At 39.5% G+C, this 57,671-nt stretch carries 48 protein-coding genes and 1 pseudogene (1 of these 49 running past the window's edge); 20 read left to right on the top strand and 29 right to left on the bottom strand.

Features of this window, described 5'->3' with window-relative positions; translation table 11 throughout:
* Both WJR50_RS23460 and WJR50_RS23455 read left to right on the top strand, forming a co-directional pair.
* On the top strand, positions 1-585 hold the end of the coding sequence (locus WJR50_RS23460; RefSeq protein WP_341295734.1) for a carboxylate-amine ligase. The gene continues 681 nt to the left of window position 1, outside the view; 585 of the gene's 1,266 nt are visible here — the last part of the coding sequence; its start codon lies beyond the left edge, outside the window; the stop codon is at positions 583-585.
* Positions 561-1,274, top strand: coding sequence for an N-formylglutamate amidohydrolase (locus WJR50_RS23455; RefSeq protein WP_341295733.1), 714 nt, complete (start codon positions 561-563; stop codon positions 1,272-1,274). The genes WJR50_RS23460 and WJR50_RS23455 overlap by 25 nt, the downstream gene beginning before the upstream one ends.
* A gap of 51 nt (positions 1,275-1,325) precedes the next feature.
* Here WJR50_RS23455 and WJR50_RS23450 read toward each other — a convergent pair whose 3' ends face one another.
* Positions 1,326-1,730, bottom strand: a complete 405-nt coding sequence (locus WJR50_RS23450) for a hypothetical protein (RefSeq protein WP_341295732.1) — start codon at positions 1,728-1,730, stop codon at positions 1,326-1,328.
* Between the two features lie 664 nt (positions 1,731-2,394).
* On the opposite strand from WJR50_RS23450, the gene ftsH reads away from it, so the two are divergent.
* Positions 2,395-4,305: an ATP-dependent zinc metalloprotease FtsH gene (gene ftsH / locus WJR50_RS23445; RefSeq protein WP_341295731.1), complete on the top strand. Its 1,911-nt coding sequence runs from the start codon at positions 2,395-2,397 to the stop codon at positions 4,303-4,305.
* 51 nt (positions 4,306-4,356) lie between these two features.
* Here ftsH and WJR50_RS23440 read toward each other — a convergent pair whose 3' ends face one another.
* The 8 genes from WJR50_RS23440 to WJR50_RS23405 all read right to left on the bottom strand — a co-directional run bounded on the left by WJR50_RS23440 (position 4,357) and on the right by WJR50_RS23405 (position 11,143).
* Positions 4,357-4,605: a hypothetical protein gene (locus WJR50_RS23440; protein WP_341295730.1), complete on the bottom strand. Its 249-nt coding sequence runs from the start codon at positions 4,603-4,605 to the stop codon at positions 4,357-4,359.
* A gap of 165 nt (positions 4,606-4,770) precedes the next feature.
* Positions 4,771-5,848, bottom strand: a protein-coding gene (gene prfB / locus WJR50_RS23435; protein ID WP_341295729.1) for a peptide chain release factor 2 whose coding sequence is annotated in 2 segments (ribosomal slippage) — positions 4,771-5,787 and positions 5,789-5,848 — 1,077 coding nt in all. Because the reading frame shifts where the segments join, the coding sequence is not laid out codon by codon here.
* Positions 5,849-5,927: 79 nt separating this feature from the next.
* Entirely contained in the window at positions 5,928-6,992 is a 1,065-nt protein-coding gene (locus WJR50_RS23430) for a branched-chain amino acid aminotransferase (protein ID WP_341295728.1), read from the bottom strand.
* A gap of 141 nt (positions 6,993-7,133) precedes the next feature.
* Positions 7,134-7,724, bottom strand: coding sequence for an SGNH/GDSL hydrolase family protein (locus WJR50_RS23425; RefSeq protein ID WP_341295727.1), 591 nt, complete (start codon positions 7,722-7,724; stop codon positions 7,134-7,136).
* A gap of 23 nt (positions 7,725-7,747) precedes the next feature.
* The gene (locus WJR50_RS23420; RefSeq protein WP_341295726.1) at positions 7,748-8,083 is read right to left on the bottom strand and encodes an MmcQ/YjbR family DNA-binding protein; all 336 of its coding nucleotides are present in this window, start codon (positions 8,081-8,083) and stop codon (positions 7,748-7,750) included.
* Entirely contained in the window at positions 8,084-8,275 is a 192-nt protein-coding gene (locus tag WJR50_RS23415; RefSeq protein WP_341295725.1) for a DUF6728 family protein, read from the bottom strand.
* Between the two features lie 62 nt (positions 8,276-8,337).
* Positions 8,338-10,335, bottom strand: a complete 1,998-nt coding sequence (ispG, locus tag WJR50_RS23410; RefSeq protein WP_341295724.1) for a (E)-4-hydroxy-3-methylbut-2-enyl-diphosphate synthase — start codon at positions 10,333-10,335, stop codon at positions 8,338-8,340.
* A 100-nt stretch (positions 10,336-10,435) separates the two neighbouring features.
* Positions 10,436-11,143 (bottom strand): SDR family oxidoreductase, encoded by a 708-nt coding sequence (locus tag WJR50_RS23405; protein ID WP_341295723.1) that lies wholly within the window; start codon positions 11,141-11,143, stop codon positions 10,436-10,438.
* Positions 11,144-11,246: 103 nt separating this feature from the next.
* Between WJR50_RS23405 and WJR50_RS23400 the strand changes: the two genes are divergently transcribed.
* From WJR50_RS23400 to WJR50_RS23380, 5 genes are all read left to right on the top strand, one after another.
* Positions 11,247-11,975 carry an MlaE family ABC transporter permease gene (locus WJR50_RS23400; RefSeq protein WP_341295722.1) on the top strand — a complete coding sequence of 243 codons (729 nt, stop codon included), beginning with the start codon at positions 11,247-11,249 and terminating at the stop codon, positions 11,973-11,975.
* Between the two features lie 12 nt (positions 11,976-11,987).
* Entirely contained in the window at positions 11,988-12,725 is a 738-nt protein-coding gene (locus WJR50_RS23395; RefSeq protein WP_341295721.1) for an ABC transporter ATP-binding protein, read from the top strand.
* 13 nt (positions 12,726-12,738) lie between these two features.
* Positions 12,739-13,137: a DUF1987 domain-containing protein gene (locus WJR50_RS23390; RefSeq protein ID WP_341295720.1), complete on the top strand. Its 399-nt coding sequence runs from the start codon at positions 12,739-12,741 to the stop codon at positions 13,135-13,137.
* Positions 13,121-13,537, top strand: coding sequence for a hypothetical protein (locus WJR50_RS23385; RefSeq protein WP_341295719.1), 417 nt, complete (start codon positions 13,121-13,123; stop codon positions 13,535-13,537). Before WJR50_RS23390 ends, WJR50_RS23385 begins: the two co-directional genes overlap by 17 nt.
* A gap of 464 nt (positions 13,538-14,001) precedes the next feature.
* Complete coding sequence (locus WJR50_RS23380) at positions 14,002-14,679, top strand: HTTM domain-containing protein (protein ID WP_341295718.1); 678 nt, start codon at positions 14,002-14,004, stop codon at positions 14,677-14,679.
* Here WJR50_RS23380 and WJR50_RS23375 read toward each other — a convergent pair.
* The 10 genes from WJR50_RS23375 to WJR50_RS23330 form a co-directional block, all read right to left on the bottom strand.
* Positions 14,589-15,872 (bottom strand): hypothetical protein, encoded by a 1,284-nt coding sequence (locus WJR50_RS23375; RefSeq protein WP_341295717.1) that lies wholly within the window; start codon positions 15,870-15,872, stop codon positions 14,589-14,591. The genes WJR50_RS23380 and WJR50_RS23375 overlap by 91 nt on opposite strands.
* Positions 15,873-15,882: 10 nt before the next feature.
* Positions 15,883-17,160 carry a DUF2851 family protein gene (locus WJR50_RS23370; protein WP_341295716.1) on the bottom strand — a complete coding sequence of 426 codons (1,278 nt, stop codon included), beginning with the start codon at positions 17,158-17,160 and terminating at the stop codon, positions 15,883-15,885.
* A gap of 142 nt (positions 17,161-17,302) precedes the next feature.
* Positions 17,303-17,956, bottom strand: a complete 654-nt coding sequence (locus WJR50_RS23365; RefSeq protein ID WP_341295715.1) for a response regulator transcription factor — start codon at positions 17,954-17,956, stop codon at positions 17,303-17,305.
* Between the two features lie 203 nt (positions 17,957-18,159).
* The gene (locus WJR50_RS23360) at positions 18,160-18,972 is read right to left on the bottom strand and encodes a hypothetical protein (RefSeq protein ID WP_341295714.1); all 813 of its coding nucleotides are present in this window, start codon (positions 18,970-18,972) and stop codon (positions 18,160-18,162) included.
* Between the two features lie 43 nt (positions 18,973-19,015).
* Positions 19,016-19,408 carry an ExbD/TolR family protein gene (locus WJR50_RS23355; RefSeq protein WP_341295713.1) on the bottom strand — a complete coding sequence of 131 codons (393 nt, stop codon included), beginning with the start codon at positions 19,406-19,408 and terminating at the stop codon, positions 19,016-19,018.
* A gap of 11 nt (positions 19,409-19,419) precedes the next feature.
* Positions 19,420-20,109, bottom strand: coding sequence for a MotA/TolQ/ExbB proton channel family protein (locus tag WJR50_RS23350; RefSeq protein ID WP_341295712.1), 690 nt, complete (start codon positions 20,107-20,109; stop codon positions 19,420-19,422).
* Position 20,110: 1 nt separating this feature from the next.
* Positions 20,111-20,755: an SPOR domain-containing protein gene (locus tag WJR50_RS23345; protein ID WP_341295711.1), complete on the bottom strand. Its 645-nt coding sequence runs from the start codon at positions 20,753-20,755 to the stop codon at positions 20,111-20,113.
* A gap of 126 nt (positions 20,756-20,881) precedes the next feature.
* Positions 20,882-22,585, bottom strand: coding sequence for a TonB-dependent receptor (locus tag WJR50_RS23340; RefSeq protein WP_341295710.1), 1,704 nt, complete (start codon positions 22,583-22,585; stop codon positions 20,882-20,884).
* Between the two features lie 145 nt (positions 22,586-22,730).
* Entirely contained in the window at positions 22,731-23,105 is a 375-nt protein-coding gene (locus tag WJR50_RS23335) for a co-chaperone GroES (RefSeq protein WP_341295758.1), read from the bottom strand.
* Between the two features lie 132 nt (positions 23,106-23,237).
* Positions 23,238-24,407 carry a baeRF7 domain-containing protein gene (locus tag WJR50_RS23330; RefSeq protein ID WP_341295709.1) on the bottom strand — a complete coding sequence of 390 codons (1,170 nt, stop codon included), beginning with the start codon at positions 24,405-24,407 and terminating at the stop codon, positions 23,238-23,240.
* A gap of 275 nt (positions 24,408-24,682) precedes the next feature.
* On the opposite strand from WJR50_RS23330, the gene WJR50_RS23325 reads away from it, so the two are divergent.
* A complete protein-coding gene (locus tag WJR50_RS23325) occupies positions 24,683-25,777 on the top strand; it encodes a complex I subunit 1/NuoH family protein (RefSeq protein ID WP_341295708.1) in 1,095 nt (364 codons plus the stop codon).
* 10 nt (positions 25,778-25,787) lie between these two features.
* Positions 25,788-26,624, top strand: coding sequence for a DMT family transporter (locus WJR50_RS23320; protein WP_341295707.1), 837 nt, complete (start codon positions 25,788-25,790; stop codon positions 26,622-26,624).
* A gap of 18 nt (positions 26,625-26,642) precedes the next feature.
* Here WJR50_RS23320 and mtaB read toward each other — a convergent pair.
* Positions 26,643-27,972 (bottom strand): annotated as a pseudogene (mtaB, locus tag WJR50_RS23315) (tRNA (N(6)-L-threonylcarbamoyladenosine(37)-C(2))-methylthiotransferase MtaB).
* 566 nt (positions 27,973-28,538) lie between these two features.
* Between mtaB and WJR50_RS23310 the strand changes: the two are divergent.
* Entirely contained in the window at positions 28,539-29,549 is a 1,011-nt protein-coding gene (locus WJR50_RS23310) for a glutamine synthetase beta-grasp domain-containing protein (RefSeq protein WP_341295706.1), read from the top strand.
* A gap of 117 nt (positions 29,550-29,666) precedes the next feature.
* Here WJR50_RS23310 and glgB read toward each other — a convergent pair whose 3' ends face one another.
* The 3 genes from glgB to WJR50_RS23295 are packed head-to-tail and all read right to left on the bottom strand — an operon-like array spanning position 29,667 to position 36,967.
* On the bottom strand, positions 29,667-31,583 hold the full coding sequence (glgB, locus tag WJR50_RS23305) for a 1,4-alpha-glucan branching protein GlgB (protein ID WP_341295705.1): 1,917 nt from the start codon (positions 31,581-31,583) through the stop codon (positions 29,667-29,669).
* Between the two features lie 40 nt (positions 31,584-31,623).
* On the bottom strand, positions 31,624-34,986 hold the full coding sequence (treS, locus tag WJR50_RS23300; protein WP_341295704.1) for a maltose alpha-D-glucosyltransferase: 3,363 nt from the start codon (positions 34,984-34,986) through the stop codon (positions 31,624-31,626).
* Between the two features lie 19 nt (positions 34,987-35,005).
* Positions 35,006-36,967, bottom strand: coding sequence for an alpha-1,4-glucan--maltose-1-phosphate maltosyltransferase (locus WJR50_RS23295; RefSeq protein WP_341295703.1), 1,962 nt, complete (start codon positions 36,965-36,967; stop codon positions 35,006-35,008).
* Between the two features lie 344 nt (positions 36,968-37,311).
* Between WJR50_RS23295 and treZ the strand changes: the two genes are divergently transcribed.
* The 4 genes from treZ to malQ are packed head-to-tail and all read left to right on the top strand — an operon-like array spanning position 37,312 to position 45,972.
* Positions 37,312-39,135 (top strand): malto-oligosyltrehalose trehalohydrolase, encoded by a 1,824-nt coding sequence (gene treZ, locus WJR50_RS23290; RefSeq protein ID WP_341295702.1) that lies wholly within the window; start codon positions 37,312-37,314, stop codon positions 39,133-39,135.
* A gap of 40 nt (positions 39,136-39,175) precedes the next feature.
* Positions 39,176-41,644, top strand: a complete 2,469-nt coding sequence (locus WJR50_RS23285) for a DUF3536 domain-containing protein (RefSeq protein ID WP_341295701.1) — start codon at positions 39,176-39,178, stop codon at positions 41,642-41,644.
* Between the two features lie 38 nt (positions 41,645-41,682).
* The gene (gene treY, locus WJR50_RS23280; RefSeq protein WP_341295700.1) at positions 41,683-44,433 is read left to right on the top strand and encodes a malto-oligosyltrehalose synthase; all 2,751 of its coding nucleotides are present in this window, start codon (positions 41,683-41,685) and stop codon (positions 44,431-44,433) included.
* A gap of 3 nt (positions 44,434-44,436) precedes the next feature.
* The gene (gene malQ, locus WJR50_RS23275) at positions 44,437-45,972 is read left to right on the top strand and encodes a 4-alpha-glucanotransferase (protein ID WP_341295699.1); all 1,536 of its coding nucleotides are present in this window, start codon (positions 44,437-44,439) and stop codon (positions 45,970-45,972) included.
* On the opposite strand, the gene WJR50_RS23270 is transcribed toward malQ, so the two are convergent.
* Positions 45,944-46,885 (bottom strand): D-2-hydroxyacid dehydrogenase, encoded by a 942-nt coding sequence (locus tag WJR50_RS23270; RefSeq protein WP_341295698.1) that lies wholly within the window; start codon positions 46,883-46,885, stop codon positions 45,944-45,946. The two genes, malQ and WJR50_RS23270, sit on opposite strands and share 29 nt — an antisense overlap.
* A 261-nt stretch (positions 46,886-47,146) precedes the next feature.
* Here WJR50_RS23270 and WJR50_RS23265 point away from each other — a divergent pair, with 261 nt between their 5' ends.
* A complete protein-coding gene (locus tag WJR50_RS23265; RefSeq protein ID WP_341295697.1) occupies positions 47,147-47,545 on the top strand; it encodes a response regulator in 399 nt (132 codons plus the stop codon).
* A gap of 3 nt (positions 47,546-47,548) precedes the next feature.
* Here WJR50_RS23265 and WJR50_RS23260 read toward each other — a convergent pair whose 3' ends face one another.
* The 3 genes from WJR50_RS23260 to WJR50_RS23250 all read right to left on the bottom strand — a co-directional run bounded on the left by WJR50_RS23260 (position 47,549) and on the right by WJR50_RS23250 (position 50,995).
* A complete protein-coding gene (locus tag WJR50_RS23260; protein WP_341295696.1) occupies positions 47,549-48,631 on the bottom strand; it encodes a DUF6807 domain-containing protein in 1,083 nt (360 codons plus the stop codon).
* A 63-nt stretch (positions 48,632-48,694) separates the two neighbouring features.
* Positions 48,695-49,510, bottom strand: a complete 816-nt coding sequence (locus WJR50_RS23255; RefSeq protein WP_341295695.1) for a 3-keto-disaccharide hydrolase — start codon at positions 49,508-49,510, stop codon at positions 48,695-48,697.
* Positions 49,511-49,600: 90 nt separating this feature from the next.
* A complete protein-coding gene (locus WJR50_RS23250; RefSeq protein ID WP_341295694.1) occupies positions 49,601-50,995 on the bottom strand; it encodes an L-alanine-DL-glutamate epimerase in 1,395 nt (464 codons plus the stop codon).
* Positions 50,996-51,116: 121 nt separating this feature from the next.
* Between WJR50_RS23250 and WJR50_RS23245 the strand changes: the two genes are divergently transcribed.
* A complete protein-coding gene (locus WJR50_RS23245) occupies positions 51,117-52,160 on the top strand; it encodes a Gfo/Idh/MocA family oxidoreductase (RefSeq protein WP_341295693.1) in 1,044 nt (347 codons plus the stop codon).
* Between the two features lie 51 nt (positions 52,161-52,211).
* Here the strand turns inward: WJR50_RS23245 and WJR50_RS23240 are convergent, their stop codons facing one another.
* Both WJR50_RS23240 and WJR50_RS23235 read right to left on the bottom strand, forming a co-directional pair.
* Entirely contained in the window at positions 52,212-53,120 is a 909-nt protein-coding gene (locus WJR50_RS23240; RefSeq protein WP_341295692.1) for an ROK family protein, read from the bottom strand.
* A gap of 92 nt (positions 53,121-53,212) precedes the next feature.
* A complete protein-coding gene (locus tag WJR50_RS23235) occupies positions 53,213-54,544 on the bottom strand; it encodes a sugar porter family MFS transporter (protein ID WP_341295691.1) in 1,332 nt (443 codons plus the stop codon).
* A 220-nt stretch (positions 54,545-54,764) separates the two neighbouring features.
* Here WJR50_RS23235 and WJR50_RS23230 point away from each other — a divergent pair, with 220 nt between their 5' ends.
* The 3 genes from WJR50_RS23230 to WJR50_RS23220 form a co-directional block, all read left to right on the top strand.
* Entirely contained in the window at positions 54,765-55,391 is a 627-nt protein-coding gene (locus WJR50_RS23230; protein WP_341295690.1) for a hypothetical protein, read from the top strand.
* A 135-nt stretch (positions 55,392-55,526) separates the two neighbouring features.
* The gene (uxaC, locus tag WJR50_RS23225; RefSeq protein ID WP_341295689.1) at positions 55,527-56,930 is read left to right on the top strand and encodes a glucuronate isomerase; all 1,404 of its coding nucleotides are present in this window, start codon (positions 55,527-55,529) and stop codon (positions 56,928-56,930) included.
* A gap of 49 nt (positions 56,931-56,979) precedes the next feature.
* On the top strand, positions 56,980-57,671 hold a 692-nt coding region (locus tag WJR50_RS23220), incomplete at its 3' end, for a PfkB family carbohydrate kinase (protein WP_341295688.1).

Here is a 57,671-nt window from a genome sequence, read left to right as displayed (position 1 = left end):
GACCCTATAGGTTTAGCAGCCAAACCTTTTGATAAAGATGAAATCCTGGAAGCAGTATGGCTTAACTCCAGAGGTGCGATCGCCAGATTTGATCGTGGTTCTATAGAAATCAGAATTCTTGACATACAGGAAAGCCCAATTGCTGACTTGGCTATTCTCAACCTGATCATCCATGTACTTAGGCTTTTGGTGGAAGGAAAAAATATCTCATTGGATGAGCAAAAAAGCTGGTCAGAAGATGCACTGTTTCAAATTTTCCAGAAGGTAATTCAAGATGCCGAAAATACGGTTATTGAAGATGCTGCTTATCTCAAGTTATTCCGGTGGGAAAAGGATCATGCAAAAGCGAAGCAAATCTGGTTGCATTTGTACCAACTGGTACATGAATATTATCCTCAGAGGATTGCTCCCTGGGCCCCTACTTTAGATATGCTTCTTATGCGTGGATCTCTAGGAGGTAAAATCCTTCAGTTGGCTGATAGTATCTACAGCAAAGAGAACCTGAAGTTAATTTACAGCGAATTATGTGACTGTCTGGATGAAAACGAAACCTTTGAGACATGGCAAACTATGCCTGTTTCTTAAGCTGTGAGCACGGAGGAAACTATATTCCTCCTGCTTTTCTACAATACTTTCTAGGTCAGGAGAAAGTACTTCAAAGTCATCGGGGATGGGACGCAGGTACGCTGGAGGTATCTGAATATCTGTTCCAAACATTGGGAATTCCGCTGGTGTATTGCACTACGAGCAGACTTTTGATAGAAATGAATCGCTCAGTGGGACATCCTCAGCTTTTTTCAGAATTTACACAATCCATATCAGAACAGGAAAAAGCGGATTTATTGGCTGAATTTTATCATCCCTACAGAAATAAGGTTAAATCTATCATTGGAAGCAATGTACTTAAGCATCAGAAAAGCCTGCACTTTTCTATCCACTCATTTACTCCGGTATTTGATGGATATACCCGGGATGTAGATTTGGGACTTTTGTTTGATCCTGCACGGCCTCTGGAATTGCAAACTAGTACGCTTCTGAAGTCGGACATGCAAATGCAACTTCCTCATATGCAGATCAGGTTTAATGAGCCCTACCTTGGAATAGATGATGGCCTTACCACTTATTTGAGAACTCAGTATGATGATGATGTGTATGCTGGGATAGAAATTGAAATTAATCAAAAATGGGTTGGAACTGAACAATTTTCATTTATCAAACAAGCAGTAAAATTTGCAATTGAAAACCTAGAAATAAGAAAGCCAGTAACTAAATAATCACTGGCTTTACTCCTTACAAGCACTGAAAACACTGTAAATCAAATCCAACTAATCAATTATTTCATTTTCTATGTTATCTGCTAATAGCATATTGAGCAATTGATGAAGCTTTTCTTTTGTAGCGTTAAACTTATTCATCAACTCGTAATACTCCTTTTCTAAAAGCATTTCATTGGTTATTTCCAGATGCTCCCTCACAAATATGGCAAACAGCATCATGCTTTGACGGTTAGCTTTATTGTCAACAAAGAATTTTCTAACCGCATTATTCATGTGATACATGCTATTCTTATCAGATATGAGGTATTTGTTGAAATGCCTCTGAAAGTCATCACATGCCTGGGCAAAAGAAAAGCCTCTCAAGAGTTTTTCTTCGGAAAGCTTATCCTTATATTCATTATAGAATGATTCGGCTCCATTAGGCTGGAGTTCAAGTTCTGGAAAGCGTATCATATTTTTATATTTTTTCAATTTCTAATCTTATTATGCATGCAATATAAATAAGAATATTTAAGTTTCAAATAAAAAAAGTTCAATTATTTATTTTCCAATTCTATTCTTACATGAATTTAACCGCTTTTAAAGCGCATAAAACCTGCTAAGCACACGTTTTGCTTATTTTTCTAAACTTTATAGAGGATATTCTTACAGATACAATAGAAGTTAAGTGAAGAGGTTGGTAGAATTAAATAGCTTATTCTAAGTATTTCTAAAAGCTGTATGTCGTGAATGTTTCTTTAGTAATATTCTAAAACCGCTTATAAAAACTAAAGGAGGGTAAATTACCCTCCTAAGTCCATTTCCATCAAGTAAACAGCCCGATTGTTTTTCCAGTGGCCGCCGAAGCGATATTTGTAGTTCAAAAAATTTAATTGTCTAGTTTAAAAAATCTGGAATAACAATTTGCAAAAGGTATTTCCAATTCCGTGCCTAAGCCAAATAGTCCCAAAAATTGAGGCAAAGGCCATTTTTCTTAAGCGAATTTTCCCCATCACTGTAGAAAATTTTCATCATTTCCCCAGCTATTTATTTAGCAATAAGAAAAGGATTCTCAAGATAACGAATTGAGTTCTCGGTAGTTATACTTGTAAAGAATTAAAAAATTAGCCGAAAACTTATGAATAAAAAAGAAAAAAATATAAAACAAAGCAAAAAAGGAAATCAGAGACCTAATAATTCCTGGTTGAGGATGTTATTTTTTGGCTTAATGGTAGTGTTTGGATTTTACTTTTTTGGCCAGTCTTCCAGCACTTCACAATCCATTGGCTGGCAAGAGTTGAAAGAAAATTACCTGCAAAGAGAGCGAGTACAGAAAATAGAGGTCATCAACAAGAAGATTGCTCATATTTATCTTAATGATAGCGCTGCAAACCAAGAAGCTGAGGACCAGGGAATTTTTAATCAGAGCACTAATGGCCCTGACTTTCAGTATACTTTAGGTTCAGTGGAAACTTTTGAGGATAAAATACAGGAGGCAGAATCAACCTACAACATAAGTCCGGTTAATGTAAACTATGTTTACCAGACAAACTGGTTGTCCAGCTTATTACCATGGTTACTACCCATCATTCTTATCGTTTTCTTTTTTTACTTTATGCGTAAAAGAGCCCAGCAATCTATGGGGGGTGGAAACAACATCTTTTCAATCGGTAAATCAAAGGCAAAAATATACGATGAAACGAACAAGCCATCCATCAGATTTAATGACATCGCAGGATTAGAAGAAGCTAAAACTGAAGTAGCGGAAGTAGTACATTACCTGAGAGATACCAGTAAATACGTTACTGTGGGCGCCAAAATTCCTAAAGGAATGTTACTGGTTGGCCCTCCCGGAACTGGTAAAACCATGATGGCAAAAGCAGTAGCTGGTGAGGCAAATGTCCCCTTTTTATCAATGTCTGGGTCTGACTTTGTAGAAATGTTTGTGGGAGTTGGTGCTTCAAGGGTAAGAAACCTATTTAAACAGGCAAAAGAAAAGGCTCCCTGTATCATATTTATAGATGAAATTGATGCTATTGGCCGGTCAAGAGGAAAAGCTAAGTCTTTACAAAGTAATGACGAGCAGGAAAATACACTCAATCAATTATTACAGGCTCTGGATGGTTTTGAAACCAATTCAGGAGTAATTGTGCTTGCCGCTACTAATCGTAAAGATGTGCTGGATAAAGCATTATTACGTCCCGGGCGTTTTGACCGTGAGATTTACCTTGATCTTCCTAACCTTGAGGAAAGAAAAGCTATTTTTGCAGTTCACCTTAAAAATATCAATATAAAAGATGATATAAAGGTTGATGTATTGGCAGCACAAAGTGCCGGTTTTGCCGGTGCCAATATTGCCAACATTTGCAATGAAGCTGCGCTGATCGCTGCTCGTAACGAAAGAGATTATGTGATCAATGAGGATATGATGAATGCATTGGACCGAACAGTAGCTGGTTTGGAGAAAAAAAGCAGAAAAATTTCTGATGAGGAAAAAGAAATTATTTCATATCACGAAGCAGGTCATGCGGTAATCAGCCATCTGCTCAAAAATGTTGATGACTTAGTCAAAGTAAGCATTATCCCTCGTGGTAGATCATTGGGTGCAAACTGGTACATGCCGCAGGAAAGAAATATCGTGACAAAAAAACAGCTTTTTGATAAAATGTGTGCTACCCTGGGAGGAAGAGCTGCTGAGGAAATAGTGTTTGATGAAATATCATCAGGTGCTCTGGATGACCTTGAAAAAGTAACCAAGATGGCATATAGCATGGTATCTATATACGGGCTGAGTGAAAAAGTGGGTAACCTGAGTTTTCATGACAGCACTGGTGAAAATCAACAATCTCTGCAAAAGCCTTACAGTGAATATTTAGGTAAAAAGATTGATGAAGAAGTTCAGCTGGTGATCCACAATGCTTATGAAAGAGCTAAATTACTTCTTAAAGATGAAAGAGAGGCATTAAACAGAGTTGCCGAGTTGCTTCTGGATAGAGAAGTAATTCTTAAAAAAGATGTTGATAAGATTTTTACCGAAGTGACCGTGTAGATTTAAAGCTCCGATCATAAATAATGAAGCCTCTGTGCAAATCAGAGGCTTTTAATAAAATAACTCATCCAGACTTATATCTTCAATGTAAGGATTTAAACGAGAGGTTTGTAAAAATCCTTCTATCCTGTCTACTTGGCCTAGTTCAAGATTATAGACAATTTCTACAAAGAAATCATTTAATGCGTATAGATCGTGGTAAAAACGGAAACCATCTTTCCTAGCCAAATGACTACCGTGTTTCCAGGTATACTGCGCTTGCCGGGAAATAGTTAGTTGTAAAAAAATATCAATGTCCACACAAAAGTATTTAATTATTCCTCCTCATTTATATTACTTTGAAACGAAGATAATAAGTTAATATTCCTACAGATTCAACAATATCCGGCAACAAATTGAGAGTTATTTTGCTCTTGAGATAATCATATAAAAAAAGCAGGCATAACCGACCTGCTTTTTTTTTGATTATTGGTCCATCAGATAGGCTTTGATAAATTCATCCAAATCTCCATCCAGCACCTGATTAACATCCGTACGTTCTACACTAGTTCTGGTATCTTTAACCAGTTTGTAAGGATGTAGCACATAATTTCTGATCTGGGACCCAAAATCTATCTTATCCTTATTACTTTCAATCTCTGCTCTTTCCGCATTTTTTCTTTCCACTTCTACCTGATAAAGCCTGGACTTCAACATTTTCATGGCCTTATCTTTATTCTGAAGTTGAGATCTTTCCTGCTGACACTCTACCACAATACCAGAAGGAGCATGACGTAAACGGACTGCGGTTTCAACCTTGTTTACATTCTGCCCACCTGCACCTCCTGAACGGAAAGTCTCCCATGTGATATCTGCGGGATTGATATCAATCTCAATTGAATCATCTACTACCGGGTATACAAATACTGATGCAAAAGAAGTTTGTCGCTTACCGTTAGCATTAAATGGAGAAATTCTTACCAAACGATGTACACCATTTTCCGACTTTAAATTGCCGTAGGCAAATTCTCCGTCAAACTCTAAAGAAACACCTTTAATTCCGGCAGTATCCCCCGGTTGATAACTGATTTGCTTTACATTATAGTTGTGACTCTCCCCCCACATGATGTACATGCGCATGAGCATCTCCGACCAGTCCTGACTTTCTGTACCACCAGCTCCAGGATTAATTTCCAGGATGGCACTGAGCTGATCTTCTTCTCCAGAGAGCATTTTTTTGAACTCTAAATCTTCAATGATCTGGAGAGTCTTTTTGTACTCTTTGTTGATATCCTCTTCACTGACCTCATCCATTTCATAAAACTCATAGAGCGTATCCAGGTCTTCATAGGCAGTCTGAGCTTTTTCAAAATTATTAGTCCATACTTTTTTGCTCTGAATGGACTTCATCGTGAGCTCTGCCTGCTTAGGGTCGTTCCAGAAGTCTGGCTGAACACTTATGGCTTCTTCATCTTCTATTTCACTTATCTTCTTATCGTAGTCAAAGATACCTCCTCAAGGCATCTACTCTTGCCTTCAAATCTTTCAGTTGATCTTTAGTCATGGGTGTAACAATTTATATTGAGTTAAACAAAAAAAATCCACTTTTCGTCTAAAGTGGATTTCAGTACAATTTATAATATTTAAATTTTATGAATCCAACCGAAACGGTCTTCTTTTTTTCCTCTCTTGATAGATTCCATTTCTACCAGTGCTTTGTTAGAAAACTCTCTACTTTCTATCGGTGGTAGTTCATAGTCAATTCCTTCATAGCCAATGGCAGCAATATGGGCAACAGTAGCAGCAGTACCTGCGCCAAAAGCTTCCTGTAGACGGCCAGCCTTGATGGCTTCAATGATTTCTGTTACTGTAACTTTTCTTATTTCTACTTCCATCCCCCAGTCACGGGCAAGCTCTAATATACTATCACGGGTTACACCTTCCAGAATAGTACCGCTGGTAGGTGGCGTTATTAACTTACCGTCAATGACCAACATGATATTCATAGTTCCTGCCTCTTCAATCAGCGAATGGGTTTTACTATCAGTCCAGATCAACTGGTCATAACCTTCTTTTCCAGCCAGTTGCGCAGGGTATAAAGAAGCAGCATAATTACCAGCAGTTTTAGCAGCCCCAGTCCCTCCTTCTGCTGCTCTTACGAATTTAGTTTCTATCTTAACCCTAACCGGCTTACTGTAGTATCCACCTACCGGACAGGTAAATATCATAAACTTATAGGTAAGAGACGGACGCACTCCGATATACTCATCAGCAGCAAACATGAACGGTCTGAGATAGAGTGAGTTTCCTTCCTTATCAGGAATCCAGTTACGATCTAATCTTACCAATTCGTCCAGACCACCAATAAATATTTCTTCGGGTAACTCGGGCATACACATTCTTACCGCAGAACGATTGAAGCGTTGCGCATTTTTTTCCGGACGGAAAATCAGAGCGCTTCCATCAGGACCTTTGTGGGCTTTCATGCCCTCAAATATTGACTGTCCATAATGCAATGCTGCATTCGCCGGACTCATTGACAGATGCTCAAATGGGACAATTCTTAATGCTCCCCACTGCCCATCCTTATAGTCAGCGATGAACATATGGTCGGAATATACTTTTCCAAAAGGGATATTGTCAAAATCAACTTTATTGATTCTTGAGTTCTGTATTTTCTGAATGGCAATATCAAGTGTTCCTGTCATGACCTTTCACTTAGCTAAAAACAATAATATCAAAAAAAGTAAGTAAAGCTTTTCAAAACAAAGCTATAGATTTTACGCAATTTATCAGTCTTTATCTTTTAAGAAATAGCTTTTATGGAAAAAAATATATCTTATATACGCTCAGCTAAAATCACAGGTTTTTATTATTTCATCTACCCAAAGTCTGTACATCTTTGTAGAAGGATGTAATTGGTCATCAGTAAGATAATCTTGATGATGCTCAGCTTTCAATGAGTGCTGAGTGATATCGCAATACTGAAAGCCAAAATGACGCGCAAAATCCCTTTTAACTTGATTAAAACTTTCAATTTGACTACTGATTGTTTGCGGACTTTTGTCTTTTGCAAAAGGAGTTATACCATAATCGGGTATTGAAATTACGAAAACCCTTTTGGTATTATGCGCTACCAAAGGAAGCATAAATTCTCCTAAACGAATCAAATCCTGCTGATAGCTATCCAGACTTTGCCCTCGGTACTGATTATTCACTCCGATGAGTAAAGAAACCCAATCGTAAGATGAAGCGATTTGCGCTTTAGAAATACCCTCTAAGAGCTCAGAAGTCGTCCAGCCCGTAGTAGCAATAATCTGAGGACTTTGCCAATTTAATTTATTTGCAAGGAAAACCGGCCAGCGTGCTTCCTCTTTCACTCCCTCTCCAATTGTATACGAGTCGCCTAAAGCAAGATAAGTTGGTTTAGTATCTGTCATGATTTTGTAAGAAGTGCAAGTTATTACTGAACTTTTTTGGGCAATCCTTTCAACACCAGTGCATAAGATTCATCTACCAATTCTCTGATATGCCTATCTCCGATACTTCCATTAAGCAAGACTGTATTCCAATGCTTCTTATTCATGTGGTAACCTGGTTTTATTTCAGGATATTGTTCCCTTAACAAAACTGCTTTCTCCGGATCACATTTCAGGTTTACACTCTCAAAAGTATCAATATGAGTCAGAGCAAACATTTTTCCCATGACTTTAAAAACCAGTGTCTGTTCATCAAAAGGGAATTCTTCTGTTACCCCTTTCTTTGAAAGACAGTAATTGCGAAAAGATTCTATATCCAACTAAAACAGGTTTTTGATTACCAGATAAATAACTCCTATCAAGAACATCACAATTGAAATCTTATTGATACCATGCATCATTTTAAGATTCACATTATCTGTGCGGTTTTTTTCTTTGCTTCGGAAAAAATAACCTCCAACTTCTCCTAATGAGAAAAAGTCTTTCCATCCACCTTTCTTATTATCGCTCATAATTATAGTGTTTACTTAATTAAGCAACAATTTCAACAAAACGTTCATTTGAAATCTACAGCCTACTCCGGGTGAGAGGTAGGTTCATTCCAGCGGTCATCTTCTTTGATCAGTTGTATAAGTTCATCCACTGCATGCTCAGAAGGAACACTTCTTTTGACTACATTTTGCCCCCTATAAAGCGTAATTTTTCCTTTCCCAGACCCTACATAACCGTAATCAGCATCTGCCATTTCTCCCGGACCATTTACAATGCAGCCCATAATACCAATTTTCACTCCTTTGAGATGATCGGTTCTTTTACGTATCATCGCAGTAGTTTCCTGTAGGTCAAATAAAGTACGTCCGCAGGAAGGGCATGAAATGTATTCGGTTTTAGACATTCTTGTCCTGCAGGCCTGAAGAATACCGAAAGATATGCTGTTGTTTCTTGCAATCATTTGTAATTGCGCTTCTTTCGGCTTAGGCCGGACGATATCCATACTTAATAGAACTCCATCACCAAAACCATCAATCAACAATCCTCCCATATCCGTAGCGCTGTATAACTGCACTTTTTCATCTTCTAAATCTCCATACTTGCGCTTGATAATGACTGGTAAATCAATAGCACGATTCATCAGTTCATAAAAGAACCTGCGCTGTTCAGGCATTGCATGCTCATTATCAGTATCCAGAATTAATATCAAATTCTGATCATCCGCAATTTTCTGCCAAAAGCCTTCATTTGTTTCGGACAGACTGATCTCCAAAAAGTTGGCATAGGAATGAGATGCCTCTCTGTCCTGATACTCATCCCAGCTAAACAGAGGAAGTTTATTAATTTTATCAGCACAATTCAGCCAAGCCTGATAATCTAAAATTTCCTTTAGTCCATTAGGAAGCATGAAATCAATAGGTTGAGAACCTGTATAAATGTAGTCACAGCCAATTTCATTCATGGTCCACTTATCAGGCTCAGGCAGGTAAAAATGTCCGATACTTTTAAAATCCTTGTATGTCCAGTCCTCTACGTTACGAACATCTGTAATAACTCTGGGTACATTTTCTCCTCCTACATTGCCCACTTCATGACTTCTCCTCCGACTGTAGCTATATGGATCTTTGGGTACATGCTCAATTGGAAAAATCCGCTCGTGCGATGAACGGCTGTCATATCTTTTTACAAGATTATAAGCTACGGGCACCTCAAATTCAGGCTCTTCAGTGAGAGAAACCCTTACGGTATCTCCCAGGCCATCCTCCAGCAATGTACCAATACCTACGGCTGATTTGATACGGCCATCTTCACCATCTCCAGCCTCAGTCACTCCCAGATGCAGTGGATAAGGTTGTAAGCCTTCCTCGTCCAGTTTTTGAACGAGTAATCTGTACGCCTGCACCATCACCTGGGTGTTACTGGCTTTCATAGACACCACTATGTCATAATAATTGAGTTCCTCGCAGATACGAATAAACTCTAAAGCGGACTCTACCATGCCTAAGGGAGTATCCCCATAACGGCTCATGATTCTATCTGATAGAGACCCATGATTGGTACCGATACGCATGGCGGTGCCATATTCTTTACAGATTTTTACCAGTGGTTCAAATTTCTCACGAATACGCTCAATCTCTACCTGATAAGTATCATCCGTATATTCAATCAGCTCAAACTTCTTTTTGTCTGCATAGTTGCCCGGATTGATACGCACCTTTTCTACCAGTCGCGCGGCTAGTTCAGCAGCATTAGGCGTAAAGTGTATATCGGCAACCAGAGGTACTTTGTAGCCTCTTTTCAGAAGTTCCTTTTTAATATTTTCTAGGTTCTGAGCCTCTTTGATACTTGGTGCTGTGATGCGCACATATTCGCAACCCGCATCAACCATACGAATGGTTTGCTCCACCGAGCCCATAGTATCCATCGTATCCACAGTGGTCATAGATTGTACCCTGATTGGGTTATCACCTCCCAGCGGAATATCACCAATATAGACTTCACGGGTCTGACGTCGGTGGTAGGCAGTAAGGCTCTGACAGTATTTTTTAAAAGGCTGTACTTCTGATGCTAATATGGACATATGATTATAAGATGAATCTCAATACCATCGCAAAATAACGAAGATTGCATAAATTCTATTAGTAAACTTGGTTACAGTTGAAATGTTGTAAAATTCTAAGCTACAAATCTCCCAATTGTGGTCTGATCAGTACTTCTTCCATTACTGCACGATCGGATAGCTTGTAAGCCGTTAACACCGTTTCAGCTACATCTTCTGACTTCATAAATCGTTCTTCCGGCAAATCAGTTCCTTCCCAGCTGGCAGTATATGTGGCGCCAGGCAATACAGAGGTTACACGGATATCATAGGGCTTCATTTCTTCCCTAAGCACTTTACTCATTCCCAGCATGGCAAACTTGGCTATGCAGTACGAACCCCCGTTGGTATAAGGCACTATACTGGCTGTAGAACAAATGTTAAAAATATGCCCTTTTTTACGCTCCATCATGGGCTTGATCAGTGCACGACTGAGATGATAAGCGCTGTATAAATTGGTATCTATCATTTTTTCCAAAGCTCCCTCTTCTTCCTGATGAATCTGCCCGGGAATGAAAAGCCCGCTATTATTGACCAAAATTTCTACAGGTATACCAGAAGTATTAACCATTGCTGCGAAAGCTTTAACCTGATTTTTATCAGATAAATCGGCCGATTGATAAAGAAAATCAACTTCAGGATATTTATCATTTATCTCTTTTTGGAGCTTTTCCAGATCACTCTCTGTCCTTGAGCAGGTAGCGATAGAAAATCCTTCGGTAGCAAAGCTTTTAATGATCGCTTTTCCTATTCCTTTGGTTCCTCCGGTTACAACTGCTAATTTTTTCATAAAATTCTGTTTTTTCTTAACAAAAATATCTTTTTACGTTATTCCTTTATGAGTTAATGCATATTAATAATAACTATGCAATATCCATATCTAAATAACTTTTATGAGAAGCCTTGGTAAATACGTCATTTTTATTGGTACGCTATTTAAAAAAATGGAAACCTTCGGTACGTATGTCAAACGTACTTTAGACGAAGCCATCATTATTGGCATCAACTCTTTGGTATTAGTGACTATCGTATCCACTTTTATTGGCGCTGTGACAACAGTACAGACAGCGGCCAACCTGGTAAGCCCCTTTATACAGGACTTTATTATCAGCACTGTTGTTCGTGACATGACTGTATTTGAACTTGCTCCGACCATTACATCCATAGTTTTGGCCGGAAAAGTGGGTTCAAATATCGCTGGTGAGTTAGGTACCATGCGGATTACTGAGCAGGTAGACGCCCTTGAAGTCATGGGAATCAACGCATCTTCCTATCTGGTGCTTCCCAAAATTATAGCAGCCATGTTGATGTTTCCTATGCTGTGCGTACTTGCAGGTTTTCTGTCCATTTACGGAGGTTTTCTGGTGGGTACACTTACAAATATCGTTTCCGGTGAAGATTATGTGTACGGCCTACGCTTTGACTTCAGACAATATTTTATCTTCATCGCCCTGGTAAAATCGTTGGTTTTCGCATTTTTGGTATCATCTATTGCAGCGTACAAAGGATTTTATACAAAAGGTGGAGCTTTAGAAGTTGGCCAGGCCAGTACCAGTGCGGTAACTAACAGTTGTATCGCTATCCTTCTGGCAGATTATCTTGTAGTTGAAGTATTACTGTAAGCCTTACAGATTATGATTGAGATAAAGAACATTTCTAAATCCTTCAATGGTGTTTCTGTACTGGATGACATCAGCGGGACTTTCCACCAGAGTAAAAATAATTTGATCATCGGTGCCAGCGGTACTGGTAAGAGTGTATTGCTCAAATGTATTGTGGGGCTTATTCCACCCGATGAAGGCACTGTTTATTACAATGAAAGGGATTTTACCAATGCCGATAAGGATGTAAAAACTGAAATACGTCGTGAGATTGGGATGTTATTCCAGGGAGTTGCTCTATTTGATTCACTCACTGTTGAAAACAATGTGAAATTTCCTATGAACATCCTTACTGATTTGCCTGAGGATGAAAAGCAGGATAGAGTAAATTTCTGTCTTAAAAGAGTGGGTCTGGAAAATGTTAATAAAAAAATGCCTTCCGAATTAAGCGGAGGTATGAAGAAAAGAGTAGGCATTGCCCGCGCTATTGTCAATAATCCCCGATATTTATTTTGTGATGAGCCTAATTCCGGTCTTGATCCTCAGACTTCCATTCTCATTGATGAACTCATTCAGGAAATTACCTATGAGTTTGATATTACTACAGTAGTGGTCACACATGATATGAATTCTGTGATTGGTATAGGTGATCATGTAATGTTTCTTTATAAGGGCAAAAAACTCTGGGAAGGCAGTAATAAAGTGATTCTGGACACTGAGGTGCAGGAATTGAGAGATTTTGTTTTTGCAAACAAATTGATAGGCACTTAATTAAGTTAGTAAATTGAAAACTATATTTTTGGATTATATGGAGCCATTACAATTAGAAGCAACAGATAAAAGCCCGGAAGTTAGACTAGATTCAAAAGAAGGAAAAATCCTTATTCATGGAATTTCAGATCAGGAAGATGCACTAGGATTTTATTTTCCTGTAATTCAATGGATGGATGCTTACATTAAAAACCCTCCTTCTCACACTGAAGCTGTTTTTGAATTTAAATATTACAATACTGCATCAGCAAAGTCAATTTATGAGGTACTGAAGAGATTAGCGGAAATTCATAAAAGTGGTAATACTATAGAAACCAAGTGGTTTTATCCGAAAGGTGACGATCACCTGCTAAGTGAAATTGAGAACTTTAGCGATATTGCTCACTTGCCAATACATGCCATTGAAAAATAATGACAACACATTCCAAAGACTTCTGAAATTTCGTTATGCTCTGAGCATAGTTATTCTTTTTGGTCTGTTTTTTCCTTTCATCATGCAGCAAACTTTTTATCCTTTTTTTCGCTTTGGCATGTTTGCTGAACCGGTAAAAAGAGATATTCAAACCGAATATTTTTTGCTGTTGGGAATTCATGAAAATGGTTTTGTTGACAAAAATGTAGGAGATTTAGCTGGTATTGATCAAAGCAAGCTCAATTATCTTCTCAGAAACTACTATTATCGTAAAGAAACTGATCACTTTACCAAGCAATTCTTCGAGTTGCTTCCAGCTACTAACACTATTGATACTATCTTTGTAGTAAGAAAACTTCTTAATGATAGTAGTGTGATTGCCCGCTATCCCCAATTGTGAAACAGGCCCAAAAATATTCTTTTTCTTTTCTACTTCTTTTGCTTCTCCTCATTACTGGGGTCTACTTTTTTTACTTCAGAGAGCTTATAATTCGAGCTTATGAAGGGGATGCTCCCTATTGGTTCAACTATTTGATACATAATCTATACCCTAGATTTGAAGTTGAAAAGCAAAGATTTGAACTATCGTTCTTTTTGTACAAGACTGACCAAATTCTGATAAGAACAATTCTGATTGCTATCTGTCTAACTCTCTTATTCTGGATTAAAAGTCCTATTAAGTTAGTCCGAAAGAACTCCGTATACATTACTGTACCTCATTCTAAATTATTAATCTTCATTTTTTACTGCGGCCTGCTGTATTTTACCTGGAACTGGGTTTATGCATTTGATGATATAGTCATCCTTGCTCCATTTTATAAGGCTGTGCTACTATATCAGATTTTCCACTTACCCATACTTTCATTGAATATTTATTATGCACTTTATGCTCTTTACATATCAAGTATTCTCATTATCCTTGTTGGCTCCAAAAGAGTAATCTGGCCCGCTTTAGTAGCGATTCTGTCCATACTTTTTCAAGGTTACTTTAATTCGTTTGAAAAGATAGAACATGGACAGGTCACCCTTACATATGTTGCGCTACTGATGCCTTTCTTTTTCTATGAACTAAACGTAACATCCCAGCAGATTAATCAAGAGAAAAGCAAAATACAGTCCTGGACATTATTTCTTATTCAATTTACAATTGCTGGCGTTTATCTGTTATCTGGCCTTGAAAAGCTGCTTACCAGTGGTTTTCAATGGGCTACTGCGGAAACATTTCGCACTTATATCGCCCTGCATGAACAGCCCTGGGGAATCATGATAGCTAAAAATGATTTTCTGGCTCAGTTATTCCCAATGCTTGCCTTAGTTTTTCAGCTTACATTCATATTGATACTATTTTTCCCCCGATGGAAATACGTATTTCTAAGCATGGGGGTATTCTTTCATTTAGGTACCAAGATACTAATGGACATTGGTCCCTACTTTTCTTCTTGGTTCTTTGTTTATATCTTCTTTTTAGACTGGGATATGCTGCTAAAAAAAGGACTTTCGTTTATACAAAGAAGAGATATCAGCAACCAAAACGGTGCATAGGCTACCTTGTATCGGCTTAAACTACCAAAATTTGGGGACGCCAGGCTGATCAATCCTGCAAGCAAGATCACGTAAATTATACAAGCCACCACCATCTCAGGATTTGATATTTTTTTGAGGCTAAAGAGTGAAATCAAAGCTAGTATACTCAAGCTGAGAAGCACAAAGTTTTCAATACCAGCCAGCCAGAAAAGCAGACCGCTACCTTCAAAAGGTAAAGGTCTGAACAATCCGCTGTAAACGGCTTTAGGAAATTGAGCTAAAAAGCTGGTAAAATTGGGACTTAATCCTTCAAAAATGATGTACTTCCCCTCATCAGAGGCTGTTACACTAAGATCGTGATTTTTCACAATGGCTTTTAAAATTGCGTCGGGGTTTAAATTGGGGTGACTAAACATAAATATTAGGAAAAGACCGGAGGCAATCAGAATTAACATAAGCCAGGTAAGTTTCCATTGAATATGAGTAAGATTCGCCTGATAGTGTTTCATGTTTTGGATAATGAATAATACCAGCAATATGGGTAGCAAAATGGCAGCATAGTAGTACTTAAGCATCCATAATGCCCATGAAAAAAGTACTACCGCCAAACTAAAAAAGGTGTTTTTTTTCCAGCCATACCTTTTTTTATGGTAACTAAGCAATGCTCCACTTAAAAAATATATTAACGAAAGGGCTATTGCTTCTTTTAATAAACCAGAACTCCAAAATACTACTGAAGGGTAGAACAGGATTGATACATACACAATTGCTTCATTTCCTTTAAGGAAGTCTATTAACTTTACAACAAACCACCAACTGAAGAAGAAATTGATAAGAGAAAAGCTAAGGGTAATCAGCCAGTAGTTTTTCAGTGAGAACAGACTAACTACACTTGCTATTTTTGAGAAAAATAATGCCCGGCTTTGGTCAGCAAATCTCAGTCCTTCAACCAATTCCTGGTCAAAAAGAAATAAGCTATACTTGTAGGGATTCTGTAAACAAAGGTCGGTTAGGAAAACTGCATCATCATAATAAGCAAGCATATCTCCTTCCTGATAGTAGAGTGAGTACAACATGCCCACACACAAGCCTATAAACACTTTAAACATAAGACTTACTACATAAATCCTTTTCCGGCTGGCTCTGCGATAGAAGTACTTAAAAATAAAATAATAAGCCAGAGATTGTAATGCGAAAAGTAGAGCAAGCAATTTTTAGGGCTTAAGTAACGATTAATCCATGATTTTTCATAACTGCACATCCAACACTACAGCTAAGGCATTTTTTTAGTTTACAATAATAATGATACTGCTCTAATACTCCCTGAGATTCCAGTGCTGAGTTTATTTTAAATCCCTGTTTGAGAAAAAGCTTGGTAGTTTTGTTGCTTTCTGATGAAATTAACTCTAACAACTGAATACTAAATTCCTGATGTTTCTCATCACTATGATGTAATCCGAATGCATATCTAAAGGGAACGATAGCATTGATGATGATACTCTCAATACTTGACTTTCCCAGCGTGGGAAACTTTGAAAACTTCCAGTTTAGACTACTCAATTTCAGGTTTGCTTCCTGAAATACTTTCCAGATAACTTCCAACTGATTTTCATATACCAAAAGATCTAACAAATTGATTTTTTGGAATAGTAATGCGCTAAGTTGTATCATACGAACTTCGGGAAAATTAGCTGGTCTCAGCCGGGATTTACGAAATTCAATTCCATTCATACCAAACTTCTGTATTTGATACTTATTGAACAGGTAGTCGGTATTTTTCCTGATATCAGCAGGTAAAGCGTAGTTAACTGTGATACCTGAGACTGCCAACATATAAGCCAAGAGATTTTCAAATGAATAGCTTTCTTTGCGGATATGTTGATATTTCGCTTTGCTTCCGAGCGTTGCAAAAGCTTCTGCATTAACTTTAAATCCGAAAGCCTGACAGGTCATCTGTAGCGCCATCTGATTCCAGTCCTTGTCATTTGAAGCCCAGCTTTGTAAAATTTCCTTAGCTTTTCTTTCTACCCTTTGTAATGCTGATCGTTGAAGTACCGAGAGCCTGACCAAATCAGATACCTGACTCAGTTGTTGGGCACACGCTAGTTCAGCATTTTGATTTGCTGATAGAAGGGTTTGATATTTTTGAATGAGCAAAGGACTAACCAAAGGTTGTAGCAGCAGCATGGGTATTTTAGAACCATCATTGTGGGTTATTTCACTCTTCCCCTCCCATACTACATGTAGTATTACATTTTCATAACTATTGTCCTCATGATGATGATGGTATTTCCAGTCCTTAGAAGATAGGTGTATTTCAACTGAACCGAACCACAAAAGTTCTCCAATTTTAACCTGAGCTTGATGAAAATCCGGGCCTGAGTTATCATTTATTATTCCCGGTCGGATGATATTTAGTGGCTCACCCTCTGTAGTTCTCAGATTTTTTTTATCAAATAGTTGAAACTGCCAAATGTATTGAAGTAGATCTTCCTTCATTAAACCTAATTTATTCTATACTAGGTATTTAAGCGAAAAACTTCAGCACAATTTTATGAAAAAATGAGACAGGTAAGATCAGGAGTATGATTGAGAATTAAGTAGGGCTCTTTTACCCTACCATATCCATAAAAGTGTAGCACTACCACTTATTCACATTGTCCAGATAGAGTTTAACCAACTCCACAGTATTGTTCACTTTACATTTCTGCAGCATATTTGCCCGATGATTTGAGACGGTGCGCTCACTTAGAAATAGCTTTTCGGCAATCTGTTTAGAGTTATACCCTTCAATTAACAGTAACAATACTTCTTTTTCTCTCTTTGACAATACGTTAAGAGGATTCTGATTATCCGCATCCTTCTGCTTACGGTTCTTAAACCCTTTCACGATAATCTGAGTAATAGGCTGACTATAATACTCATCACCCTCCGCCAACGTTTGTATAGCCTTTACCAACTCATCTTTTTCAGCATTTTTAGTCAAATATCCTGAAATGTTACTATTAAGCGCCTTATAAACATAATCAGGAGATTCGTGCATTGTAAATATTAGAATCTTGGTTGGGAGCCCTTTCTTTTTTATATCCGTAGAAATATCAAAGATTGACTTTCCGGGCATGGTGATGTCAGAAACTAATACATCAGGTTGTTCTGTTTCAACCAACTTATAAGCTTCTTCTCCATCTGAAGCAATCCCTACTAAATCTAAAAAATCATATTCGGAAAGAATTGAGGATGTACCCTCGGTGAGTATCGCATGGTCATCTGCCAGAACTACTTTATATTTATTCATTCGGTAGTAATAATTGTTATTGAAAAAAAGCTAATTGTATATTAATCCAAAATTAATCGGTAAAGATTATAAAATAATCTTGGGTATAACATACTAAATCGTGGTAAAAAAGCTTCATTTAATATAATGAAAAATACTTAGATCAGTAAAATGAAAGCTGTAAAAAAATAACTGATAATGAGTAACAACTTATATTTAAAAAATCATTTTGACTTAATTAAAAAAGTGATCTTACCTGTTGACATGGGTGCGGGTCTCACGTTATCAGCAGTTCGACTAAATGTTACTCTTTCAATTGCTTCCTGATATAATCTTTCAATTTCAGGGCTTACTGTTTTTTCTAAGGTCTTAACCCCTATCACCTCACCCTGATCATCTATCGTTATCTGAAAAACAATTTTACCGTTTTCGTTGGATGAATCATCAGGTTTTGGAATATAATCCCAATTCCATCCTTCCATTTGTAAGGAAGCTCCCTGACTTGATCCTTTTGCACCGTAAATGGCTCGTGCATCAATTTCGCCAGTCTCTTTGCCCTTATCCCCTTCCTTTTTCTCATCATTCCCTTCATTAGAAGCAGCTGTTTGCTGTGCCTGTTCTTTGGCAGGCTGTTTAGGAACATCAGCCGCTTCTTTTGTTTCAGTAACTACTTCAGTAGTTGTTTCAGGTACTTTTTCTATTACATCAGGACTAGGTTCTGGCTGCGTCACAGTCTCAGCAGGTCTTATTTCCTCTACAACTTCTGCAGGTTCAGTTTCCACAACTTCTTCTACTACAGACTCCTGTATTTCTTCCTGTTCTACTTCTTGTACAACTGCTGCGGGTTTAGGCTGGGGTGATTGTCCCGAACCAGTATTGTCCAAACCAAAATTGAGTTCAATACCATATTCTGGAATTGGAGGATCAGGTTCACGCCAGGCGAGCATAAAGAAAAAGAGTAGAAACACCACTGCATGAACAGAAAGAGTTACTATCAGTCCTATTTTTTGATTTTTCTTTTCTTTATTAGCTGCCATGATATTTTCTTTCCCGGATAACAGTTACCCTATTAGAATAATTCTATTCAGGTATAGTAGCTACAGACACTTTTGCGTTAAGTGAGCTTGCTATTCCCGCAACTCTAACCAAATGCTCTACCGGCACTGTCTTATCAACATTAAGTACTACTACACCCTGCTCACTCTGTGACAGACTACCTGCTAAGGCAGACTCCAACTGAGCAGAGGGAACTAACTTATCATTAATGTAAAACCGTATATCAGGGGTAATTGTTACGCTAACTTTCTGCATAACAATGTTAGAAGATTTGCTGGAGGGAAGATTGACTGGCAAACCTGAAGGCGTAACGAAAGAGGAAGTCAACATAAAAAATATTAGCAGCAAAAATATGATGTCTGCAATGGAAGAAAAATTGAAAGAAGTTTCAATTTTATGTTTAGAGTCAAGATTCATAGGCTAAATAATTATCTGGGTTCCTGCAAAAGATCAATGAAGTCTATAGAGGTATATTCCATTTTGTGCACCACCTTGCTAACCTGGGATACCAGATAATTATATCCTAGATAAGCGATAATACCCACTGCCAAGCCTGTTGCAGTTGTAATCATGGCTTCGTATATACCTGTAGATAGTAATCTTGGACTAACATTACCCTCTTCCTGAGCTATGGCTATAAAAGCCTGGATCATCCCCGTAACAGTTCCTAAAAATCCTATCATGGGAGCAGCACCGCTAATTGTCGCTAAAAGATTGAGGTTTTTTTCTAAACGGTAAAGCTCAATTTTACCTACGTTTTCTATTGAAGCTTCAATCGTTTTGAGGGGACTTCCAATCCTGCTGATACCTTTCTCTATCATTCTTGCAATAGGTGTATCAGTTTGTGAACAGATCAATCTTGCCGAATTAATGTCTCCACTTGAAACCAGGTTCTTAATTTTATCAGTGAACTGCTCTGGTACTTTAGAAGCTTTTTTGATCGTCAGTACTCTCTCTACAAAAATGTACACTGCAAGAATGGACAATAATATAAGTGGGACCATTACATACCCACCTTTTAACAATAAATCCCAAACGGTCACTGCTTCAGTACCAGCATTACTAAGGGTATCAACAGTAGCCGTGTCTAATTCAGTCTGAATTTGAAGTAAAAACATATTAATATTTAAGAACCCAGGTGTTATCGCCATATTTATCTCTAAACTGCTGCACTTGCTGCATAGCTTCATTGAAATCAGTAAAATCAGCTACTGCAACACGATGCATGAGTGGAGCTCTATCGGTGGGTGATAATAATTTTACCCCAATACCTTGCTCCATCATCTGATTCGCATAGTCAAGAGCTAGATCTTCATCTACAAAACTACCGATTACGATGAATGAACGACCAGTAGGTTCAGAAATTGTTGAAATGTCACTATAAGGTGCGAGGAGATTTGTTTCAACAACCGGTTCCGGTTCAGGCTCCGGCTCGTTTTCAACTATAGGCTCTGGTTCAGGCTCTATATATGTAGTAGTAGGGGCTGGCTCTTCACCAAACCAACCACTCACCTGTGCCATACCATCAAAAAGGAATAGATAGACAACCACGCCAATAATAAGTACCAGACTTATGATGCCGAAAACTATCAAGCCTGTTGGCTTTGAGCCTTCCTCTTTATCACCTTCCTGATAATAATTATTTTGTTCAAAGGCGGGGGAATACTCGTCCTCTCTTTGTAAAGGACTGTACTCTACTTCTGGTAAACCAAAATCATCTTGATCTTCCTGATTGTAAGACTGTCTTTCATTGTCTTCCATCATGCAAAATTACTTTGTGATATAATTTATATCTGCGAGTTAGTGCAGTATTTTCAAAATCACACGCTAAATATTGAAAATTAATTACGTAGGTATATTAAGATTGAATTCATAACAGGTAATTATAGATTAAAAACTGTATGTAACTCCAGCCATAATCATAATTCCTCTAGAAGGATAATTTAAGTATCTCTCGTAGTTTTGGGCAAATATATTTTTTAATTGTAAAAAAGTAGAAAATCTTGGGGAAAATAAATAATCTGCTTTGAAGCTCAAATCAGCAATTGTACCCAAATCTTTTTCGGTTCCTGATGCCAGATTTATGCCCCTCAGCCCTCCTAATACTAATAATTCAGCATTAAGCAACAATTTATCATAAACGTTATATGAGCTGAGTAAACTCATTTTTACATTAGGCCGATGCCATGGTTCTTCCAGTCTTCCCATGCTATAGGCGTAATAATCTCCTCTTAATGTAGTACGAAAACGATCCTGACTATTGACATTTAATTCCGCGTAAAGGTTGAAAACAAAGACATCCCCTGTATCATAAAGAATATCAAATTTGGTAGAATCGGATGCACTATTCGCAAAAAAATACAGGTTTTTGTAATTATTTGCTGAAAAACCGGCATTAAATCCCAGTAAACTACTCGCTCTCCCTGCCAAGCCACCTCCGAAACTAAAGTTTCTGTTGGTATTTGCCAGCGGCACATTAGGTTTTACCCAGGGGTTTTCATTCGTAAAGTCTAACAAAGATTTTCTTTCAATGTCACCGGAAAGCGATGCATATAGCTTTAGTGAGTTTGTAAGATGATACTGAGCCTCCGCATATGGGTATACGTGTAATTTGTCTGCATTAACAATTGTATCATTTTCATATACAAAATTAACTCCCGCTTTAACTTCAAGTCCCTCCTGTGGTTCGGTACTTGTTTGATATTTAAAGTATGGCTTAAACCTGAATAGGTTTCTGTTGATACTAGTAGGATCATTGGGGAAAATATCGGCAACATCTTCACGATTCATAATCCAAAAATCACTTTGAATCGCAAATGTTAGCGGTTCAGCGATATCCAAACTGGTAAACAGATTGATCCCAAACTGATTTTCAGAAGCCTGGTATGCATCCCCAAGGTGTTTGTAATTGAGCTTTAGACGGTAATCAAAAGCTGCATCCACTTCACTTCTTTCGATACCCCCAGAGAGAGAAATTGTGTTAAATATTTGCTTTATGGAGTCTCGGCTTAATTCCAGCCCAGGCATATAACCATAGAAATGATAGCGCTCACGTTGATAAGAGGCGTCACCAAATAGTGTATGTCCACCGGCAAAATATTTTCCATTTAAGGAAAGTTTGGTATCGCTGTTACCTGAATTACTTCCATCCACAGGTCCCTGCCTTGAAGATAAATGCCTGAAATGAACTCCATAACTATAATCTTCACTTCTGGCACTATTGGCATATACTTCCAGATATGGACTGAGATAATTTCCAAACCCAGCCTTTACATAATTTGGGTAGAGCTTGGAAAGTGGTGGTTCTTTTACTTTCAACACCCTTATGGAAGGGGTCATAGGTTGAAGTTTAGGCAAAACTTCAACGAATTGATAATTGATATCAATGGTTGATTCCTGTACAGGCAGAGGAGGTACTCTTTCAAATTTTCGGTTTGCGCGTGGTAATTCTATCTCTCTGCTTTTTTCAATGACAACCTCTGCTTCTTCAATTTCACCTTCTTCTTCCCAATTTGGGTCTTGTTGAGCGTATAAGTCAAAAGTGCAGCATAAACCGGCGAATAAAAAAATTAGTGTAAAGAAGTTTTTTATCATTGAATTCATAATGTGTTGCGATCCGCTAATCTAACGGTCATAGTTACTAAAACGTATGCAGAGTGGCAAGAAGCAGCAAAACAAAAAAGGTATTTCTTGCATCAAAACGATGAAAGAAATACCCTAAATATATAATTAGCGATTTTTATAGATCTTCTTCTCTTTCAAGCATCAGAATTGAAGCCTGAGGAACGATATAATATTTTTCATCTCCGTACATGACTTCAAAAGCACCCTTTTGTAAAAAGATAGCCATATCACCTTCTTTAGCCTGCAAGGGTATATATTTTATCTGTTCTTCACGCTCTTTCCAAGGCTCATCTTCTTCAGCGGGCAATGGAATGGGATAGCCTGGCCCAGTTTTCATCACATAACCATACTGCACTTTTTCCTGCTCATGTACACCAGGAGGAAGGTATAACCCACTCTTGGTTTTATCAGAAGCCTTCTTGGGCTTGATTAAAATCCTATCGCCGACAATGATTAGTTTTTTCAGCTTATTTTCGGTTGTCAATTCCATCATAATTTTGCTTGGTACTCATTGAGCAAGAAATCTCAATTTCTATGCCTTCAATTTTTCACTGCCAATATGACATAAAAATGCGAAGAGCATTTGCCCCTCGCATTTCTACTTTTTAACCATAAAATTATTTTACCAGCGAAAAACAGCTGCCATTTCAGCATTATCAACACTTTCGGGCAAATTTTCTTTTTCAACAAAATAAGTATGACCACCATTAAGCACCGTCTCTACGGCAGCTTTACTTACAAGGTCCTGCACATTGGCATCATTTTCCTCACGAAGTTTTACAGAGTTATCTTCACTGTTGATATAACCCCATTTGTGGGTACCTTTCAGAATAAAGAGTGTGTCAATACGTCCATCTACAGCTGCTGGAGCAATATCATCTATTTGATAAGATGTTTTACCAGTACCTGCCAGCTCCTGATATTTTTCTTGCAACTGTTTTCTTATGTTTTCTTGTTTTGGATTGAAGATCTCTACACTTTTCTGGTGCACATCTCCTGCTTTGGCTTCATCGTAATTACCAACCAGTCCCTGCTCAGTAAATTTGAGTGACTTGCTGGCATTCTTAAATATAGGATGTAGATAATCTACACAAGCTAAGACAACAGGTATGTCCTTATTTTTTAAGACTGAATCAAGTGAGTCTTCCAGATGGCGAAAATACTCTTTTACGTAAGCTTCATTTAGTCCACCTTCGCCTCCTTGTCCATGATAAATGGGGTCTTTACCACCACCGAGCATTGAGCCTGAATGTTGTTGCAGACTTTTTTCAAAGTCATAATAACTTAATGCGTTCTCAGCTCCCTGTGGAAGTGTATCCGGAAGATTTACTTCATGAATATCATGAAGTGATGCCTCAAAAAGTCTAACTTTTCCCAGGCTGGCAGCCAACACATAATAATGTTCACCTTGCTGGTAAGCAGGAACCAATTGTTCCAGGTGAAATGAGCTGCTCAACAGGCTAAATTCATTTACAGTGTAGGGTAGCCTGAAGTATTCAAAGAAATCGTCAGCCAAGAAAACAGCTAATCCATGGGATTGATGATGCCAAAATTCAGTATCATCTATCAGTTTTGAGAGCGGTGATAAATATTTGATAGCCTCATTTTCAGGCACATCTTTATCATTTTTCAATTGATTTTTAATATTTTGTATGTGATTCTTCAGAAGTCTGGCATCCTGCAATTCATTAACTTCTTTCCCTTTCTTGTGGGTGGGGATATATATACTTACACAATTTGTGCTTTGAAAATCAGATAATTGTTGAAGTTTATCTTTACTCACAGTTTCCATATTAAAAAATTTATTTGATGCTACTAAAAATGTATACTTAAATAACCGATTTGATTACGTGGTTGTTTGAATAAATACAACTAATCCTAATAATATCAGACCTATTAAATAAAGTACACAATATATTAAAATACCTTTTTTAATAATTATATCTACCAAATAACCCATTAGCCGACCCTCCGATCAAGAGACATCTTAATTAGTGATGATAAAAATTTATTTAGAAGAGAACTATCGTTGGATAAGGCTATAAAGCATATTATTTTGCGCCAACGATGGAAACATTTCTGATTTTTTTACCCCTTATACTCACTTATACAGTTTTTGCAGTATACGCAGAGCGTAAAATTTCCGCTTTCATACAGGACAGGTATGGTCCTATGGAGGTTGGCTATCATGGTTTGTTACAGACAGTAGCCGACTTACTGAAGCTGCTCCAAAAAGAAGACATCAAGCCAAAAGCAGCGGATAAAAAGCTTTTTAAGATGGCACCAGCAATAATTTTTGTCGCTATTTTTTCGGGCTTTGCTGTCATTCCACTTACCCCTACCCTCAGCGGGTCTATTGCTGATGTTGGTGTCTTTTACCTATTGGCTATTGTATCCCTGGATGTCATTGGAATACTTATGGCAGGTTGGGGTTCTAACAGTAAGTTTTCTCTTTTTGGAGCTATCAGGTCGGTTGCACAGATTATCTCTTATGAAATACCCTTAGGTCTTAGTGTCTTATGTGTGGTGATGATTTCTCAAACACTCAGCCTACAGGAGATTTCTTTCCAACAAGGGATTTGGTGGAGTACTATAAGTGATCAACCTAATTACTTGTTCGGAATTCGCGCCTGGGATATTGAAATCACAGCAATAGGCGGTATTCTTACCTGGAACATTTTCAGAGTTCCTATTCTATTTTTTGCTTTTATTATATTCTTAATTGCCTCTCTGGCAGAAGCCAACCGAGCTCCCTTTGACCTACCGGAATCAGAATCAGAGCTGGTAGGAGGATATCATACCGAATATTCCGGGTTTCGCTGGGCACTTATTATGTTATCAGAATATGGAATGATGCTACTTGTCAGCTTATTGGCTTCCATCCTATTTCTGGGGAGTTGGAACACGCCCCTACCCAATATTGGGAGTGTCAAGCTGGCTGAGTGGACTAGCGGTACCCCCGGAAGCTGGGCAGCTCATATTTGGGGAGCTTTCTGGCTAATTTCAAAAGCAATTACCTTGGTATTATTTCAGATGTGGGTACGATGGACGTACCCAAGATTAAGGGTAGATCAGTTGATGGTACTCTGCTGGAAATATCTTATTCCTGCCACTCTTATATTAGTTCTGCTCAGTGGAGTCTGGCGTTTGATGATGATATAAGCTCAGTTGGATGAAGATCAATCCTTACCTGGAAGTAATACTTGCAGTCTGTATTATGGGCTCTTCTGGAGTGTTTATCAAATTCCTGAATCTCCCCCCCGTTAGTTTATCTTTTTTCAGAATGGCAATACCTTCCGCCCTGTTGTTTATCTATTTTTCATCGCAGGGGGTAAGTTTATTCAGAGGGTCGTATCGTCTTATGATGATAGGTTCTGTCATGAATGCGGCCCGTATTTTTCTTTTCATTACCAGTTATACCTATACAAACATTTCAAATGCGGTAATTATACTTTATACATGGCCGGTTTTTGCCACGATTTTCAGCATGATTTTTTTAGGAGAAAAAGTATCACGGCGCAATCAAATTTTACTTTTGCTCCCAATTGCAGGTATAGTAATTATGTTTATTAACCAACCTTTTTCTGTTGAAAATGAAGACTTTTTAGGTATGTGTGCCATGCTTATATCGGCAATTATCTATTCCTTGACCATCATCATATTCAAAAAAGAATCGCATAAGTACAGCGGATACGAAACTGTCTTTTTTCAAAACCTCGCCGGAGGATTTATTTTTCTGCCTTTCTTTTTGCTCAGTGATGTAAGCTTCAGTCTGAGTCAGGCTTTGCTGATACCTACTTTTGGCATTGTGATAGGCATTGGCGCATTTGGTCTTTTCTTTTCCGCACTTAAAAAAATCAAGGCTTCCACAGTATCTTTTCTCACCTACCTTGAAGTGCTTATTGCAAGCATGTATGGGGTGCTTATATTTGACGAAAAACTGACTTGGAATATCATTGCCGGAGGCTGCCTTATCATTATTGCTACACTTCTACTAAAGAAAAACTAATCCATCATTGGTAGACAATTAATGCGTTTCATAAATCATCTCAGGTTCTTCCACTTCCATTAATCCGGTATCGTTGATCTGTGTTAACTTCACCGACTTAAGTTCATTAATGAGCAATGGATCGTATTTGGCAGTAACCCGCACATAATTTTCGGTAAAGCCATGCATTTGTCCATTTTCAACATCTTCTTCAAAAAGAACCGTGGCTTCCTTACCAATATTTTCCTCATAGAATTTTCTCTTTTTCTTTTCCGAAAGAATTCTGAGCATTTTTGATCTGCGGCTTCGTTCTTTTTTAGGAACTATATCTTTCATATCCGTAGCCGGTGTATTGGCTCTTTCTGAATAAGTAAATACATGCAGGTAAGAGACAGGCAGTTCATTGAGAAACTGATAGGTCTCCAGAAAGTCAGCTTCAGTTTCACCGGGAAAGCCCACAATTACATCAACTCCAATGCAGCAATGAGGCATCAGTTGTTTGATCTTTTCCACTCTGTCCACATAGAGTTCACGAAGATAACGTCGGCGCATAAGCCGCAAAATCTTATTTGAGCCTGACTGTAAGGGAATGTGAAAATGAGGAACGAACCTTTTAGATCGGGAAACAAACTCAATGATGTCATTACTTAACAAGTTGGGTTCAATAGAAGAAATCCTCATTCTTTCAATACCCCTATACTTCATCCAAGGCTTTTACCAGATCAAAGAAACGTTCTTCTCGCCTTCCATTCACAATACCAAAATCGCCAATATTGACGCCAGTCAATACTACCTCTTTCACATCGGTCTTAGCGATTTCATAAGCCGTATCCAGGATATTAACTATTTTATCACTTCTGCTATTTCCTCTGGCTAAAGGTATGGTGCAAAATGTACAGTGGTAATTACAACCATCCTGTACCTTCAAGAACGTACGCGTGCGGTCATGAATGGAGAAAGCATGCTGGTAAGTATTGGCCTCATGAACTTCAGAAGCTAATACTTTAACTTCTTCAGTACGCCTGAATCCGTCCAGCAAGTCAAGAAGCCTAAACTTTTCAGCTGCGCCTAAGACTGCATCAACTCCAGGAATCTCGGCAATTTCTTTAGGTTTTAATTGTGCATAACAGCCTAAAATGCAGATATAGGCGTCAGGTGAGATACTACGCGCTTCGCGCACCACCTTTCTACACTTTTTATCGGCATTGTCAGTAACTGAGCAAGTGTTTATGATATAAATATCTGCTTTCTCGTGAAACTCTACTTTTTGATAGCCGCGCTTCTCAAACATTCGGCCAATGGTAGAGGTCTCGGAAAAGTTGAGCTTACAACCTAAAGTATAAAATGCTACTGAACGTCCTTTATTCATCATTCGGCAAATTTAGTCAAATTGAAGAAAGCTTAAAAACTTAGCTTCTTAAACTAAAGTTTCACCGGTCATCTGCTCATTTATCATCAGCATTTATAATTATTAGTACAGATTTAGAGAAGGGTAATGGTAAACATAATGATGTTGATAAGTAGCGCAAAAAAAAGAGCAGCACTAGCTTTAAATTTGGTATATAATTGAGTTTTCATGACAATTCAGTTTTTTTATTCCTTAGACACTGGCATAAAAAGATGGTTTAATGGAAATGAAATTTTTTTGCTCCTCAAGTGATTTACAGCTCTCCCTGTAATTAAATCCATACGTAATAAAAATTAATAATTTATACGTAAAATTTTATTTATTTCGTTTTTTCAAATTTTCATAAAATATTATTTTGTGGTATTTATTATTGAAAAAGCAATACAGAATAATGTTTTGTGAAAATTCTAAAATAATCAGCTTGAATTTTAACAATACGCATAATATACTTGTAGATTTATTGAAACTTATTAAAAAATATTATATTCGTGACTAATATTATCAATCTACTGTAAATTATATTAGAAATGACAAAATCAAAGCTTGAGTACATTTGGCTTGACGGTTATGAGCCAACACAAGAACTGAGAAGTAAATCAAAAATTGTCAAGGAATTTGACGGCACGTTGGAGAGTTGCCCTATCTGGTCATTTGATGGTAGTTCTACCATGCAAGCCGAAGGCGGTTCTTCAGATTGTTTACTTAAGCCAGTAGCACTATACCCTGATCCTGATAGAATAAATGGATGGTTGGTGATGACTGAGGTATTAAGTCCGGATGGTTCTCCACACCCTTCTAATGGCAGAGCGCAGATTGATGATGATGATGAGGATTTCTGGTTTGGATTTGAGCAGGAGTATTTCATTATGGATACCAAGACTGACTTACCTTTAGGATTCCCCAGAGGTGGTTTTCCCGGCCCTCAAGGGCAATATTATTGCTCAGTAGGCGGCCGATATACCTGGGGAAGAGAATTAGTAGAGGAGCATTTGGATATGTGTCTGGAAGCCGGCCTTAACATTGAAGGTATTAACCAGGAAGTAGCACCAGGACAATGGGAATTTCAAAATTTTGCAAAAGGTGCTAAGAAAGCTGGTGACGAAATCTGGGTTGCTCGCTATCTTCTGAACAGACTTACTGAAAAATACGGTTTTTATATTGAATTACACCCTAAGCCTGTAAGTGGTGACTGGAACGGTTCAGGTATGCATGCCAATTTCTCTAACAGCATCATGAGAAATGCAGGTAATAAAGAGACTTATGATAAGATATGTGAAGCTTTCAGACCAACACGAGAAGCACATATTGAAGTATATGGTGCGCACAACGAAAAGCGTTTGACTGGAAAGCATGAAACGCAGTCCATCCACCAGTTCTCTTACGGTATCTCAGATCGTGGAGCTTCCATCCGTATTCCTATTGCCACTGTAGAAAGTGGTTGGAAAGGTTATCTGGAAGACAGAAGACCTGCTTCTAACGCTGATCCTTACAAAGTTGCAGGTAGAATTATTAAAACTGTGAAAAGCGCAACTTTATAATTTTCAAATAGTATCAATATCATAAAAGCTGTTCATTAAGAACAGCTTTTTTTATTTTGGTACACATATTTTTTATTCAAATAGGCTATAGATAAACCCTCTTTGTAATTTGACATATCAATTGTTGTCTTCGTACTTCAGAAATACAGCCCCCAAAGGTGGTAAAGTCAGGTTTACTGATCTCTCTCTGCCATGCATTGGTATCGGTAAAGTTTCTAATGACCCAGTATTCAATACACCGCTACCATGAAATTGTACATCATCGGTATTGAAGACTTCCTTCATATAACCTTTGTTGGGTACTCCTATACGATAGTTTTCTCTAACAATAGGAGTAAAGTTGATGACAACATATATATTATTTTGTTGTTGATGACCTTTTCTCACAAAGCTTATCACAGAGTTTTGCCAGTCGTTGATATCTATCCACTCAAACCCCTCTGGCTGGAACTGATACTCATAAAGTGCGGGCTCTGTACGGTAGAAGTCGTTCAAATTCTTCACCATCCACTGTAAGGAACCATGAGGAGAGTACTGGTTCAAATGCCAGTCCAGGCTACTGTCGTGTTTCCATTCCTGGGTTTGACCAAACTCACCACCCATAAACAGTAGCTTGGTACCAGGGTGAGCATACATGTAGGCATAAAGAGCACGTAAATTGGCAAACTTCTGCCACTCGTCACCTGGCATTTTGTCAATAAGAGGTCCCTTACCGTGTACTACTTCATCATGTGAAAGCGGTAACATAAAGTTTTCTGTAAAGGCATACATAAGACTAAATGTAATTTCTCCCTGATGGTGAGCACGATAAATTGGCTCTTTGGACATATAATCCAGGGTGTCATGCATCCAGCCCATCATCCATTTCATTTCAAAACCTAAACCACCAATCTGGGTAGGTCTGGACACCATAGGCCAGGCGGTTGACTCTTCTGCGATGGTATGTACATCAGGAAATTCTTCGTCTACGGCATTATTAAAATCTCGTAAAAAGTTAATGGCTTCAATATTTTCTCTTCCTCCAAACTGATTGGGAATCCATTCCCCTTCTTTACGGGAGTAATCCAGATAAAGCATGGATGCAACCGCATCTACTCTCAATCCATCGGTATGATATTCTTTGAGCCAGTATAGCGCACTACTCAACAGAAACGATCTAACCTCATTTCTTCCGTAATTAAAAATATAGCTATTCCAGTCAGGATGATATCCCTGACGAGGGTCCTGATGCTCAAAGAGATGAGTACCATCAAAATAATGAAGACCATGTAAATCATTAGGAAAGTGAGATGGAACCCAGTCCAGTATCACGCCTATTCCTTCCTCGTGTAAGCGATCTACCAGATATTTAAAATCCTGAGGTGAGCCGTAGCGACTACTGGGAGCAAAATATCCGGTACACTGATATCCCCACGAACCATAAAAAGGATGCTCCATGATCGGCAAAAACTCCACATGGGTATAACCCATCCACTTCAGGTATCCAGGGAGATCTTCTGCCAGGTCACGATAGCTTAAAAACTCCTTACCATCATCTCCTTTACGTTTCCATGATCCGATATGAACTTCATATACAGCCATTGGCTGATCTTCGCCTACTTTCTTTTTTCTTTCTTCCAGCCATTTTCCATCGTTCCATTGGTAGTCTCTATCCCAAACAATAGAGGCTGTCAGAGGTGATACTTCCCAGTGAATAGCAAAAGGATCACCTTTCTCCGCCTCGTGTCCATTGTTATGAGAGCGTATGAAATATTTATAACGAGTTCCTTTACCAATGTTCGGTATAAAAATTTCCCATATTCCCGAGTTATCCCAGCGGGAAGCCATAGGATTCGCTTCTCTGTTCCATTCATTAAAATCTCCAACTACCGATACTCTCTCGGCATTGGGTGCCCAAACGGCGAAATATGTGCCGTCCACTCCGTCCTTATTCATCATGTGAGAACCGAGTTTATCATACAGAGTGTAATGTTTACCTTCATTAAAAAGGTAAATATCAAATTCTGTCAGGCGTGTAAGATGAGAAGATTCCATAAAAAATATTTTAATCTAATTCTGTTAAAATGAAAATTGCTTAGTCAGTTTGCTTTGCACTTTTCTTAGCCTCATCTTCAAGGTATTTTTTCATAATATATTTGATACCTTTCATAGGAATGATGGCCCAGCTTGGCCGGTTATTTAATTCATAACCTAATTCGTAAACTGCTTTTTCAAGAAGAAAAGTCTGTAAAAGTATATCCAGGTCTTCCTGGTTATCAGGTAAAAAGTTGCTTCCCTTACACCGTTCAATATAAGCTTTCATGAAAATACCACTCATGTAGTGATACCACTGCTCTGCCCAGTCATCCAAGTACTCAGCCTCACCCTTCGTAAAAGCTTCAGTTCTGAACAATCCATTATAAGCAGCATAATGATAAGAACGTATCATGCCTGCAACATCTCTAAGAGGAGATCGCTTCAACCTTCTTTCACTATAGGCACGTGCCGGTTCACCTTCAAAATCAAGAATGATAAAATCTCTACCAGTGAAAAGTACCTGCCCCAGATGATAATCTCCGTGGGTCCGTATCTTCATAGTATTGATTTTATGCGAATAAATCTGCTGCATGCACTTAAGAATATCTTTTCGCATTGCCTTGATCTCTTCAGCTTCTTTGCGTACAGGTTCATCAAGTTTCTTCAGTGTCTTATCCAAAACCTGGAAAGTACCGCGAACTGATGACTGAAGTGATGAAAAGACGGATCTTTGATAATGAAGAGAAAATGCTTCTGGTTTAAAATCCTTAAGATCAGAGGCTTCCAATGACAAATGCATCTCTGCAGTTCTGAGACCTAATAGTGCGGACCTCTCGGTTGCGGCACCACCCATAAACTGTCTGATTTTTTCTGGTATCTTATCATATCCAACCGGATTGACCAATGTACCCTTCATGGCAGGAGCATTCTTCTGTTCGCTCTGTTCTATTAACACGCGTTCAAAATACCTCCGCACTACATCACCCATATAAGTCCAGGCATCTCCCTGATTATCAACCAACTCTTGCATCATACCCAAGACCATGTTGTCTTGCTTATTGATGTCAAGTTCTAAAGCCCCAACATAGCGAGGCACATTCATAAACCTGGCCTTTTCAGTGAGGAAGCGAGTGATTTCAACGTCAGGATTCATCGCAGCATCCAGCTTACGATAGAGCTTAAAGAAATAGTCTTTTTCGTAAATAATAGAAGTATTGCTCTGCTCAGCACTCAATACTTTGGAGTTGACATCCTTGTTCTTCTCTTTCCAGAGCTTGATGGCAGATTTATCAGCACTTCCAATCAAGCTTGAGCCATTCTCCTTACCTTTCTTTTTCTTGACCATGATCTGGAAAAGCATCTGACGAAAAGCTTCATTATATACTGCATCATATAAATAACCTTTCTGTCCGTCTACCTGTATAGGAGCGATCAAGCCTTGAGAAAAATTACTTCGCATAAATCCACTGAACTCATCAGCAATGAATGAAATAGGCAACTGGTAATACTCATTTAAGCCTTCGTTATAACTAATTTCTATGATCAGGAAGGCTGCCACTGAATTGTCCAGCGGAACATTTGCATGATGTTTAATACTGATGTTCTGGATAACTCGTGCCTTACCACCAAACCAGCGACACTTCACAAGATAGTCAGGTAATATGCTTTCTATGGAGGCCAGTGTTTTGGGTTTCAAAATATCTGCCCAGCTGTTAATGCTAGCCACTAATTTATCCTGAACACCATCACCAGTAGATTCCATCAGTTGTGGTTTCTTAAGCAGGAACCACTCATAACCATGAGGTGCTAATGTAAATAAATAGGGGTTTTCACCAACTCTGGGAAACTTATTACGACTGAAAATTTCAATAGGAATATGATCTTTAAATTCAGCAAGATCAAGTTCTACCGGTTGAGAAAAACGCGAAAGATTAGCTAATACCAGTATCGTTTCATCATCATAAGTTCTGGTAAAAGCCAGTACTTTAGCATTTTCAGCGGAAAGAAACTCTATATCTCCCCTACTGAAAGCCTTATGCTTTTTCCGCATGCTGATATGGCGCTTCATCCACCACAGTAAAGAATTGGAATTCTTCTGCTGCGTCTCCACATTCACCGCCTCGTATTGATACTCAGGATCAAGAATAACAGGCAAATACAATTTTTGTGGATTGGTTTCTGAAAATCCTGCATTACGATCAGGACTCCACTGCATGGGCGTGCGTACGCCGTCTCTATCACCCAGATAATAATTATCTCCCATGCCTATCTCATCTCCGTAGTAAATTACGGGTGTACCGGGAAGCGATAAAAGCAAATGATTCATCAGCTCAATCTTCTTCCGGTCATTATCTAAGAGCGGGGCAAGTCTATGACGAATACCTAAATTGATTTTGGCAAGAGGGTCTTTAGTATATACCTTATACATATAATCCCTCTCTTCATCGGTTACCATCTCCAGGGTAAGCTCATCGTGATTACGGAGAAACATAGCCCATTGACAGGTTTCAGGAATCTCAGGCGTCTGATCCAGAATGTCCGTGATAGGATAACGGTCCTCCATTCTCACCGCCATAAACATTCGGGGCATGATAGGGAAGTGATAGTTCATCTGACATTCGTCACCATTACCAAAGTAAGAGGCTGAATCTTCGGGCCACATATTGGCTTCAGCAAGAAGTAATGTACCTGGTTTCTTTTTATCAACGTGCTTGCGCAGCTTCTTCAAAAATACATGGGTCTCCGGCAGGTTTTCACAATTGGTTCCGTCACGTTCAAACAGATAGGGCACAGCATCCAACCTAAACCCATCCACACCCATATCAACCCAAAAATCCAATACTTTAAAAATTTCTTCTACTACAGCAGGATTGTCATAGTTGAGGTCAGGCTGATGATAAAAAAAGCGGTGCCAGTAATAGGCTTGTGCTACAGGGTCCCAGGTCCAGTTGGAGGCTTCATAATCTTGGAAAATGATTCTTACATCACTGTATTTTTCGGTATTATCGCTCCATACATAGAAGTCCCTTTCCACTGAACCGGGCTTTGCTTTCCGGGCTCTTTGAAACCAGGGATGCTGGTCCGATGTGTGGTTGATTACTAACTCGGTAATGACGCGCAGGCCTCTTTTCTTAGCCTGTTTCATGAATTTTTTAAAATCCTGGATACTGCCGTAATTAGGGTTGATATTATAATAATCCATAATATCATAACCATCGTCCCTGAGGGGTGAAGGATAGAATGGCAAAAGCCAGATGGTAGTTACTCCCAGATCTTGCAAGTAATCCAGCTTTTCCAGTAAGCCTTTAAAATCACCTATTCCATCTCCATTGTTATCCTTGAAAGCTTTGATGTGCAGTTCGTAAATGACAGCGTCCTTATACCAATGTAGGTTGTCATCCAGTTGAATCGTTTTGGCCATATTTATTGTGTAATACTAATTATTGTTCAACTCTAAATACATGTGCCGGCATTTGATAAGGGTCTAATTCCACATAGTTCCAGTCGCCATGCCAGGTGTAACGACTATAACTTAACAAGTCATACACCGTGTAGGGTGCATGCAGATTAATTCCTATTTCTTCAACAGGTATCTTTACCGAAGTTCCTTGTCTGTTGTAGGGGTCCATGTTAACGGCCACGATAATCGTGTTTTTGTTTTTCTCATCGTACTTACCGAAACACAGTATGTTGGGATTGCCTGACTCAGCAAAATGAATATTATATGTATGCTGAAGGGCAGGATTTTCTTTTCTGATCTTATTGATTCGGGTAATGATCTCCTTGATACGAGTTTCCTTATGCCACTCCCAATGTTTGATTTCATACTTTTCCGAATCCAGATATTCTTCTTTGCCAGGGTAAGGAGTATTCAGTCCGAACTCATAAACCGGACCATACAGTCCGTAATTTGAGGAGAGCGTAGCTGCCAGTATCAACCGCATTATAAAAGCTGCCTCACCCCCATGTACAAGTACCGGAGGCAATATATCTGGTGTGTTGGGCCAGAAGTTGGGTCTGAAATAATCTCTCAACGGCCCCTGGGTTAGCTCTTTCATGTACTCCCGCATCTCCCAGGGATTGTTCCTCCAGGTGAAATAGGTATAGGATTGATTAAAGCCTGCTTTAGCTAGCCTTTCCATCACTCTTGGACGGGTGAACGCTTCTGCCAAAAATATGACCTCAGGATGGGCAGACCGGATTTCACCTATAGCCCATTGCCAGAAAGCAAATGATTTGGTATGGGGGTTGTCCACTCTGAAAATTTTTACGCCGTGATCTACCCAGTACTGGATTACACTTTTCAGCTCCTCCCAAAGGTTTTGCCAATCATCATTTTCAAAATTGATGGGAAGGATATCCTGATATTTCTTTGGTGGGTTTTCTGCATATTGTACTGTTCCGTCTGGTCTCCATTTAAACCATTGAGGATGATCCTTCACATATGGGTGGTCGGGAGAACACTGAAAAGCAATATCTAATGCGATCTCTATACCATGATTTTCTGCTTCTCTAAGCAAATGTTGAAAATCATCCATATTTCCCAGTTCAGGATGGATGGCTTTATGACCGCCCTCTTCTGCTCCTATAGCCCAGGGGGAACCCGGATCACCGGGATTTGCATTGAGAGCATTATTCAGGCCTTTGCGAAATTTCCTTCCAATTGGATGTATAGGGGGCAGATAAATCACATCAAACCCCATTCCCTGAATTTCGGGTAAAAGTTTTACCACATCATGGAAATTTCCGTGTCTGCCTGGTTCGGCCGCTGCTGATCGGGGAAACAACTCATACCAGGTGCTAAAGATTGCTTTATTGCGTTCAACTTCAACCTTTAGTTTTTCAGGATAAGTAGTAGCGTCAGACCTATCATAATGCTTGTCCATCAATTCAGTAACTTCATGACTTAAGGCTAGCTCCACTGCCTGATCAATAAAGTCCTGATGGTCATGTTTTCTAAGCCTTTCTGCCCACTCGTTGAGCTGATGTTTGGATTCTCCCTTCACCTTTTTGGCAGTATTTTCCAGCATTTCAGCACCAATCAGTAAATCAACATGGATGTCCTGCTGGGCCTCATACTTTTTCCGAATACCGTATTGCCAAGAAGCAAAATGATCAACATAGGCTAATATGGTGTATTCATAAAACCCTGTGACTTCCGGAGTAAAGCTCGCTTTCCAACGATCGTTGATGATGAAGTTCATCGACATTTCATGCATCTTCTTATCGTCCACATGCTTGTACAGCAAAATGGCTTTGACCACATCGTGTCCATCAGAATATATATCTGCCTGAACTTCAACGGGTTCGCTAAGTGATCTTTTTGCTGGAAACTGACCGTTTTCTACTTGGGGTGTGAGATGTTCAATGACAACTCTTTGTCTTCCTTGTATATTTTGCAAAGCGCTTTGGATTGATTAGTTATAAAAAAAATAAAAAAATCTCTGCAATATTACCTAAACAGCACTATCCACAAGATTGTTATTCATACATGAAGCTTATCCTATTTTATTTCCTATGGTCTTAAAAATATAAGAATTCATCGGGAATTCTAACCTATAGATGTGCATGACACATCAAATTGATCAAGTTTATAGATTTTATTACATGGTTCCTAATATGATAAAAAAATATTAGTGAACAAGAGTTTATGCTTCTTAAGTTATTAATCATACGTATATTTCACAACTTACATTAGAGTTATAAAGCTTTTAGAACTTTTTATTCTTCAAAATCAGATTTTTTTATGGAAAAGCTAGTCGGTGCTTTTTACCAGGCCAATTCTTGTAATTTTTCAGTCTGGGCACCTCATCGCAAGCAGGTAAATGTAATTATTAACGAGGCACGCAAAGTAGAACTCAAAATGGATGATAAAGGGTATTGGGAAGCCAATGTGCCTGATGTTGACTTAGGAGATCTTTATTTTTTTGAACTTGATGGAGAGGTTAAGCGTCCTGACCCTGCTTCACTCAGTCAGCCTAAAGGTGTTCACGGTCCCAGTGAGGTAGTTGATCGCAAGTATTCTAACTGGACTGACGATGAATGGCAAGGTTTACCCATGAAAGAAATGATCATCTACGAGCTTCACGTAGGGACATTTACTGATAATGGTACATTTGAAGATATCATCGGAAAATTGGATTATTTACTATCACTGGGAATTAATACCCTTGAAATTATGCCTGTTTCACAGTTTCCCGGTTCCCGAAACTGGGGCTACGATGGCGTATTTCCCTTTGCCACTCAGGATTCTTATGGAGGCATCAATGGTTTTAAAAAACTTGTAAATCACTGCCACCAGAAAGGAATAGCCGTATTGCTGGACGTAGTGTACAATCACATGGGGCCAGAGGGGAATTATCTGTCTGAATACGGCCCCTATTTTACGGACAGATACGGTACACCCTGGGGTAAAGCCATTAATTTTGATGATGCATATGCTGATCAAGTACGCTCTTTTTTCCTCCAAAACGCATTGATGTGGCTGGATAATTTTCATCTGGATGGTTTGAGATTGGATGCAGTGCATGCCATTAAAGACTTTGGGGCACGACATTTTCTCCTGGAACTTTCTAAGGAGGTGAATACTTTGGCGCAAAGGCTGCAACGACCATTGACACTGATTGCTGAAAGTGACCTAAACGATGTACGCTATATCAATTCTACTGACAAAGGAGGTTATAATCTGACAGGTCAGTGGATTGATGAATTTCATCATGCGCTACACGCTGTAGTTACTAATGAGAAAGATGGTTATTACAGTGACTTTGGAGAATTGAGCCATCTTGTTAAAGCTTTTGACAAGACCTTTGTGTACGATGGAATATATTCTCCACACCGAAAAAAGACCTTTGGCAATAGCGCTGAGCAAAATCCTTTTCATCAATTCGTGGTATTCAGCCAGAACCATGACCAGATTGGTAACCGAATGATGGGTGATCGTCTGAGCCAACTGATTTCTTATGAGGCTCTAAAACTTTCAGCTGCCGCTGTATTGCTCTCTCCTTATGTGCCTATGCTGTACATGGGAGAAGAGTATGCCGAAGAAAAACCCTTTCAGTATTTTGTGAGTCACACCGATACGGAATTGGTGGAGGCTGTAAGAAAGGGAAGGAAAAGTGAGTTCGCTTATTTTCAAAAGAAAGGACTGGAAACCCCTGACCCTCAGTCCAAACAAACGTTCAGGGATTCTACACTGAGTTGGAATCTGGAAGAGCAGAAGCACCAAAAAATGTTTCAATTTTACCAGGCATTAATCAAAATCCGTAAGCAGCATCCTGCGATGAAAATGACGGAGCGCACGTATAGTAATTTTAAACTTATTGAACCTGGGCTCATCCTTATGCACAGACATGATGAACAGGACCAGCATCTCATGGCTATGATGAATTTTGACAAAAAAGAAACTACTTATAACTTGAAAAGTAATCTGAAGTTGAAATATCTTCTGGATTCTTCAACTTCAAACTGGCTGGGCTCCCATAATAATACATCTTTAGAAATTAATGGAAATGATCCGATCAATATCAGACCCAATTCTGTGATCGTATTATCCAATATTCAGCTTTAAATTATACTGCTTCCATTATCAAGATTAGATAACCACACATATGAGTAAAAATAAATTTGTTTGTATTCACGGCCATTTTTATCAACCCCCCCGTGAAAATCCCTGGCTTAATACTGTTGAAGTTCAGGATTCGGCTTATCCTTTTCATGATTGGAATGAGCGTATTTCTGCCGAATGTTACTCCCGTAATTCTGCTGCACGTATTCTGGATGGAAATGGTAGAATCGTTGATATTGTCAATAACTATAGCAGGATGAGCTTCAACTTCGGCCCCACGCTGATGCTGTGGATGAAGAACAGAGACTCCGAAACCTACCAGGCTATTCTGGAGGCTGACAAAGAAAGCCAGAAAAGATTTTCCGGGCATGGATCGGCGATTGCTCAATCGTTCAACCATATCATCATGCCGCTTGCCAATGAAAGAGATAAGGTAACGCAGGTGATCTGGGGGATCAAAGATTTTGAACACCGTTTTAAGCGCAAGCCCGAAGGTATGTGGCTCAGCGAAACCGCTGTAAATACTGATACGCTGGAGGTGCTGGCAAAATACGGCATCAAGTTTACCATACTTTCCCCTTACCAGGCCAAGGGTGTCAGGAAGATCGGTGATAAGGAATGGAAAGAGGTAACAGGTGCCAGAGTTGACCCTCGCCGACCCTACCTCTGTAAATTGCCTTCAGGCAAAAGCATCAATTTGTTTTTTTATGATGGGCCTGTCTCACAGGGTATTGCTTTTGAGGGCTTGCTTAACAATGGTAAAGTTTTCGCGGATCGCCTTACCGGTCAGTTGGACATGCAGGATGAAAGCAATGCTCCCCAGCTCATGCACATTGCTACGGATGGGGAAACGTATGGGCACCACCATCGGTTAGGAGAAATGGGACTTTCCTACTGCCTGCACCATATAGAAAATTACGAGGAAGCCAACCTCACTATCTACGGTGAGTTTCTGGAAAAATTTCCTCCCGAGTATGAAGCTCAGGTCATTGAGAACACCGCCTGGAGTAGCACACCACATCTGGAACGCTGGTCTGAGGATGGAGGAGGTAACACCGGTGGTCACCCCAACTGGCATCAGAAATGGCGGAAGCCACTACGGGCAGCTTTTGACTGGCTCAGAGATGAAATGATAGATTTTTACGAAAGAGAGATGCATGAGTTGGTAAAAGATCCCTGGGAGGTGCGTAATGCATATATTGAGGTAATCCTGGACCGTTCGCGTGAGAACACCGAAAAGTTCATGAAATTTCATGCTAAAAAAGAGCTCAATCATGCGGAGCAGATTAAGTTCTTTAAACTAATGGAAATTCAGTATCACTGCATGCTGATGTATACCAGCTGTGGCTGGTTTTTTGATGAGGTGACAGGCATTGAGACCCTCCAGGATATTCTCTACGCAGCAAGAGCAATTCAGCTGGCGGAGGATCTGAATGGTAAAAAGTATGAAGAACAATTTATCAAGCTCCTGGAAAAATGTCCCAGTAATCTACCTGAGTATGGACATGCCGCTGCTGCTTATGATAAATTTGTAAAGCCCTCCATCGTGGATATGCACAGAGTGGGTGCGCATTTTGCTATTTCCTCGCTCTTTTTTGAGTATCCAGAAAAGTCAAGAGTGTACAGCTTTGATGTTGACTCAAAACATTATGAGTTTTACGAAGCCGGGAAATACTCACTGGCAATCGGTAAAGCCAAACTTACTTCTGAAGTAACCTGGGAAGAAAACCTGATCAGCTACGCCATTCTCCACCTGGGAGATCACCATTTATTTGGGGGGGTACGAGAATTCAATAACGAAACATCTTACGAAAGTATGATGGAAGAAATACGTGATGCATTTGAAAAAAGTCGTGTTCACGAAGTAGTGGTACTGATGGACAAACACTTTGGCAGCCATAATTATTCTTTCTGGCATCTTTTCAAAGAAGATCAGAAGAAGATACTGGACAAAGTGATGGGCCATACGATGAAATCCATAGAAAGCAGCTTTTCCACCATTTATGAGAATAACTATTCGCTCATGCAGGCGATGAAAGAGCTGGGATTAACGCCTCCCTCACCGCTCAAATTCTGTAGTGATTTTACTGTCAATGCTAAATTGGAAGAAATTTTCAGGGAGGATGATATTGACTACAAAGAACTTAACGCAATTGTAGAAAGCTTTAAAAGGCTGGAAGTTAAGGTAAACAAAGTCGGACTGGATTTTTTGGCTGAGCAAAAAATCAATAGCCTAATGAGCAGACTTAAAAATTCTCCTGAAGACGTACACTTAATGCGCAAAATTGCCAAGTTTATGGAAGCCACGCAAAAGGTACAGCTTACACCTGATCTTTGGCAGGCTCAGAATATTGCTTTTCAGGTACAGGGAAAAAACTATCAGAACTATCAGGAAAGAAGTGAATTGGGAGATGAAGATGCAAAACTGTGGATTGATAATTTTTACAAACTTTTCTCCCATCTGAATATTACTATAACTGAAGAACCACTGGTGGCTACAGTATCAAAATAGCTGTTAACCAAATTTTTTAACCTAAATTATATTAAGCTATGCATTTACCAAGAGCTACCTATCGGGTACAGCTCCATAAGGATTTTACATTTCAGCATCTGAAAGAAATTATTCCTTATCTGGACCGCTTGGGCATTTCTACTATTTACGCTGCTCCATTTTTTAAAGCTACCCCAGGGAGTATGCATGGGTATGATGTACTGGATCCTTTACGTATCAATCCAGAGATTGGTACACTGGAAGAGTTTCAGGATATCAGTCGTGAACTGAAAGCCCGCAACATGCAATGGCTTCAGGATATAGTACCCAATCACATGGCTTTTTCTTCCCAGAATCCATGGATATTTGATGTGTTAGAAAAAGGCCCCCACTCTCGCTACTATCGCTTTTTTGACATCAACTGGTTATATCCTGATGAGAAATTTTACGGAAAGTTGATGGTCCCTACGCTCGGTGGTCCTCTGGAATCTGTTTTAGATGCTGGCGAAATCCAGCTCAAACTGGCTGATCATGGATTCTCTATCCAGTATTACGCTCATAGCTTTCCTGTCAGCATGCGTAGTTATGAATTACTTACTACCCATGCTTCTGATCTGCTTAGCAAACAAGTCAAAGATGAGACCCTTATTAAGGAGTATTTTTCGCTGACCAAAAGGCTGAAAGATTATATTCAAGCGCTATCTGATAAAGAGCAAAGTGTTGAAGGCTGGGAAGATTGTAAGGATGCATTGATGAAGCTAAGTAAAAAGCATCAGTCTGTGCAGGAAGCTTTACAAGCTGTTGCTGACCAAATTAATAGTGATCAGCAGAAGCTTAGTAATTTGCTGGAAGAGCAGTATTTCAGATTATGTCACTGGAAGATTACTGAGCAAAAAATAAATTACCGGAGGTTCTTTACCGTAAATGACCTGATTTGTCTGAACATGCAGGATCAGCAGGTTTTTGATGATTATCATCAATTTATCAAGAACCTGATAGATGAAGACTTAATTCAAGGCGTCAGGGTAGATCATGTGGATGGACTGCTTGACCCTACTACTTACCTGGAACGCCTGAGAGGTCTGTTGGGTGATGATGTTTATATTGTCGTAGAAAAGATACTGGAAGGAGAAGAAAAAATGCCGGAATTCTGGCCCATTCAGGGAAGCAGCGGTTATGATTATCTGGCTATTTCCAATCAGGCATTTACCCATAAAGATGGCGGAGATAAGCTACTCAGGCAGTACCAAAAAGATATTGAGGGCTTAGCATATGAAAAGCTGGTTTATCAAAACAAAAGCTTTATCCTCAATAAGCGAATGCTCGGTGAGTTGGAGAATCTTTACCGACTTATGCAAAAGCTTGATATCATACCTTATGAAGACACCGTAAAAGACGAATCCAAACTCAAAGAAGCACTGGGGCATTTTCTTATCGCCTTTCCGGTTTACCGTATCTATGCCAGAGATTATCCCTTTTCAGAAAAAGAAATGGAATTACTGAAAAATACTTTTGAAAAGGCTCAAGCTGAAGCACCCGATCTGAAAGTTTATTTCCAGCGTCTACAGGAAATTTATAATGGCGTAGATGACAGAGATAAAAAAACGAATGCTGATAAATTATTTTTCTGCATGCGTTCTCAGCAGTTTACCGGACCTTTGGCAGCCAAAGGAGTAGAAGATACTACTTTCTATCAATATTTCCCTCTGATTTCACATAATGAAGTGGGCGATGCTCCGGCACACCTGGGAATCAGCATTGAAAAGCTTCATTCACTTGTGAAAGAGCGGAGCTTACATAGCATGAACACTACCGCCACACACGATACCAAGCGGGGTGAAGATGCCCGTATGCGCATTAATGTGCTGAGCGAAATACCCAAGACATGGCATGAAGGTGTAGAAAAATGGAGGAAACTGAACCAGGAATTTCATTCCAAAAAAGCAAATGCAATATTTCCTGATAAAAATGACGAGTACTTTCTCTACCAAACTTTACTCGGTACTTATCCATTCCATATTTCTGCTGAGGAAGACAATTATGCTCAACGGCTGGAAGCTTATCTCCAAAAGGCCATTCGCGAAGCAAAAGTACATACGAATTGGGCTGACCCCAATGAGGCATATGAAAACGCATTTCTGAACTTTGCTAAGCAGGCCTTAGAGAGTGAGGCATTCATGCAGGACTTTTCCTCTTTTGCAAAAGACATTGCCCTGACTGGCGCGATTTACAGTATCGGACAAACACTTTTGAAGCTGACCGTACCTGGTGTTCCGGATATTTACCAGGGTACTGAATACTGGGATCTGAGCATGGTTGACCCTGATAATCGCAGGCCGGTCAACTATGCGGAAAGGGATAAAAACTTCAGTCAGCTGGAGGCTAAATGGCAAAATCAGGCCGAGACATTGCTTGAAGAATTAACGAACGATTTGCTGAACCCCACTCTTAAACTATTTGTCTTGTATCAGACACTTAATTCGCGGCAACAGTACCGACCTATTTTTGATGAAGGCAAATATGAAGCTGTGGAAGTAAGTGAAAGCTATACAAATCACCTGATCACTTTCCGCAGAGTTACCAGTCAGGGGGAAGCACTAATACTGGTGCCTATCAATATTCGCAGTATGAATACGCAAAATCATCTACCTATTGGTAAAAGCTGCTGGGGTGAGTGTACACTAAATTTAGGTGAAGCACTTGGTGAATGGCATCATCAATTTACTAACCAAAAAATGATTCTAAATGAGCATGCTACGGTCGCTGATATTCTGAAAGATTTTCCTGTAGCATTACTGATCAAAGAATAAACTATGTTAAAAGATAGAAACTGCGGGGTACTCCTGCATATTACTTCCTTACCTTCTGCTTACGGAATAGGAGATCTAGGCCCTGAGGCCTATAAGTTTGCTGATTTTTTGCTTCAGTCTGGTCTTACTTACTGGCAAATACTTCCTCTCAACCCGGTGGAAGGGGACAGTGGGTATTCTCCCTACAGCGGATTATCTGCCTTTGCCGGTAATCCCATGCTCATAAGCCCGGAGTTGCTCCTGGATGAAGGTTACCTAAGCGAAAAAGATATTGAGCATAAAATTAAGTTTAATGATAGTAAAGTGGAGTTTGAAAAGGTAATCCAGCTTAAAAAAGAAATGCTGGATAAGGCTTATCAATCTTTTATCAAAAATGCCTCTCCCCGACAAAGTGGATTATTCAAAAAGTTTTGCCATGAGCACGAATACTGGTTGGAAGATTTTGCAGATTACATGGCCATTAAGAATTTTTTTGGCGCTCAAGCCTGGTATAACTGGCCGGCAGATCTAAGAGACAGAGATAAGCAAAGCCTGAAGAAGTTTAGAAAAAAACTGAAGAAGGAAATCCTAAAAGAGAAATTTCTTCAGTTTGTCTTTTTTCAGCAGTGGGAAACCCTCAAGCTGTACTGCAAAGATCGCGGAATTATGTTTTTTGGCGATTTGCCCTTTTATGTAGGACAGGACAGCGCGGATGTATGGGCGCATACCGAAATATTCAAATTAGACGATGATAAGTCCCCGAAAGCGGTAGCCGGTGTTCCTCCGGATTATTTCAGCGAGACTGGGCAATTGTGGGGAATGCCTGTATTTGACTGGAAAAAGCTAAAAAAACAAAATTACGACTGGTGGGTAGACCGCATAGATCATAATCTTAAAATGTTTGATTTGATTCGGCTTGATCATTTTCGTGCTTTTTCTGCTTACTGGGAAGTTCCTGCCGGAGAAAAGACGGCGATCAATGGCAACTGGAAAAAAGGACCGGGCCGGAGGTTTTTCAAAAAACTGAGTAAAAAATATCCTGACTTACCAATCATCGCTGAAGATCTGGGCGACATTGACCAGCCAGTTTATGACCTGATGGATCAATTTCAGCTTCCGGGAATGAAAGTTCTGCTTTTTGCTTTTGGGGAAGGCATGCCGCAAAACACTTATATTCCTCATCATCACATCCAAAACGCTGTAGTATATACCGGGACCCATGACAATAATACCAGCCTGGGTTGGTTCACCGAAGCTTCTGCTGAAGAGCAAAAAAGCTTCAGCAAATACATCAACCGTACGGTAAATGAAAAAAACGCAGCAAATTATCTGGTTCGCCTTGCGATGTCATCGGTAGGAAAACTCTGCGTCATACCCATGCAGGATTTTCTGGGTTTGGGAAAAGAGGCTATCATGAACGTTCCTTCCACGGCCAATGGTAACTGGCTATGGAGAATGAAACCAGAGCAGGCTGATGGAAAACAGGCACGTAGAATCAAAGAGATGCTTAGTCTGTACGACAGGCACCGTCCTAATGTTGATCCTGCAGGTATGCCTTAATGTTCTGATATACTTTATCCAGGAGTAAGGTTCTGCTTTCAATACTTGCCCAGGCAACATGTGGGCTAAGCAAAATTCTCTCAGGATGTTTGAGCCTGGTGAAAGGATGATTTTTTGTTATTGGTTCTTCGCTGAATACATCAATTGCAGCTCCTCTTATTAATTCTTCATCCAATGCTTTGCACAAATCTGACTCATTAATGATGCCTCCCCTACCCGTATTGATCAGGATGGCATCTTTCTTCATCATTTTCAACTTATCATAGTTGATCAGGTCGCGTGTGGCATCATTCAGGGGGGCATGTACAGAAACTATATCTGAACTTTTCATCAGCTCATTGATCTCAAGCCTATTGTACATTGGATGACGATCTACGCCAGAGCTGGAATAATAACAAACCTCACAACCAAATGCATCGGCAATAGAGGCAACTTTTTTCCCGATGTTTCCCAGCCCGATGATGCTCATCCTTTTCCCCTGCAATTCCCAAAAAGGTAAACCCAAATAAGTAAAGATGTCACCATCACTATAAGCTCCTGATTTCACATAATCATCATGGGAGGCAGGCTGGTTGAGCAGGCTTAAGATCATACTAAAAGTATGCTGAGCCACACTTGAAGTAGAATAATCTTCTACATTTTTGACAATGATATTTAAGTCTTTGGCAGCAGCCATATCTACATTGTTGGTACCTGTGGCAGCCACGCAAATGAGTTTGAGATCAGGGCATTGTTCCATCACTTCTTTTGTAATCGTCACCTTGTTGGTGATCACCACATCCTGTCCCTTCAGTCGCTCCTTTACCTCAGAGGGCTGGGTAGTTAGGTATGTTGTATATGTCCCGAATTCCTCAAAATTGTTCAAATTGGGGAGATTTCCCACAGTTTTGGTGTCTAAAAAAGTGATATTCATGCCTAAAGTTTGATGATAATTAGCGATAAGCTGTTTTGTTATGGTTTTTTTAAAAACTGTATAGTGTTTATCACTTTAATATGCAGGTGATAAGTTTAATCCAAAAAAATAACTCTCTGGTTAAATAAAATCTTAATTATTTTCTTCTACTTAATCAAATTCCTTCCCGCTTTGTGTATTTTTTGCATTTATACATAGTGATAAAATACTATACAGCTGCAAAAGCAAGCTAATGTCGCTGTAATTTTTAATACTATGATCATGATACCTACAAAGAAAATATTAATGATTGATGATGATGAAATTAATAATTTTTTAGTGTCTGAATGGATAAAAATGAATTATCCACAATTTGATTTACAAATCATCACTGACGCATCATCAGCAATTAGGTATTTGGAAGATCTTCTGCCAGAAGAATTTCCAGATCTCATCATATGTGATCTGCTCATGCCAGATTATGACGGATTTGATTTCTTACATTTATACGAAACCATCTTTTTTAAAAGTAATCAGATGACCAGAATAATCGTATTGAGTGCAAATATCGCTGACAGAGACCTCCAAAAGTTAAAAGCTTATGCCTGCCTGACTGAGGTTTTGATAAAAAAAACTGCGCAGGAAAACTTTAAATTCATCAAAGAAAAGTATCTAAACTAAACTCTAATAACTTTCCTCAAACTCAGTATACATGCTGTTAAGATTTTCGGTGCTTAATTTTTCACCGTTATGAATGATAATTCGGTAAGTGAAAGTAGTTGACTCTCCAGGGGCTAACTGGAAGTTCAGCTGCTCTTCACCTTCCGTATAAGCAGCACTTCCCAGTGGATTTGCTGCAAACAAACCGTAACCTCTCGCCATCCAGTGAGTAGGATAATTTACATTTGAAGGATGATCCATAATGGTAACTGAATAATTCGTACTGTCCTGATCAGAATTAAGCATTACCCATTTGGCACGTGTACCCCAAACTGCATCTCCCTCTTTCCCTTCACTACTGTAGTACATTCCATTCACCTCAGTATTATCAATTATTTCTTCCTCATTGATTCTGCCATTTTCTCCAACAAGTTTCTGAGGTTCATCATAGGGCTGCTCCATAAAACGCGCCACCCGAAATGCCATCATGCCTTCTTTAGAATCCTCAAAGGTTACTGCTTCATTTTGTGCAGTAAGCGTGGTGAGTCTGTCAATAGTTCTAATATGTTCTTCTCCACTAAATACAAACCGGGTTTCCTCAACTAGTAATGTATCGCCTTCATCGCTAATCCAATCGGCGATATAAGTAAGACTGCCATTTTCTCCTTCCTCCATGTCCTCAAATCCACGATGCACAATTGAACCATAAACTTTATCAACAGTACTTTGAGTTTCGGCAGTACTAGCCCAAAAATCAACCTGATTTACGACCCCATGATTCATCCAATGGCCTACATGGTGAAGATGATCTACCTGCTCCCCTGCCCTGGGTTCCAGAGGATATCCACGGGTGACGGTAACACCATTAGCTGCTTTTATAGGAAATAGTACTGGCTTTTTTAGTTCGGCATCATAATGATAAGTCGTAAATGGCTCACCATCTATGCTGACTTCTACTATTTGCTGGGCTTCGTTCTGATCAAAACTCACTCCGTTCTTAATATCAGACGACTTTTCATCCAGCTCATGATCAGCATCTGAGGTATTTGTCTGGCAGTTGTAGAAGAGAAAAAGGGTGAGACTCAGGTAAAGAAAAGTTGTTTTCATGGCAAAAAAAATTAAGGCTGGCAAGTTAATCTCAACTTACCATGCCTTAATGATCAATAGGATTTAGGAAGCAGGCAGTTCTCTTACCTTGATATTTTTGTAATAAACAAGATTACCATGATCTTGTAAAAGCAAATGTCCACTGTCCCAAACGCCAAACCCTTCCCAGTCTTTATACTTGCTATTGTTGATTTTTTCTTTGAATTCCTCGCTGAAGCGGTCATACTCCAACACTTTTTCACCATTTAACCAGTGCTCTACCTGCCCATCTTTAGAAACAATACGGGCATGATTCCATTCACCCACAGGATTAATAGGTTTTGATTGCGGGGCAGCAATTAAATCATACAGTGAAGCTACGGTACGGGTACCACCACCATTATTTCCTTTTTTAGCGTCAGGATGAACATCATCGTCAAGAATCTGATATTCTAAACCAATGGCTGATTTATCGGAATTGTACTGTTCCGTAACGTAGTATTTAATACCGCTATTCGCTCCTTCGGTAATTTTGAAATCCAACTCAAATTCAAAGTCGGTGTACTCATCCATCGTAACGATATCGCCTCCATTACCAGATTCGGCCCCCGATGCTGCTTCTACTACCAGCATACCATCTTCAACATGCCACCCCTGTTCTGGAAATTTCTCCTGATGCACTCCTCTCCAGTGTTCTAATGAGCTTCCATCAAAAAGCAGCTTCCAACCATTTTGCTGCTCCTCACTGCTAAGCGTATTATCTTCTACACTTTCATTACTGCTGGCACTTACAGATTCAGCTTCTGCTGTTTCGCTCTCAGTATTCTGCTGACTCCCGCTTCCGCATGAAACCAAAAAAGTAGCTGCAAAAGCAAGAGAAAAAAAATTTGTGATTTTCATTGTCTTTAAATTAGAAGGTTGAGTATTGTAAATAATTTAAGTTTTATCAAGCGTAACTAGCTACGATGCCAGGATACAAATATATGGCATCTACCCATGCTTTACCAAGTTTAAATAATGCTCTGACTGCTGAAAGATACCTCCGCTTTTGGCATAAAACTCTTTTCCTGTAGGGAATAATCCATTTTTGGCATGCACCCAATCTGCATTTGGATAGGGTAAATATCCCACCATTTCCTGCCAGTCGCGGTAATTTTGATGGCCATTATTTTCCATAGCATTCATTCCGGCGAAGCCAGGAAATGTTGGCAAACGGGCGGCAACATTTTTGTTCCAGTCTACCAAAACCGGGTTTACTGTAAGATCTGCACAAAGACAGGGAATATTTTTTTCATAGGCCAACTGAGCAATTTTAAAAGTCATACTCAGCGTTTTTGCAATTGGCTTTAACGCTATTCCTTTGTAGCCCATTTCTATTCTCTCTTCAGCATCTTTATCGGTATGCGCACTTTCATCAGAGACCAAACGTGCTTCAATTTCACTTACATCCGCGCGGTATTCCTCCGGAAAAGGTTCTTCTACCACTACGATCTGATCAAAAGCACCAATTTTTTTGGCATGATCCAAGAGCCTCTTCAGCGTATCTTTGTTTTGGTAACGTCCGTTCATGTCAAAGTAGTATGGAATCTTGCCATTAGCCGTATGTTGGGTTTCACCATGCCCAATTGCTTTATGAATCTCAGTAAGTTTGGCCATATCCTGTTTGAGCATCTCTTCCTGATCACCGGGATGCCCCAGTTTGATCTTCATAAAAAAGTACCCCTGATCGGCGAGTTCTTTCATCTGAGCAACTGGTGTAGCAAAGGAAAAAGAAGGCACACTAATCACATGTTCATGATGCTCTGACATCCCCTGACGATATTGTTCAGGAATCAGGTCGTCAAAATTAGTGATATTGTTGGCATCCGCATACAGCAACCAGGCCGTATTGTCAAAGCCTACCAGCGCATTCAATACAAAGGTTTTCCTCAAATCAGATAAACCCGTGATTTTTTTGCCATAGGCATATACATCGTCTAAAATTTCATCTAACAGGGCAACCGGTGAGGAGAAGCTTTTTCCCTTGGCCAACTGTAGCGCATATTCACTGATTGCAAACATCAGCGCATTACCCCCGCTTTCAGAATGTTGGGCGAATACCCTTGCATCACTCCAAAGTGTATTTTGAGTTCCTAAACCTATCCGGAAGGTGCCTCTCTGGTCTTCCATACCAGCGATAGTTTGCCACACATTGGTCATATATCCTCCCTTAAAGCCGTAAGGAGTAGCCAGCGGTTCGCGCTCAAAGTTCGCGCTGATTTTTTGTATCGTAATTGTTTCTTTTTTAGGACTGAAGGCATTGAAAAAACCGGAACCGGCAAAAGGAGCCAGACCGGCAATGGTTGCTCCCTGCTGTAAAAACTCTCTTCTTTTTAGGCGCTGCATAGTAATCTTAAAACAAGTATAGCTGAAAACTAGTAAAGCATAAGCGCTTAAGCAAACATAAACTTCATGTTACAATCAATTTTTTATATCATTGTCTTACAACACCAAAACAACTAAACCTATGATTCGTGTAGCGCTTGCCTCCTATGGCATGTCAGGAGAAGTTTTTCACGCGCCACTGCTGGCCGTTCATCCTGACTTTCAACTCTATAAAGTACTGGAAAGAAACCGTAACAAATCAAAAGAAAGGTATCCTGATGTTACAGTGGTAAAAAAATATGAGGAAATTCTGAATGATGAACAGGTTGATGTGGTGGTAGTAAATACCCCCAATCCATTGCATTACGAAATGGCAGAAAAAGCCCTGAATGCAGGTAAGCATGTAGTCATGGAAAAACCTTTTACCAATACCAGCGAAGATGCAAAAAAGCTTATTGCACTTGCGAAAGACAAAGGAAAGCTTCTGACAGTCTTCCAGAACAGACGTTTGGATAGTGATTTTCTGACGGTTCAAAAAGTAATTGACAGTAAGCTGCTGGGTTATCTGGTAGAGTATGAAGCACATTACGACCGCTACCGCAATTTCATTCAGGCCAACACATGGAAGGAAGAAAGTGGTCCAGGATCAGGAATATTGTTTAACCTGGGATCGCACATGATAGATCAGGCACTTACGCTTTTTGGTTTACCCAAAAGTCTGTCTGCAAAACTTTCAATACAGCGAGAAGGAGGAAAAGCTCATGATGCTTACCATCTGATTTTGAGTTATGCCACATTTCAGGTAGTGCTCAAATCCAGTTACCTGGTAAGGGATGAAGGCCCACGCTATAAAATTTTGGGTAACCTGGGAACATTCACCAAGTACGGGCTGGATACGCAGGAAGATTGTCTGAAAGCAGGTCAGCTACCTCAGGGAGATGATTGGGGAGCGGAGCCACCCGAAATCTGGGGAATGCTGGATACAGAAATTGACGGTTTGCATTTTAGAGGTGAGATAGAATCTGAAAAGGGTAATTATAATCTCTTTTATGATAACCTGTCTGCTGCGATCAATAGAGGTGAACCTTTGCTGGTAAAAGCAGAGGAAGCCATGCATGTTATCCGTATGATAGAAATTGCAGAGCAGAGTAACCGTGAAAAAAGAGAGGTGGAAATTGATATCTGATTTTTGTTTGCGCAAATGAAAAGCACACATTTGCGCAAACTATTTTAAGTATTATTCGGCTAAGATCGCAGCTCCAAAAACGCCTGCGCTATCTCCCAAAGCGGGACGAAAAAACTTGGTGTCCAGTCGGTCATTAAACACAAATTTACGGGCAGCATCTACTCCTTCTTTGTAGAGCAAATCTATATTCCCTACGCCTCCCCCCAATACAATGGCATCCGGGTCAAGCAGGTTGATCACTACTGAAATTCCCAAACCAAAGAAATGGGTAAGCCGATGCATGGTTTTTTCTGCCGCCTCATCGCCACCTTCCTGAAAACGTTGATAGATCTCTTTTAAAGTTCTTTTTTCTTCTGTAAGTGAATTGTAGTATTTCTCAAGGGCAGGTCCGGAAAGTATGGTTTCCACTACCCCTTTGCGTCCGGTGTAGGCCACTCCCCCGGATTCGTCAAGAAAATTGTGGCCCCACTCCCCCGATATTCCCTGTCTGCCTCTGAGTACTTTTCCGTTCACCACTATCCCACCACCAACGCCGGTACCCATGATAACGCCAAATACAACATTGGCTTCAGGCATTTCTTTTTTTACCACACCCATACGGGCCTCAGCCAGAGCGAAGCAGTTGGCATCATTTGCCATAGTGACCGGGAGTTTGAGTGCCTGCTCTAAATCTTCATGAAAATGTTTACCATTGAGACAGGTCGTATTGCTGTTTTTGTGCAATCCCGATAAAGGGTCTACCGTTCCCGGAGTGCCTATTCCGATTTTTTCAGGATGAATACCAGACTCTTCAGCCATCTGATCCAGCAAGGTTTTGATACGGGAAATGATATACTCGTATCCTTTAGCTTGTTCAGTAGGTATTCTTTTTCTGAGAATTACCTCCGGGTCATCTACACTTTTCAGGACTACCCCTTCTATTTTGGTTCCACCAAGATCAACACCCCAAAGTGGTTTCATAGCTTATTATTTTGAACAAAACATCATTTTGAATTAAAGGAAGGTTGAAACTAAAAGTCAGAAGCTCACTTCCTACTTCTATCCTCCTACTTTTACACTAGTTCCTTCTCAATCTGTTCCAGCGACTTACCTTTGGTTTCAGGAACAAAGAACCAAACAAAAACAAAACTTAAGGCACTTATGATCGCGAAGATCCCGAAGGAAAATGCACCGCCTTTGTTCTCCAGCATCCAGGGAAAGGTTTGCGTAACCAGATAAGTTGAACTCCAGTGCAGAAACAGCGAAACTGACATAGCTGACCCACGGTACTTATTGGGAAATATTTCAGAAACTACTACCCACATTACCGCTGCATGGGTAGCTGCGAATGAAGCAATGTATCCTAAAATAGAAAACAGCACGCCATAACCTCCCGGAGCATCTGATAAAAAAGAAAAAACAAGGAAAGTTAGAGAAACTGTCATCCCTACTGAACCTGCCAATAACAGAGGTTTTCTACCAATTTTATCTACCAGGTAGATGGCAACGAACGTGAAAGTTAGATTTACAGCACCTATTGCCACAGTTTGAGCCAAAGCTGATTCCAAACCGGCACCTGCGCTGGCAAAAATATTAGGAGCGTAGTAAATAATAGCGTTGATACCTACCAACTGTTGTAACATCGCCAATACAATTCCAACCATCATGATTTTACTCATCTTACCTTTAAACAAATCTCCAAAGGCAACTTTTTCATGCTGATTATGCAGCGTTTCTTCAATTTCCTTAAGCTCTTCTTTTACCTGGCCTTCTCCTTCAAGTTTGCGGAGCACTTCACGAGCTTTTTCAGGTTGATTGTTTTTGTAAAGCCAGCGTGGGCTTTCAGGAATAAAAAAGAGTAAAATGAAAAATAAAGTGGAAGGTATGGCTTCACTACCCAGCATATAACGCCAGCTTTCATCTCCAAACGAGTTTGCAAACAATAAATTGGTAAAGTACACTACTAGAATACCGATTACAATGGTGAGTTGGTTAATAGAAACCAGCCTGCCTCTGCGATCCGCTGGTGAAATCTCAGCAATGTAAGTGGGTGAAAGTGCGGAGGCTGCTCCTACTCCTATCCCTCCCAGAATTCTTGCAAAGACAAAAAAGGTAAAACTGGTTGCGAGCGCAGTACCAATGGCGGAGAGGGTAAAAAGAACGGCAGTTACAATCAACACTTTCTTTCTTCCTAACAGGTCACTGGTAAAACCTGCGGAAAAAGCACCGATGATACAGCCTACGATTACACTTGAAACTGCCCAGCCAAGGGATACAGAGTCAAGTTGAAAGTATTTTTGGATAAATGGATTAGCCCCGGAAATTACAGCAGTGTCAAAACCAAAGAGGAAACCTCCCAGCGCTGCTATAAAAGTGATTGTGATCACATAAGTGTGCTTTTTCATAAGTAAAGATTAGGCGTTTGTTAGTTTAGCATTATCAAAAACGCTCCCAATTTGCAAAAAATAGCCATTAGTGCAAAGCTAAGTTTTGCAGCCCTATGCATTTTACCTCAATATGATGACAATCTTTAATCTATGGAGAAAATCAGTATATTTGACATCCTTTTTAGTCATTTCCTCCACTATGGTTTATAGCACTATCGGTATCTTTCTTCGCTGCTACATGCGCCTCTTTAAACCTAAGGTAAAGATAAGCTCTCCGGAGACTCTACCCTCCCATACTCCTTTCATGCTAGTTTGTGATACTCGTGAAATAGTGAGAACTGCTTTATATTTAACTGCAAAACTTCCCGGCTCTCTCAGATTCATATTTCCCACCCAAAAGAAAGAAAGCTTTCTTAAATCATCATTTTATAAAGTTTTACATATTCACCAATTACATTCAGTCAGGAAAGTTTCAAACCCTAGAGCACACTTAAATTCAATTTGGAAAGTTCCCAGAGAATTGATTACAAGAAACCAAACACTCGTTTTTTTTTCCAATTCCGATTATGCTATTTCTTCAAAGGCAGATAAAAGTGTGGCTAAATTAGCTTTTCATACAGCTTCTGTGTTTGACTTTTCTTTGTCATTACAAATTATTCCGGTAAAGGTAAAACTTAGCAATGAGGGAGTATTTCAAATTAACATTTTGCAAGGAGTATATATATCTGCTTATGAAAAAGATTATAAGCAGCGTCCTGCGCGTACAATCAATGAGGTTACGAAGTTATTGCAATTTTTATTATCCAATACCTTTGAAACTAGAGAGAATTTCAATCCGATACTGACAGAAAAACCACTTTCTTGACTTGAGATTTTTCAATTATTCATATATCATTTGAAATTCCTAAGAAGATAAGTAGACATGCATGAAAAGTGATTATTATTATTAGTTTTGTAATGCAACCTATTGCATAACTTCACTTATTACGAAAATTGACATATGAAGGCTTTTTTAGATAAAGATTTTTTACTGCAATCAGAAGTCGCTCAACAGTTATTTGAAAAGCATGCTGAGCATACGCCAATCATTGATTATCACTGTCACCTGCCCCCTGACCAGATTGCTGCCGACAAGAAGTTTAAAAATTTAACTGAAATCTGGCTGTATGGCGACCATTATAAATGGCGTGCCATGCGGACCAATGGTGTAGATGAAAAATACTGTACTGGTGATGCGGATGATTATGAGAAATTTTTGCACTATGCTGAAACAGTCCCTTATACACTTCGCAACCCACTTTATCACTGGACACACCTTGAACTGCAAAGGTACTTTGGCATTGATACACTGCTAAACGGTAATACCGCTAAGCAAATTTATCATCAGTGCAATGAGCAGCTTCAGGATGATCAAATGAGTACGCGAAACATCCTCAGAAAAATGAATGTAAAGGTAGTATGTACTACTGATGACCCTACTGATAGTCTTGAGCATCATGCGAAGCTTAAAGAAGACGGTTTTGAAATTAAAATCCTGCCTACTTTCCGCGCTGATAAAGCTATGACCGTTGATGATCCTGAGACTTATAATAATTACCTGAGTAAACTGGAACAAGCTTCAGATACCAGCATCAGCCGTTATCAGGATTTACTGGATGCGCTGAAAAAAAGGCACGACTTTTTCGCTAAAGCAGGTTGCAGGCTTTCTGATCATGGCATTAACAATTTCATTGCTGAAGATTATTCAAATGAAGAGGTTGAAAAATACTTTGAGCAAGTAAGATCAGGCAAAGCACTTGATGAATCAGCTATACTTAAGTTAAAGTCAGCTATTTTGTATCAGTTGGCTATCATGGATCATGAAAAAGGCTGGACGCAACAGTTTCATGTGGGTGCAATGCGTAATAATAACAGCCGTATGATGCGGGAATTAGGCCCTGATACCGGCTTTGACTCTATTGGTGACTATCGTATCGGTACACCCATGTCTCGTTTCTTTGATAAACTTGACGCTACAGACCAGCTTGCAAAAACGATCATTTACAACCTTAACCCCAGAGATAATTATCTGGTAGGCACCATGATCGGCAACTTCAATGATGGATCCACTCCCGGCAAAATGCAGTTTGGATCGGGCTGGTGGTTTCTGGATCAGAAAGAGGGTATGGAAATGCAGATAAATGCCCTTTCAAACCTGGGACTATTAAGTCGTTTTGTAGGCATGCTTACTGATTCCAGAAGTTTTCTTTCTTATCCACGACACGAATATTTCCGCAGAATTCTCTGTAACTTGCTCGGCAACGATGTAGTCAATGGCGAACTGCCTTATGATATGGAATTGCTGGGGCAAACCGTTGAAAACATATGCTACAACAATGCAAAAGCATTTTTTGCTTTTGATTAATTTTTTCAGATAAAATTTAAGTAAACACTAATCACATCCTGCTAGACCTATGAGTAAAAAAGTAGTCACTTTTGGAGAAATCATGTTGCGACTGGCTACCCCCAGCTACCTGCGCTTCATCCAGGCCACTGAGTTTGAAGCTACCTACGGTGGTGGAGAAGCCAATGTCGCTGTTTCACTGGCCAACTATGGCCTGTCACCTCAGTTTATCACCCGCTTACCTAATAATGATATTGGTGCTGCCGCGCTTTCTACTCTTAGAAAATACAATGTCGGCACTGACCACATTGCCTTTGGAGGCGATCGCCTGGGGATCTACTTCCTGGAATCCGGAGCAGTTACCCGTGGTAGCAAGGTCGTTTATGACCGAGCCAACTCTGCCCTTTCTGAAATCCAGCCCGGCATGATTGACTGGGTCAAAGCCCTGGAAGGTGCTGAATGGTTTCACTGGACAGGCATCACACCTGCTGTTTCTCAAGGAGCTGCCGATGTCTGCCTGGAAGGGGTCAAAGCTGCCAATGCCAAAGGTATCACTGTTTCTACTGATCTCAACTACCGCAAAAACCTCTGGAAATACGGCAAGAAAGCCTCTGAAGTAATGCCTGAGCTGGTAGAAGGCTGCGATGTCATCCTGGGCAATGAAGAAGATGCTGAGAAAGTATTTGGCATTCATCCTGAAGGGGTAGATGTGACCAAAGGTCATGTGGAAGCAGCCGCTTATGAGTCGGTATGTACCCAGCT

Origin of the sequence: Catalinimonas locisalis, from assembly GCF_038039535.1 — a bacterium.
GTDB lineage: Bacteria > Bacteroidota > Bacteroidia > Cytophagales > Cyclobacteriaceae > Catalinimonas.
The sequence above is the reverse complement of the archived record's forward strand: the minus strand, read 5'-3'. Positions and strand labels throughout refer to the sequence as shown.

Bases quoted from the DNA above. Each gene is read 5' to 3' on its own strand.
- WJR50_RS23355 (WP_341295713.1), bottom strand. From the start codon at position 19,408: ATGAATCTTGACTCTAAACATAAAATTGAAACTTCTTTCAATTTTTCT.
- WJR50_RS23350 (WP_341295712.1), bottom strand. From the start codon at position 20,109: ATGTTTTTACTTCAAATTCAGACTGAATTAGACACGGCTACTGTTGAT.
- WJR50_RS23360 (WP_341295714.1), bottom strand. From the start codon at position 18,972: ATGGCAGCTAATAAAGAAAAGAAAAATCAAAAAATAGGACTGATAGTA.
- WJR50_RS23325 (WP_341295708.1), top strand. From the start codon at position 24,683: ATGGAAACATTTCTGATTTTTTTACCCCTTATACTCACTTATACAGTT.
- uxaC (WP_341295689.1), top strand. From the start codon at position 55,527: ATGAAGGCTTTTTTAGATAAAGATTTTTTACTGCAATCAGAAGTCGCT.
- treY (WP_341295700.1), top strand. From the start codon at position 41,683: ATGCATTTACCAAGAGCTACCTATCGGGTACAGCTCCATAAGGATTTT.
- WJR50_RS23335 (WP_341295758.1), bottom strand. From the start codon at position 23,105: ATGGAATTGACAACCGAAAATAAGCTGAAAAAACTAATCATTGTCGGC.
- WJR50_RS23285 (WP_341295701.1), top strand. From the start codon at position 39,176: ATGAGTAAAAATAAATTTGTTTGTATTCACGGCCATTTTTATCAACCC.
- treS (WP_341295704.1), bottom strand. From the start codon at position 34,986: ATGGCCAAAACGATTCAACTGGATGACAACCTACATTGGTATAAGGAC.
- WJR50_RS23415 (WP_341295725.1), bottom strand. From the start codon at position 8,275: ATGAGCGATAATAAGAAAGGTGGATGGAAAGACTTTTTCTCATTAGGA.
- WJR50_RS23260 (WP_341295696.1), bottom strand. From the start codon at position 48,631: ATGAAAACAACTTTTCTTTACCTGAGTCTCACCCTTTTTCTCTTCTAC.
- WJR50_RS23235 (WP_341295691.1), bottom strand. From the start codon at position 54,544: ATGAAAAAGCACACTTATGTGATCACAATCACTTTTATAGCAGCGCTG.
- WJR50_RS23370 (WP_341295716.1), bottom strand. From the start codon at position 17,160: ATGAAGGAAGATCTACTTCAATACATTTGGCAGTTTCAACTATTTGAT.
- treZ (WP_341295702.1), top strand. From the start codon at position 37,312: ATGGAAAAGCTAGTCGGTGCTTTTTACCAGGCCAATTCTTGTAATTTT.
- WJR50_RS23450 (WP_341295732.1), bottom strand. From the start codon at position 1,730: ATGATACGCTTTCCAGAACTTGAACTCCAGCCTAATGGAGCCGAATCA.
- WJR50_RS23425 (WP_341295727.1), bottom strand. From the start codon at position 7,724: ATGACAGATACTAAACCAACTTATCTTGCTTTAGGCGACTCGTATACA.
- WJR50_RS23405 (WP_341295723.1), bottom strand. From the start codon at position 11,143: ATGAAAAAATTAGCAGTTGTAACCGGAGGAACCAAAGGAATAGGAAAA.
- WJR50_RS23385 (WP_341295719.1), top strand. From the start codon at position 13,121: ATGCCATTGAAAAATAATGACAACACATTCCAAAGACTTCTGAAATTT.
- ftsH (WP_341295731.1), top strand. From the start codon at position 2,395: ATGAATAAAAAAGAAAAAAATATAAAACAAAGCAAAAAAGGAAATCAG.
- WJR50_RS23330 (WP_341295709.1), bottom strand. From the start codon at position 24,407: ATGGAAACTGTGAGTAAAGATAAACTTCAACAATTATCTGATTTTCAA.
- WJR50_RS23395 (WP_341295721.1), top strand. From the start codon at position 11,988: ATGATTGAGATAAAGAACATTTCTAAATCCTTCAATGGTGTTTCTGTA.
- WJR50_RS23270 (WP_341295698.1), bottom strand. From the start codon at position 46,885: ATGAATATCACTTTTTTAGACACCAAAACTGTGGGAAATCTCCCCAAT.
- WJR50_RS23345 (WP_341295711.1), bottom strand. From the start codon at position 20,755: ATGATGGAAGACAATGAAAGACAGTCTTACAATCAGGAAGATCAAGAT.
- WJR50_RS23250 (WP_341295694.1), bottom strand. From the start codon at position 50,995: ATGCAGCGCCTAAAAAGAAGAGAGTTTTTACAGCAGGGAGCAACCATT.
- WJR50_RS23455 (WP_341295733.1), top strand. From the start codon at position 561: ATGGCAAACTATGCCTGTTTCTTAAGCTGTGAGCACGGAGGAAACTAT.
- WJR50_RS23255 (WP_341295695.1), bottom strand. From the start codon at position 49,510: ATGAAAATCACAAATTTTTTTTCTCTTGCTTTTGCAGCTACTTTTTTG.
- WJR50_RS23430 (WP_341295728.1), bottom strand. From the start codon at position 6,992: ATGACAGGAACACTTGATATTGCCATTCAGAAAATACAGAACTCAAGA.
- WJR50_RS23400 (WP_341295722.1), top strand. From the start codon at position 11,247: ATGAGAAGCCTTGGTAAATACGTCATTTTTATTGGTACGCTATTTAAA.
- WJR50_RS23320 (WP_341295707.1), top strand. From the start codon at position 25,788: ATGAAGATCAATCCTTACCTGGAAGTAATACTTGCAGTCTGTATTATG.
- WJR50_RS23230 (WP_341295690.1), top strand. From the start codon at position 54,765: ATGCGCCTCTTTAAACCTAAGGTAAAGATAAGCTCTCCGGAGACTCTA.
- WJR50_RS23240 (WP_341295692.1), bottom strand. From the start codon at position 53,120: ATGAAACCACTTTGGGGTGTTGATCTTGGTGGAACCAAAATAGAAGGG.
- WJR50_RS23340 (WP_341295710.1), bottom strand. From the start codon at position 22,585: ATGATAAAAAACTTCTTTACACTAATTTTTTTATTCGCCGGTTTATGC.
- WJR50_RS23245 (WP_341295693.1), top strand. From the start codon at position 51,117: ATGATTCGTGTAGCGCTTGCCTCCTATGGCATGTCAGGAGAAGTTTTT.
- WJR50_RS23310 (WP_341295706.1), top strand. From the start codon at position 28,539: ATGACAAAATCAAAGCTTGAGTACATTTGGCTTGACGGTTATGAGCCA.
- ispG (WP_341295724.1), bottom strand. From the start codon at position 10,335: ATGTCCATATTAGCATCAGAAGTACAGCCTTTTAAAAAATACTGTCAG.
- WJR50_RS23365 (WP_341295715.1), bottom strand. From the start codon at position 17,956: ATGAATAAATATAAAGTAGTTCTGGCAGATGACCATGCGATACTCACC.
- glgB (WP_341295705.1), bottom strand. From the start codon at position 31,583: ATGGAATCTTCTCATCTTACACGCCTGACAGAATTTGATATTTACCTT.
- malQ (WP_341295699.1), top strand. From the start codon at position 44,437: ATGTTAAAAGATAGAAACTGCGGGGTACTCCTGCATATTACTTCCTTA.
- WJR50_RS23265 (WP_341295697.1), top strand. From the start codon at position 47,147: ATGATACCTACAAAGAAAATATTAATGATTGATGATGATGAAATTAAT.